Source organism: Segetibacter aerophilus (assembly GCF_007991655.1).
GTDB classification, from domain to species: domain Bacteria; phylum Bacteroidota; class Bacteroidia; order Chitinophagales; family Chitinophagaceae; genus Segetibacter; species Segetibacter aerophilus.
In genome coordinates this window covers 1-57,671 of the sequence record NZ_BJYT01000025.1, presented here as the reverse complement: position 1 = coordinate 57,671, position 57,671 = coordinate 1, and the positions used below count along the sequence as shown (strand labels likewise).

The following is a 57,671-nucleotide window of genomic DNA, read 5'->3' as shown; positions in this document are numbered from 1 at the left end:
TGTAGGCTTCTAATTAAATGGTGCAGCGTCTTTTTGTTTGCCTCGTTTGAAATACCAACAACTTTTAAAGAAAATTTTTTTTTAATTTCTTCCGGCAAGGTGGCATACGCTTCAATCAAGAACGCTGTGTTCTTGTGCGGGGCATCCCCACCTACATTCAAAAAATAACCTTCAGAATCTTTTTCTTTATGGGCTTCAGCTTCATGCGTCGTGTCGATACAATTTGGAATTACACAAATTTTTTTCTCTGCTACATTAAACTGTCGGATGATTTGCTCCTTTGAATAATTAGATACAGTAATTATGAAACTGGCTTTTTTAATTATTCTTGGAACTATTACACGTCTGTAAAAACGGCCAACTATTTGTCTAAAGCTTTTAGATGTAGGGACACTGGAAAAAGACTCCATAAAAATTAAGTCATGCAGTATTAAAACAGACTTACAACTTAAGGGTGAAAAAACAGCACCAGTATTATAAGGAAAAATAAAGTAGCTGACTTTGTTTTTTTTCACGAAGGACGAAATGGAAAGCTGCTCCCAAAGAAGAATATTATTTAGACCGTAACAGGTGACACTTTCATCTCCCTTGCGTTTAAGTCCAGAAGGGGCTAATCCCTGAGCCTTTTCGCCATTTTCTGAAAGAGCTTTTAAAAAACCGTTTAGATATTTTGCCATGCCTCTATGAGGAGCAAGAATTTGAAAAGTGGCATCATAATAAATATCTTTCTTCATCTCTACAAATACACTTGCCAGTTACGTAAGCTCTTTTTTATATTGTTCTTTATAGTCTGAATAAACGAATTTATTGGTAAAATAAATTCTGCATTCCTCGGACATTTTCACCAATTCATTTCGGTGATCCCTCAAATAAATCAATTTAGCTTTCAAATCCTCTTTGGAGCCTGTTTTAAATAGAAAAGCGTATTTGCCATTGTCCGAAATTTCTCGATGGACCTCTAAATCAGATATCAAGGAGGGAATACCGCAAACACCGGCTTCAACAGGAGTATATGAATAACCTTCGGAAAATGAATTAACAACGTTTAGATGAGACCGTTGGAAAAAAGCTGCTTTATCATTTTGCCAACCCAAAAGCTTGATATTCGAATAGCTGCCGTAATTACTCTTGATTTGTTCATATAAAGGCCCGTCTCCAAGGATACTCAGCTCCACATTCGCAAGTTCAATCACAACCTCAATTAAGGGTAGAATTCCCTTAACTTCTACCAGCCGCGCAATGAAGATTATTCTTAGCCACGGATCTTTAACCGGATAGTCAATAGGTCTTACTGCATCAGCGGGCAACCAGTTGTATATCACCTTTACTAGCTTATTCTTTATATACTTGTCTACTTCGTTTTTTAGGAAGTTCGAAACACAAATAACAGTGCCTACTTTTCTCAGGCAATGTATTACAAACTTTTGCTTCGTAGGCTTATTATAGTATTCTATTGATGTATGATGAACATATACAAGCTTCTTAAAAGCTCGTGGAAGAAATAGCGCAAAATATACAGGTCCCTGTCCGTTTAGTAGTAAAACCTGTTGGCCTTTTTGTGGTAAACTTAAAATTCTATAAAAAATCCTAAGATATGTAGCTGGAGTCGATCCCGTTACTAACTGAATTTGTAGTCGATGCTCTCTAAGTTTCGAGCCCAAGAGCTTTGAACAACAAATGAGTTTTATATCAAAGTCATCTTGTAAACAAGTCACTAACCGCACAATGTATTCTTCGCCGCCTCCATAAAAGGAAGTCATTGATATTATTGTTAAAAGAGGTTTCAATAACTAAAGCTGATTTTTCTATTTATTAATAAAACTGCGGCAATAGATAGGAAATAGACAAATAGGCATGGGATGCCATATTTTATGATTCCGCTGACTGGTTCAAAGTAACTTGAACGAGGCAAATAAACGCAACCCATCAGAATAATGAATGACATAGTGCCGGCAATTCCGTACAGGTAATTTCTTAAAACAGACATTAGCAAGCCGATTAAAAAAGTGCCGATAATGATAGTTGGAATACCGCTTAATAAATACAGCTCTGCTATAAAAGAAGTCCCCGTTCCAAAACCTAGATCAAAAGACATCGGACTTAGATAATTAGTTAAATCAGTTGCAAAGATATCGCCGGGTTTAAATAAATTTTGATGGCGAAATGATAGGAGTATAGGTTTAAACAGATAGTTAAACGAAAATGGATGGAACCTGTCATACTCTTCAACTGCTAATGCAGAAACAATAGACGAATTACCTTGAGTATAAAAAAAAGCGGACAATAACGAGCTCGAGTCTAACTCTCTATTTTCTCTAAAAGAAGCAATAAAAATGGATGCAATTACAACAAGGGCTGAAATGACAGCTAAATAAGAAATGTTGAATCCCTTCTTGATCTTTTGTTTATATACCAGAATATTGAGCAGAAGAAAGACGAAATATTTTCCCCTTAATCCAATGATTAATTCACTTGCAAACAAGATTACGAAGAAGATCATTAGGTACTTTAACCGCTTCAACTTGTCTTCGGAAAAGATGTATAAAAGATAAGCTGAAAAGGAAATGTTGGACAGAAACCTTATAACTAATCCTACACTTTGCAGATGTTCTCCATTGTTTGCATAAATGGCGATATAGCCCCCATGAGTGAAAATATATTGGAGGTACGAAACATTTTTATAGATGTAGAAAGGGAGCGTACTCAAAAAGATAATTAAAAAGATGTTACTTGATATAGCAGGTACTCTGACTTTTAAAACAGGCAACCTTATGAGTGTCGTTAGATAAATTATGTAGCTGCAAATCGACAAAAGAAATATTGTAGTTCTTATTGTAGAAATGCTTAAAGCGGTAGGGCTTGCATAAAGATCAATAAGCCAAATGGGAAACTTGCCACCATTTAAAACATAACTTATTAATCTTCCTCCCTGGAAAAAAATCAGAAATAGTTGAAATAGAAAGGATGGATGCAGTCCTTTATTTGTGCTTGCCCAAGTGAAATAAGTACATATTAGCAGGATAAACAGACCAAAAATATTCCACATCGTTTCGGAACCGCTAATAAGAATAAACAACATTAGAGTAGCGACGATGCTTGTATTGACCGCCAAGGCAAAAAAAGGCTTAGTGCTGTATGTAGTGAAATACTTTAAAATAATATAGGCTTTAAAGTTCGCAATTTAATTACAACGCATATTAGCTCACTCGCAACTATTGAAAGCAATACTCCCCTGATATTAAACATTGGAATAAGTACAAAATAGAATGGAAAAAGCGAGCAGATATTTATAAGGGCAATTTTGAAGGTATAATTAAACTTACCCATTGAAAGCAAGATGCTTCCTTGTGCAGCACTGATTATCCGAATAGCTGTTGCTAAGCCAAAAAAAAATGCGATTGAAGAGCTAATCTTGTATTTACTCTTTATGACTTCTAGCAAAAAGGGTAACAAAAAGGTTATTACTGCCAAGATGAAACATGCGTAAATAAAGGTAACAAGGAGATATTGTCGAAGGTTCCTTTTAATTGTTGGCTTGTCTTTAGAATCAATCTCTTTCGAAAAAAAACTGTATGCTGAAGTTGCTAAGGCCGACGCAACCATTAACAATGGGTCCATAATACGCATAAAGAAGCCATAATACGCAACATTTATAGCGGAGGAAAGCTTTTGTATAAATAGCAAATCAGTTTTGGAGTATATCGTCACCACTGTTTGACTGCTGCCGTTGTACAGGGAAGTTTGATACGTCTTCCGCATCTCAGTGAACGTTATGAACTTTAATTTAAAATTAGTCTTTCTATATACCGCATAGGTTAAGATCATAAAAAAGACAATTTCCATTAAAGCGTAAATGAAATAATACTCAAGTTTCGAGGAGAACATATATATCATTAGTCCCGAAAGTAAAAAGGCGGTAATATAATAACCAGACAAAATTCTATTATTGTTTTTCGATTGAAAAAAAATATTTACAAAGGAGTTTGCAGAAATGAGTGGTAAAATAAAAGCTGTCGAGACGAGTAAACTGACATTAGTAATACCTGAAAAATAAAATACTGTAACCATTACGCCGCTGCTAAAGATGGAGAGTAGTAGCTTTTGTGAAATAATTATTTCTACACACTCTTTTGCTTCCTCATCACTCATCCTGGCAAGATTTCTTGTATAGGTAGAGTCGATCCCAAAATCAAGTAATAGCCTGGCAATTTCCACAATATTTAAAACATAAATAAAAGTTGCAAAGTCGGTGGTAGTGGCTTTTTCAGAAAAAAGGAAAATGATCAAAACACGGAGGCCATAGTAGAAGAATTTATTAAGTAATCCGAAAAAACTGTCGAGATAAACTGTTTTCAAATGTTTTTAAGGAGGGGAATGTTTTATAATATTATTTGGAAGGTGTCTAGACAAAAGAAAGACCAATGTTATTAGGGGGCCTAAGATTTTTTAGAGCTAGACTTCTTTAGGCTATGTTTTTAGAAGTGATATAAGCCCACTCCATATGTCGGCTTCCAAACAGTCCGTCTCTGCATTCTGATAGGACTATTTTCTTCTCAATTTCTTCCATTCCCTCAAGTTCAGGGTACAGATTTGGGTCTCGTACTTCTGAAGAAATCAATTGAATGTTGTGTGTGTCTCTGAAGACAGGGAGAAGTCTTTCTTTAACAGGTAGCCCTAAAATATCATGCAGTTCTATCAAGAAATCGCACCTATTAAGATTCTTAATATTCTCGTTGGTAAACAGTTCCAATTCATAGCCCTCGCAGTCACAAACTATCAAAGATGTGTTTTCAAACTTGAAGTTTTTCAAGGTTTCATTTGTACATCTTTCTCCTAAATGAACTCTATTAAGAACGTTATTAACGATAGCCATTTCTTTACACATTTTTAAAGCATTAGGGTTAATGTCATATGCATAGACGGTTGAGGTAGGGATTTTTAATGCAAGACCAATTGCATAGTATCCTTCTGCGCAGCCTATGTCGATCACCTGCTTATACTCTTTTCGGGTAATTTCTTCAAGAGGACCAAATAGCTCTGCTTCATAGCTGCCAAGCAATTTAGGAGCCATTTCGCTATAACTGGATTTCAGTCTTGGATATTTCATACCCTTAAAAGGTCCTCTTGCCACAGTGGTATGATATCCCACTTTTTTAAAGAAATTCCGCTCCGCCCTAATTTTTAATAACCTTTCCTTAAAGCTATTGACAGCAAATACGGATGACAGAAAATATAGAAGATTCCAGTAAGAGGGATTATGGCTTACTGTATGGATGTATTTTTTAATACTTTTGAACATAAGAACACGAATAATTAGGCAGCACTACTTAAAGCATTGAGTTAATCAGAAAAGGGTTGAATTTCATTTGATTTACGCCCAGATTTCTGGGCAATTATAGGTTAGAATAAGGTAAACATGAAAAAAAGTAATTCCAATCAAACCGACATTTAACGAATAGGTATTCGGTTTTGGCCTAAAAAATTAAGAAGATATGTTGAAGCAAATAATCTACTCAATAAATAAAATACTAAACAAAAGATCTGTAATCCTATCACGACCTTTAGTAAATCATGATCAGACTTTATACATTGATCCTCTTAGAAAAATGGATTACGTAAGATGCATGACACTGAATTTACTAGCTAATGAAATTCATGATAAAAACCTTGATGGCAATGTTGCCGAAGTAGGGGTTTTTAAAGGTGAATTTGCAAGATTATTAAATCAGTCTTTCCCTGAAAAAATCTTATACCTTTTCGACACCTTTGAAGGATTTAGTGAGTTAGACTTTCAAACAGCCAATGAGCCTACAAAATATAAAGAGACTGCCCATAATTTTAAAGACACAAGCATTGATACTGTACTGGCAGGAATGAAGAATAAAAGTAATTGTATAATCAAAAAAGGTTACTTCCCTGAAACTGCCCTAGGTCTTGAAAATGAAACATTTTGCCTTGTAAGTCTTGATGCCGACTTATATAAGCCCATTTATGATGGGTTGAATTTTTTTTACCCAAGGCTAACGAAACACGGCTATATTCTAGTTCACGATTATAACAACAAAGAATATCCGGGAGCAAAAAAAGCAGTGCAGGAATTTGCTGCTGAGAATAAGTTGTCTCCAATTCCAATTGCTGATGGTTGGGGCAGTGTAATCTTTTCGAAGTAGCGTTAGGTGATGAATGGTGAATTCGAGGATTACTGTGTATACAATTTTACATCTACTTTCTTCTCCTTATATCCAACGTGCACTGTTAGATATTGTCAATAATGTTATTGGTTGAAGTATTATTTTTTCCCTGAAGTTGTAAAGGTTTGTTGTTTGAGGTTACAATATTTGATGAAAAAACATTATAATCAGAGCCTTCGTCAGATGAAATTCCAAATATTTGATTTCCGTTTGGCCAATCGTATTTCTTTGCGATACAAATGTTGCTAGTGAAAGTATTATAAGTTGACTTCACGCATTTTATCCCACAACCATTTGTGCTTTTGCCCTCACCGTTATTCGTACAAATATTATTTGATACAGATAGGTATTTGCAATTTGTGATTAGCAGTCCGTTGCTGCCATTATAGAAACATTGATTGTCTGTGACTGAGCAAGACTCGCAATTGAATAAATCAATTCCTGAAGCTTTTTGCTCACGTCCACTCGAAATCCAATTTCCCTTAATTACACAGTTTCTTGCATACTCACCGCGAATACCCGAGCCGTGATTGCTATCAATATCGCAGCCAGTAATTACTACAAAGCCCATATCTATCTTGCTTGCCGGTTTCAAATATGTCTGGCTAAATTTAATTCCGCCGCCAGCATTTCCTGCTATTATACATTTATCAAATGTAACTGAAGACATGTTCTCAATATATACTGAGAATTTTTCTTCACGACCAGCGTGAGAAAAATTGCCACCATTAAACTCGCATCCACTCATAGACACCCAGCTACCAATAAAGGGAACAGCAGGTTGGTGAAAGGAAATTTTCACGTTGTTTCTACTTGCTCCGCGTGCGCGTATATCTCTTCCATAAATGCTATTACTGTCTTCTATATTCATATTTATATCAAACCCATCAATAATTAATTCACTTAAATGAACTTCATCACAGTATTTAAAATGCAGTGCCGTGCATTCAACTGTTATTGGCCCATTTTTTACCTGATTTAAAATAGTAAGGCGATAAATATTGTTGTATGTCTTTACTTCTTTACTATAGCTCTTCCCTTCAATGTTAAAAATTTTTTTTACTGCATGGTCGGCAGGTACAATAACTGTTCTCCTATAATCACCATACACGATTGAATTATCGTACAGATTTATTTGGCCCAACTGGTAATAATTGACTTCCTCGTAGCCGGGTACATACACGCTTTTACCTCTTTGATGGGCAAAATCAATGGCTAATTGAAATTCTTTAGTTACGTTTTTACCGTTTGATAATGCTCCAAACCAGTTTACATTAACAGGTCCGTCAAACATCATTTCCCAAACGCCACCCAATCCAGGATGAGTAGTTCCACCGTTTGCCTTTAATGTATTTCCCGCCCACCTAAAAGGGTTACCACTTGTTCTTACATTATCATCTACAAAAATAATCTCGGTATGAGCATTATTGTACTTAACAAGTTCATTAATAGTGCTGACTGAAAAAGATTGTTTAAAAGGCATAACTAATAATATTACATCCAGGCGTGAAGCATAACAGGTTTATTCAAAGTGTCTGTTAGTCCTTTCAGTTTAATTTTATATTCAGGTACTGCAGATCTTAACTGCTTTACTATCCTCGGAACATCGTTCTCCTTATGGTACACTGTGATTGCAATTTTTGGTTTAAACTGAGTAATTGCATCCATGGCTCCATCGAGCATTTGCTGCTCGTAACCTTCGATATCTGCCTTTAAATAATTAATAGGAACATTTTTTGTTTTGCAAAAATTATCAATAGTATTGATGTTAATCTTTGTGTCGGTCATTACATTAGAAATTGTAGAGGCAATTCCGTCTTTCTTTAAATAGATTTCACCTACTTTGTCACCCAACGCTTCGTTTACAACTAAGACATTGCTTAACCCTTCAAACGTTTTTTCAAGTCCTGATACGTATTCTTCTAAAGGCTCAAAGGCATACACATGCTTTGCTCTCGGAAATGCTAAAAAGGTAAAAATGCCTTCTGCACTTCCACAATCAAATACTATATCTCCTGCCTCAACAGTAGTCTCAGGAATTTCATAGTAATGCCAATTCCAATGATAGAGCTGCTCAGACACCACGTGTTGTATCACATGGAAGTCCAATTCTTTGGAAAGAAAGATCGGCATGCTATAACCCTTTATATATATTTTATAGTAAGAATTATCCGACTTGTCAATTGTAGTTATTTTGAAGTTTGAAAGGACTTCACAAGGAGGCGAAAAAGTATTTAAAAGCCATTCTTTCAATGCCCCTCCAAACTCTTTTTGAATAAGTGTATTCTTAATAACCGCAACTCGTCTATTCATACAATGTTATTGTGGTGGAGGAGAAAAAATTTTCGTTTTAATTTTTTCCTTGTAGTGGGCTAAAGCTTATTGAAGTATGAAGTTATACTTGTACCTGTATTGGCTGTTTCCCAACCGGCTCCCGAACAATAAATCTCAGGATTAAAATAACAGAAATAATAAAAATACCGATAAAGGAAAATACCAGTCCAGTCAAAAGTCTGCCGGGTTTTATTTTTTCTAAGGGAAGAATAGGAGCATCAATTATTTGAATTAAAGGGGTTTCTTTTCTTAGTGCTAATCTTGATAATTCGAGGTTTTTTAGCAGTTCTCCGTACAGAGTCGCATTTACCTGCACATCTATCTGTTTTCGCTGTGCACCCGTCCTTGCTACTTGTCTTAACGGGTTTACGTTTAAGTCATTTATTGTATTTACTTCACTGATGTTTCCAAAAAGCAATCTTCTAACAGAGTCTGTTTGTGTTTCTATTATTCGCAAGTTTTGACGAGCTTTTTTACTTTTATAATCGCTATAAAACTGCAGTGCGTTTTCTACGAGTATCTCAACAAATCGTTTTGCAAATAACTCGTTGACATCTTTCATCTGAATAGTGATGAAATTTGTTTTCTTGTCTCTTCTTTCTATCTGAAGGTTCTTCTTAGTGATTCGATCGAATACATTCTTCATTATGCTATCTCTATTACGATCGGCTTTTTGAGGATATGTTTCAAACTTCATGTTTTTTGTAGAAGGTTTATCTCTCCACTTGCGACTATTACTTTCTAAAAAAACTTCAACCATCAGCTCTTGTGAAGTCTTATTGAAAGGAGATAATAGGGTCTTTTCTACCATTGTCCGGCTCTTTAATAATTCCATTAGACTCTCGCCCTCGAAAACCCCGCTTGTTCCACCTCCTCCCAGGTCGAGACCAAATTGCGATGCTATTCCAGCATACATTCCTAACTGAGAACTGTTGTTATTTTCAGTAGCAAAAGTTATTTCAGCAACATACACCGGTTTTGTCGACCACGCATATAACACCCCTAATATGCCCATAATTATTGCTACTAAGGCAATTAACCACCACTTAGATAACAAGTGTTTTCCAAGTCTTTTTGTCCAGGTAAAAAGTTCTGTGAGTGTTATTTCTTTGGCTACCGCAGTGGACATTATCGGTGTTCTTACTTAAGATTTATCAATAAACTAATTAAGACCCCAGCAAATGACGTTATTGCCGTTGTGATACCTATAACTTCACCTGTAGATAGTCTTCTTCTTTCTACCTCATGCTTTTTTGGTACAATCACCTCTGACCCTGGAGTTATTTTCGGATAGCTTCTAAAAAACAAAAAGTGACTGGTCTTTGCAGCGTTACCGTTAGGATACAAAACATAGATTTTCGACTTGCGTGCGTTTTCAGATACACCTCCTGCACGGCCTAAGTAGTCTTTTAAGTCTAATTTTTCCTGGTACACAACCCTGGTAGGAAATAAAACCTGTCCGCTTATTCTAACGTCCATTTTTTCCTTAGGTATGGTTATAATGTCTCCCTCTTCCAAAACCAGGTCGTTTTTCGATCCGGGAGAAGCCAAGATTGTCGTCAGATCAATAGCAATTTGGTCAAACTTTCGCTCAACCTGCTGTTCTACAAATCGCGAGGTATCCTTCAAGGTCTCCTGAATTGTATTTATTTTCTGACTATTAAGTTCGTTTATTAAAGTTTTATTGTTTCTTCTTGTTACATACCCTCCTTGCTCGTAAGCTTGCAAAGTAAGACCTCCGGCTCTTTTAATAACATCACTTATTCGATCATTCTTATTTTTTAGAACGTAGGCGCCAGGGTAGGGAACTTCTCCTTCGACGCTCACACTTATTTGAGGTTGATAGGCAGGGTTCTTTCTTACAATTACAGCATCGTATGACTGCAATTTTATGTCTGAACCTCTTTCCTGCAGATCATTCAAAGAAGTAATATTAAATACTTCTGACACTTTAATATCACTGATATTAAAGGAGTCAGTCTTCAGCCGTCGGGCAACCTCAATTCTTTGTGGGATGGCAGCATCTGTAAAACCACCTGCCAGAAGTATGAGGTCTTTTAAAGACATATTTTCGACAAAAGGATATTCGCCCGTATTTCTAACTTCTCCATTTATACTTACCGTCGTGTTTTCTCTTAGTTGACCTACTGAAGAAATGGTTACCCTGTCATTTGGTCTAAGAACAAGGTTTGAGGATGCTTCCCTAACAACTTCTATCGGGCTAAAAGATAAATATTCAGGAGTTAGATCTTCCCTGCTTCGAAGGATCAAACCTCGACCATTGTATGCATCTTGCTTTAAACCTCGTGCCTTGTTAATCAACTCTTTTAATGTCATGCCTTCAGTTAACTCATAATCTCCCGGTAAGTATACTGCTCCAGATATTGTTACACGATTAATAAAGCGGCCCAAAATCTTTTTAACGACAAACGATTCAGAGCGACCTGGTTTATATGTAGCAAACTGATTTTGAGCAATATCTATTATTCTGTTTTCGACATCTGTTACCTTGTAACCGGTTATGCTCGCAGTATATGCGCTATCAGAAAAACCTCCTGCAAACTCTAATAAAGTTTGAAGACTCTCGTTTGCTTTCATTTCAAACAATCCCGTTCTTTTTACCTCTCCCTCCAGGGAAACTCTTACTTTATAAGCAGGTATTCGAATAACATCCTGGTCCTGCAAAAGAAGATTTGCTCTCTGATCTGCTTTCACAAGGAAATCATAGATATCTAAAATTCCTGCAACTCTTCCATTCCGAACAATTTCAATGTTCCTCATGCTTCCCATCTCCGTTGGGCCTCCAGAAAGGTACAACGCATTGAATGCAGTCGCCAAAGACGGTAGCGTGTATGTGCCCGGCTTTTTGGCTTCTCCTAAAATGGTTACTTTAATACTTCTAATTCTTCCTATTGTTACGCTAACCTTTGTAAGACCTGTTTTTATATTAGCATATCCTGCGTTGCTAAGCCGACTTTTTATTCTTGCAGTTGCCTGCTCTATAGTAAGTCCGGCCACATACATAACTCCAACATAAGGAATATTTATGTCACCTTCTGGACCCACCTTAAGATTATACTTTGCCTCCTGGTAGCCAAAAATATTAATGTTGATTTCATCATTAGGTCCGATCACATAACCGACGGGAGTTGCAATACTTATATTAGGTTCAAATGAGAGCACTCCGTTATTGAAGATTTCGAGGCCAAATATTTTCCTGGGATTAACAACTTGTATAGTCTTATTTGAGGTGTCGGAGACCCGTCTTTCGCCGCCCCTGCTGTTCTCTTCGGGCAGCGAAGTGTTGCCACTACTTCCCGAGTTGCCGATTACCTCCAGCCTTCCTCTTAGAGTTGTTGCCTCAGCCTGGCTCATTCCCCGGGCTAATAACAGGTCGTATGCTTGTTGTGCGGATAAATTATTTTTACTTAGATAGCTTTTTATCTGTGTCAGTTGCTCTTCAGTAACATCAGAAGATTTAACGTTCGACAAATTAGAAGGTAAAGAAGGTATTTGAGCAAAAAGAGAGAAAGACAGTAAAATTAGAATACTGGTAAAAAACAATTTGAACTTCACAATTTCAGATTCTTATTTAAAAGAACCGCAATTTAAAGGGTTTGAAATAGAATTATTCAAAATTATTTGTAAAGCTTTGCGCTGATTCTTATCGATTACCTGACCAATTAATGAAAATTTTTGTTCTTGAAAAATTCATTTCGCTTTGCCCTCAATAATAAATCTCACAGTAGCCATAATGATATTTAAGTCGACGGTCAGCTTTTGGTTCTTTAAGTAAACCTGGTCAAATTTCATCCTTTGTATCATTTGATCAATGTTTTCTGCATAGCCATATTTGATCTGCCCAATAGAAGTTATTCCCGGTTTGATGGAAAGCAAGTTTTTATATTCGGGCGCCTTTTGGATTATCTGCTCAATAAAAAAACGTCGCTCCGGCCTTGGTCCAACCACAGACATTTGCCCGATAAAAACGTTCAGAAACTGGGGTAATTCGTCTAACCTCGTTCTTCTCATGATCCTTCCCCAACTTGTTACGCGCGGGTCATTTTCTTTTGCCAGTTGCGGTCCATTGCTTTCCGCGTTTAAATGCATCGTTCTAAACTTGAATATATAAAATGGAACGCCGTTTTTTCCTATCCTTTCCTGCATGTAAAAAACTCTCCCTTTGGTAGTTATTTTAGTGATCAGTACCAATAATAAAAAGATTGGGAGGCCGCAGATCATTATAAAAGACGAGACAACAAGGTCGAATGCTCTCTTTGTAAGTTTGGCTTTTTGGTCTTCAAACGGGCTCGACGAAATATGTATTACAGGGAAGTTGTGGTAACTTAATAACTGAGTATTGGCCGAATCTATTTGAAGGTCTGAGATCATTTTTATCTTCAATCCCATCTTCTCATATTCCAACACATCATTTATAAATTCTCTTTTGATTTCTTTAAAGCAAATAAATAGCTCGTCAATTTCATTAAAGGTTATAAAGCTTTTTATCTCCTGTTTCGAGTATTCGCTTAAATCTCTTGGGAGAGGTTTGATTAAATTATAACCATATTCCGGGTGGTTGCTAAAAGATCGTTCAACTCTTTGTACAACTTCTGTATCACCCAGCAACCAAATTTTTCTCCTATTGTAACCCTTAACCCTTAGATAACTAACGCCGTAAATAATTGCAATTCTTTGAACTAGTAGTATTAGGGAAAACGATACAAATTGGGTAGCGAAAAATAATCTTCCTAAGTGGTATTGCTTTAGCAAATACAATGTTCCCAAAACAACTACCAGGTGAATTAAAGATGAAGTGATAATTTTTTGTAAGCTCCCCCAATAGTTAATGGGCCGGGCGAAGTGCATGTTACTAGTTGAAAAAGCAATAAGGATCCACGAAATATTGTAAGTAAAAAATAACTGGTAAAATAATGTTGAACGAATTTCATCGTTAGAGATAATAGAAAAATTTATCAATAACGTAGGGTTTAATATTAGGAGGTCTAATATTAGAACAATGGCAGGCGAATACTTAGAATATCGTTGAGACATGTTTCACAATTATACCCATTAACGAGATATAATTGATAAAAGTTTATTTGAACTTAAAAAGGGCGAAGAGAGTTATAAAAAGTATTTTTAGTTGGTGGTCCGAATAACTTTTCCCGACATCGTTGTGACACTCTCTCTTCAGCCTTTAAAGCTTTTTTGAACTGTTTTTTAAAAGAGTATAAATGGTTACTCTTGAAAATGTACTGACACCTGTTTCAAGGCAGATCCAATAATCTGATGCATATCGTAGTAGCGATATTCAGCTAATCTTCCACCGAAAATCACATTCGTTTCCTTATCCGCCAGCTCCTGGTACTTTTTAAATGTAGATGTGTTTTTAGCATCATTAATAGGATAATAAGGTTCCTTTTCTGATGTCCACTCTTCAGGATATTCTTTAGTTACTACCGTTTTTGGTTGTGTTCCAAACTCGAAGTGCTTGTGCTCAATAATTCTAGTGAAAGGCACTTCCCGCTCAGTATAATTCACAACGGCATTACCCTGGTAATTTTCAACATCATGTGTTTCATGCTCAAACTTCAGGCTTCTATACTCTAACTGTCCAAACTCATAGTTATAGTATTGATCGATCTTACCTGTAAAAACAATTGTGTCAGCTAAAGCGTTCCATTCTTCCCTGTTTTCGAAATAATCAACACTCAGACGTACTTCTATATCTTTTAGAAGACCTTCCACCAATTTGTTATATCCACCGATAGGGATGCCCTGGTATTTATCATTAAAGTAATTGTTATCGTAAGTAAACCTTACGGGTAGTCTTTTAATAATAAAGGCCGGAAGTTCTGTTGCTGATCTTCCCCATTGTTTTTCGGTGTAGCCCTTAATAAGCTTCTCATAAATGTCAGGTCCTATAAGTGAGAGCGCCTGCTCTTCGAGGTTTGAAGGCTCTTTAATATCAAGGGCTTCAATCTGAGATTGTATTTTATCTTTTGCTTCCTGCGGTGTCTTCACTCCCCACAACTGGTAAAAGGTATTCATGTTAAAAGGAAGATTATACAGCTTATCCTTATAGAGCGCCACCGGCGTATTCGTATACCTGTTGAACTCAACAAAAGAATTTACATAATCCCAAATTTGCTTATCATTGGTATGAAAAATATGTGCTCCATATTGATGCACATTAATTCCTTCCACTTCTTTACAATAAACATTACCGCCGGCGTGATCGCGCTTATCTATAATCAAACATTTCTTACCTCTTTTCTTTGCCTCGTGGGCAAATACAGAACCAAACAATCCACTTCCTACAACGAGGTAATCGTATTCTCTACTTAAACTCATTTATTAAAATTTATTTTAAAAACCCTGAAGTGTAAAAAATAATAGTGCCACCTATTATTTGATGAATGAACTAAACTCTTAAAAGGGATGAACGTATGATAAGAGCTAGTTGAGAATTCTGGCATTTAAAATTAGAAGTAGAATTTTTCTAACACTAACCCGGCAGCTTCCCTTAGATATTTTTGTGAACCCGCGATAGAATAGAACTTATCATTAATTGCAATGCGTTTAATTTTTGGAAGGGCTTTTATAGAACCTTCATTCAACAAGTCATTTGCTTGTTCCAATATAGCAGATCCAAATCCTCCCTGCGATTGATGCTCCTCAATAGTAATGATCGATTGATAACTTTCAAGGATTTCCTTTAGTTGACTTTTATTGATTGGTTTAACGAAGGGGAAACTATAAATTGAAGCGTTCAGATCATTATCATTTACAAAATCGCACACATACTTAAGCATTGAACCGGTTGAGAACACAGCCGTATTTTTTCCTTGTTTAACTTCGATAATATCTCCAATAGATAACTCAGCTAAATCCTCATGTACTACAGGTTCTCCTGCCTTCCCTAACCTAACATAACAAGGGCCTATATGGTTCGTACAAAAGGTTGTAATCCTTTGAGATTCTAGTGGGTCTCCCGGAGCGCAGACCACTATATTTGGTATTGTACGAAGCATTCCGATTTCTTCAGTGGCATGATGCGAGGGGCCCAGCGCACCATACGAGTATCCTCCACCCACAGCAATTATTTTTACGTTCAGATCGTGATAGCAGATGTCGTAACGTATCTGCTCCATGCAACGAAGCGTTGGAAAATTGCCAATTGAATAGATGAAAACGCAATAACCTTCCAAGGCTAAGCCCGCAGCAAAACCGGCCATGTTTTGTTCAGCGACACCAACGTTTAAATAACGTTCAGGAAACTCTTGTACAAAAGGTTCAACTACACTGAAGCCAAGATCACCAACTATTAAAAAAACCCGGTCGTTTTTTCTTGCTTCCTCAATTAGTTGATTTATGAAAGCCGTTCTCATGTAGTGCCAAGCTGTTTAAGGGCATTATTATAAAGGTCAATGTTAGGAGAACGGTAATGCCAGAGTATTGTGTTTTCCATATAATCGACACCTTTTCCTTTAATGGTATGCGCTATAATAACTTTAGGTATACCATTCTTATTGTTGCTTACTGTAGTTACGGTGTCAGTAATTTCCTCGTGATTATGTCCATCGATTTCTACTACTTCCCAGCGAAATGATTCGAATTTTGCCCGTAGCGGCTCTAGGTCAATTACATCTTTTACAAAACCCAGACTTTGAATCTTATTGTAGTCAATTATCAAAACAAGGTTGTCCAACTTATGCTGCGGTGCAAGCATAATAGGTTCCCAATTTGATCCTTCATTTAATTCACCATCGCTTACCAGGCAGACTACTTTAAAAGTTGTCTTTTTAAGTTTAGCAGCAAAAGCAACACCGGTAGCAATAGAAAGCACGTGACCCAAACTACCAGATGAAATTTCAACACCGGGTATTTTGTGGCTGGTGTGCGACAAAAACATGCTGCCGTCCATTGCATAGGTATCTAACTGTTCCAATGGGAAAAATCCTTGTAAGCCCAATGTTGCATAAAGGGCAGAGCAGGCATGTCCTTTCGATAAAAAAAACCGGTCTCGATGAGGATCGCCAGGATGTTGAGGATCTATGGTAAGCACTTCGTTATATAAAACAGCAAGAATGTCAGCCATCGAAAAAGCGCCTCCTACATGCGATGCATTTGCGTGATGAACCATCTCAAGCACTTTCATACGGACCTGCAATGCAAGAGACTTAGAATCCATCAGTGGTGTGCTTTGTTTATGTAGTAATCAATTGTCTGATATAACGCCTTGTCGAAATCAGTCAACTTGATCCTTTCGATAGTGGAATTAAATTTAGACATATCACCTTCAAGATGCATTGATTGATAAGACCTATAAGGCAGTGCTCCGAAGTTTAATGTAACACTCGCATCGATACGATCTCTTATCTTTTCAATTAGCTCTTTCAATGTAATCGCTCTATCAGAGGAAATGTTATAGACACCGGCCGCAGTAGAGCTTAAGTTTTTGCCAATTAGTATAGCCACGTATTCCGCAAAGTCCTTGACATATAAGTAAGCGTACTTCTGCATACCTGGGGTCAAATCCATACTTTTTTTATCCAGTATAGATTTAATTACAGAAGGGATCAGCCAATTTTGATCTTCCTTCTCGCCAAACATTGGAAATAGTCTTAACCAATACCAGTTAATGTTACTCGCTTCGCAGAAACTTTTCGCCAAGGTAGAAGCCATTAACTTAACTGCGCCATATGCTGTATTAGGATTGGCGGAATAGCTTTCATCCACCTTACCAGAAAAGGTTCCGTATTCCGCTTGCGACCCGAGGCCCATGAATTTTGAAATTTTTAATTCAGCTCCTAATTCTAACAAGTCTAAAACCATTTCCAGGTTGCTAAGCTGCTCTTTCCATGCAACTCTTTTATCTGCACTTACACCTGACCAAGCTGAATGAATGATGATGTCAGGTCCAAGTTTAAGGACTTGTTGTTTCCAATTAGTCTCATCTACGTTTATCCAAACGACTTGCTCCACAAAGTTCTCACATCTGAATAAGTTAGAAGTTGAACGTTTCAGACCAATAACTTCATTACCATCACGTAGTAACCTTTCAGCTATGTAAGAACCTAGAAAGCCGCTCACTCCGCTTATCAAAACCTTGCTCATCTAACGACTACTCGATAATAGCATATGAAATGTAGGCATCAAACATTGTCTTACGTAGGGCAACGTTTTTTATTCCCAACGTCTCCAACAAAGCAACTGTTTCACCGGGAAAAACTTTTGCGTTCAACTCATCAAAAGCGAGTACAGCACCTTTGGGCATTCTCGGCACTATTTGCTCAAGCGCCAATTTTGTGGGCTCATAAATATCGAAATCGAGATACAGCATGCTTACTATTAAATGCTGATTTCGATGTATAAAATTTGGTATCTCTACTAAAGCGTCTCCTTTTACCAATTCTATTTTAGGCAGGTGATTAAGAGGCCTGTTTTTATCGTACAAATCGATCGCCTGTGTGATTTCTTCCTCAATGCCCTCATACACTTTCAAGTCACCTTTTGCATAGCTGCGATGAAGGTTTTTATCTTTTTCCGATACTTCTGGAAAACCGGCAAATGAGTCAAAACCTATAATTTTTCGTGTATGGTTATAGGGTTCGTAAATAGCAGATAGTTGAGCAAATGCAAGAGTACCCCCACCTTGAAAACAGCCACACTCAACAATAGAACCAGGGAGGTTTAGCTGTAACTTGAACAGTTCGTGCTTAGCCAGAAATCGCGAGAGGTCTTGCCTCCTTATGTACTTGGAAAAGTTTTGAAGTTTAGAAGACACTGAAAGAGGTGAACCATCAAAAAACTTTCCATATTCGGAAAAGAGTTCAATCTCCTTTGCAGTGTGGTTAGCCAAGTTTGCCTGAATTTCTTCTGGTCGCATGCTAATAAATTTTGTTAGTCTTTTGCCTGATCATTAAGGTACTGATTTACCTGGGCGTCAGTAAATGAATGAATAGTCTCAGGAGACGAGAAAAATGTTTTATACCAATCTATCGTTTGTCTTATAGCTTCCGTTGCATTCCATTTAGGTTGCCAACCAAGCTCGGTCGTTGCTTTACTAATGTCTAATTTAAGCAGGCCTGCTTCATGTGGTTCTCCAACAACATTAAGAGTTTCAGACCCGCCTGTTCCCCAGATTTTTATTGAAAGATCTACAATCGTTTGTACCGAAAGAGAGTCGCCTGATAAGGGACCAAAATTATAGGCCTGTGAAAATTGTTGTGGATGAAAAAACAGTTTCCTTCCTAACTCAAGATAACCTACTAAAGGCTCAAGCACGTGCTGCCACGGGCGTATGGAGGAAGGATTGCGAACTTTAATTTTCTCACCCGACCCAAGCGACCTTGCTATATCAGGCACTAGCCGGTCTTGCGACCAATCGCCACCACCAATTACATTGCCTGCTCTTGCTACAGCAACACCTTTCAGATTCTTTGAATATTCTGCTACATTAAAGAAGGAATTTCTATAAGAATCAATCACTAATTCGCTACAAGCTTTACTTGCGCTGTATGGATCGTACCCGCCAAGCCAGTCATTTTCCCGATACGGATAAACCCACTCATTATTTTGATAAACCTTATCAGTGGTTATTAATACTACGCTACAAGGCTTTTTTAATTTTCGTACCGAGTCCAGCAAGTTTGCTGTACCAATTACGTTTACTTCGAAGGTTTCGGCGGGTATTTTATAGGAAAGCCTAACGAGCGGTTGGGCTGCGAGATGAAAAATAAAATCAGGTTCAAATTCAGTAATTTCTTTTGCTAACCTCTCTCGGTCACGGAGATCAGCAATTATAGACTGGCAAAGAGTATCGCCGCTAACTAAGTTATATAGATCGTTTTTAGTAATGGGCGGAAGCGCGTACCCTTTTACTTCTGCTCCTAATGCTGTTAATATTTTCAGCAGCCACGACCCTTTGAAGCCCGTATGGCCTGTTAAAAAGATCCTTTTTCCCTGGTATGTTTGTTTGAAGGTATCGAACATTTTTTACCAGATTTTCCAATTAGCTGTATTACCGTCCCACATTTCGTTCAGGTCGTGCTTGTCTTTCAACGTGTCCATAGGTCTCCAAAAACCATGATGCTTGTAGGCCTGCATCTGGCCTTCAGATGCTATCTGCTCAAGTGGTTCTTTTTCCCAAACAGTACGGTCGTTTTTTATATAGTTAAATACTCCCGGGCGGCAGACGAAAAAGCCCCCATTAATCCATGAACCGTCGCCTTTTGGCTTTTCAGTAAATGTGTTTACGAGCTTATTTTGGTCAATGTTTAATGCACCGAACTTACCAGAGGGCTGCACTGCAGTTACAGTAATCAATTTATTTGCATTCTTGTGAAAAGCTACCAATTCGGTAAGGTTAACATCGCTAACCCCGTCTCCGTAGGTCAGCAGAAAATCTTCATTTTCTACGTGAGGTTGAATTCGTTTAATACGGCCGCCGGTCATTGTTTCATTACCTGTATCAACCAATGTAATCTTCCATGGTTCTGCTTGCGAATCATGAACATGCACTGAATTATTAGATAGGTCAATAGTCACGTCAGATTTGTGAAGGAAATAATTGGCGAAATATTCCTTTATCACATATCCCTTATATCCTAAACACACAATAAAATCATTGAAACCATGAGCGGAGTAAATCTTCATGATATGCCATAAAATCGGCATACCTCCAATCTCAACCATTGGTTTTGGCCGGATAGAGGTTTCTTCTGAAAGCCTGGTGCCAAGGCCGCCAGCTAGCAATACTACTTTCATGAATGCTGTCTCATAGTTGAAAGGATAAATCTGATCACAAATTGCAATGCATTACTATCAACAAAGCTTCGCCCTCTCAGTCCCAAATTGTTGGGCAAGCTAATGAAGCAAAAAAAGGAATTTATCGGCTACAGTTTGTACAATAAAGTCTCAATATTCATTCTTCGGGCAAATATAGCGCAGCCATTAGTAGCAATAATCATCTTTAAAATCTGTATAAAAAGCAATAATGACTACTGTAAAAAAGTTTTCGCTGCCTTGCTTTTCCTATTTGACCAACTCTATAAGTAATCCAAATTGGTTTATTTTACGCCATATCTATTTTACATGAAGGAACGCTACTACTCGCTGGATGTTTTTCGTGGAGCAACTGTCGCTTTAATGATACTGGTAAACAACCCTGGAAGCTGGGCTAATATCTATGCCCCTTTTGAACATGCTACCTGGCACGGATGTACGCCAACAGATCTGGTATTTCCTTTTTTTCTGTTTGCAGTTGGTAATGCTATGGCTTTTGTAGTGCCTCGCTTCCAAGAGAAGGGAACCAATTTCTTTTTAAGAAAGGTGTGTAAGCGAACTGTGTTAATTTTTGCAATAGGCATTTTTCTTAACTGGAGTCCTTTTATTCAGTGGAAGGAGAATGCGTTGGTTTTTAAACAATGGGAGAATATAAGAATACTGGGAGTACTGCAACGAATAGCGATCTGTTATTTTTTCGCCTCGCTGATCGTATATTTCTTCAAGCAGAAAGGTGCAATATTATTAAGTGCCATTTTGCTTCTTGGCTATTGGCTACTTTGCTTTGTGCTTGGTAGAAGCGGCGATCCTTATAGTCTTGCCGGATATTTTGGTACTGATGTTGACAAGTCAATTCTTGGTGTTAGTCATATGTATAAGGGAGAAGGTCTTGCCTTTGACCCCGAAGGTTTGGCAAGTGCAACGGCAGCTATCGTACAAGTGGTGTTAGGCTATTTTGCAGGCAAGTATATCAGGGAAAAAGGTAAAACATGGGAAATGTTATCGCACATATTTCTTGCCGGAGCTTTGCTTGTTTTTGTAGGGTTTATCTGGGATATGGGATTCCCGATAAATAAGAAAATATGGACAAGCAGCTTTGTATTATACACCACGGGGCTTGCACTAATGGTCTTAGCATTTTTTATTTATTTGATCGAGTTTAAAAATGCCACGGGAGGATGGAGTAGGTTCTTTGATGTCTTTGGAAAAAACCCGCTGTTTATCTTTTTTCTTAGTGGATTCTTACCAAGGATTATTGCATTGATAAGATGGACAGATCATCTTGATGAACAAGGTAAGCCGGTGTACATCTCGTCATTTGCGTGGTTCTACCAACATGTTTGTAAACCTATCAGCGAAAATCTAAAACTTGGCTCTTTAATTTATGCGCTCTGCATGGTGGCTTTTTATTGGTCTATAGCCTACTTATTGAATAAAAGGAAAATTTATATAAAAGTGTAAGAAGTAAGTAGCGGGCTTGCGAGTAGGGGAGCTGAAGCAAAACATGCTAAAAGCAAAATAGCAGTACAACCGACGAACGTACTGCGACGCAACAAAAGATTAATCAGGGCTCTATCGCTTGGACAAAAGAACAAAACATTCTTAAACAGCAAACATCACCTCGGCTTTTGCAATACTGTCAGGCTTGCCTACATCTATCAATCTTGCGTCAGAGTGATCGAAAGATTTAATGGTGTGTTCCTTCATCAAATCGAGGTAAACGTCTACCATCGAAAACTTTCCCTGTTGAGAAATGAAGGAGAAGATTTTTGGCTCGATGATATGAATTCCGCTAAAAGCCTTTTGTGCCTCATTTCCCTTTAAAGCTTGCGCCACTCTTTCTTCCCCGGTATGTACATTTCGCCATCCGCATAAGTTATTTCCTTCATCAAATAAAAAGTAGCGGCTTGTTGTGCGATCGGTGGTAGCAAGGGTTGCCAAAGGTTTTTTTTCCTGGTGATAGCCAATCATTGCCTCCAGGTTTAACTCGGTAAGTATGTCAACATTCATTAAGACAATCGGATTTGTCTCGTTTAAATACCCTGCAGCTTTTAATAATCCGCCGCCTGTTTCAAGCACCTTCTCGGTCTCATCGCTTATTGTAATATTGCTGCCCCATCCATGGTTTTTTGTGATTGCATCAATGATCTGCTCTGCAAAATGATGAACGTTGACAACCACGTCTTTAATGCCGTAACGCTGCAGGTATTCGACATTTCGTTGTAATAGACTTTTGCCATGAATAAGAGCCAAAGCTTTGGGATGAAAGTCGGTCCAGGGTTTAAGTCGGCTGCCTACTCCTGCAGCCAATATCATAGCTTTAGTCACAGTCTTTTGCCCTTTTATATTCGAACCGGCTTCAAGAGGTTTACCTTCTACAGTCATCTTTTTAACTTAGGCGTCAAAGAAATTAATCGGGTTATTGAGTTACCAAAGCAGTGACTTCCGGCCCATTTATCCAGTTTTTTGCATCCTGTACGAGGTGCGACAGCTCGACCTTTACACCAAATTTATTCTTGAGGTGCCTGGCCAAAGCATCTGCTGCATACACACTTCTATGCTGACCGCCGGTGCAGCCAAAACCAACCATCAAACTTGAAAATCCTCTCTTTATATAATCCTCAACCGAAATGTCGATAATATCGAAAACACTGTTTAAAAAGTCTGTAATTCTCGTTTTTTGCTCAAGAAAATCTTTCACCTCTTTGTCACGTCCCGTAAGAGATTTATACTCAGGAAACCTGCCAGGATTTAAAATGCCACGCATGTCAAATAAAAAACCGCCCCCGTTTTCTGAATCATCAACAGGTAGTTGCCTTTTGTAAGAGAAGCTGCAAACCTTTACCACCAGCGGGGTGTTTTCATCAGCCTTAACGGTTTCAAATCTTGCAATGATTTCATCGTTTACTACCAGCTTAAGAATTTTGTCAAACTCAGGAGTTTCTAAACCGACCTGTTTGTTCTCCATAAAATACCTAAGGTTGCGCAGGGCAAGCGGGATGCTGGTTAAAAAGTGAGCCTTTCGCTCAAATAATCCCCTAAAACCATACGCGCCTAAAACTTGTAACAACCGTATCAGCACATACCCATTGTACTGGCTTAAAAACATTTGACGATCGATTTGCTTATTTAGCAAAAGCTCTACTTCGTCAATATAACCAACGAGCAATTTATCCTTCCAATCTTCGCTCAGGTTCGCCTTAGCCTGCCAAAGAAGCGACGCAACATCGTATTGCAACGCGCCCTTCATCCCGCCCTGAAAATCGATAAAATGAACCTTGTTGTTGTTTACAATCACATTGCGGCTCTGAAAATCTCTAAACAAGAAATACTTCTGGCTGCTATTGTCAAGGAAAGAGCTCAGCGTTTCAAAATCGTCGAGCATCGCTTGTTTATCGTAAGGAACTTTTAAGGTATCTACGAAGTAGTATTTGAAATATAACAGATCACTTAAAATAGCCTGCTTGCCAAACTCTTTTGCCGTTAAACATCGCTCGTAATCAAGTCCCTCGTCACCGTTGATTTGCACTTTCGCCAATTGCCTCAAAGTCTCCTGGTATAAACTATAAGTGTAATCGTTATGGCCATTTTTTTCCAGCTCATCAAGTAAGCTTTCGGTCCCTAAATCTTCCTGTAAGTAAATTGTTTTTTCTTCATTAACAGAGTAAATCGTGGGCATTGGCAATCCGGCTTTTTTGAAGTGTTGAGAAAAATAAAAAAACGTCTCGTTCTCTCTTATGTTGATGTTATAAGTGGCGATGAAGGTGTCGTTTCCTGCGTAAATTCTAAAATAAATTCTATCGCTGCCAGACTGTGGAAGTTTTTCTATTCTATCCTCTTTCACCTTTTTGAAAGCTTCAAACAAATTGCTGATCTCTGCTACAATTTCTTCCATTAATAAAATTTTTGCGGGGCGGTAAATGTATAATAATTGTGCGAACCGTTAGTAACCCGATAATCAGTTTGAAAAGTTTTTTTGTGCACCCGGCAAATGAATTTCTATTGTGGCTTTTGTTGCGTCGCACACTTGTACTTCGCAACGGTTATTGAACGAAAAATCTTATTTTCCAACCACTAAAACATTTTTATGAAGTACTTCTTATTTCCAATTGTTGTTATCACCTTTTTTAGTTGCGGCACACAGCAAAAAGCCAGGTTGTATAGTGACATTGGCCAGGAGGGCGTGCCTGAGCCCCTCATTACTCAGTCACTTTTTAATGATAAATCAGCCACAATCTCAGAAGACAATATCCAACGAATATTGGATGGTAATTACAAGATGCCACAACGACTTAGAGTTGCCATCGTAAGGCTAGCTGACCCGAAACGTAACCTCTATTGGAATGATGAAGAGTATATTAAAAACGAACAATCGAACATTGAAATACTTTCTACTCAATTAAAAAGATCACCACGAGTAAGTACGGTAGCCGTAGTGCCGGAGTTAATGATTTCAAAACCACTGTCGATAACAAATTTGCGTGAAGCAGGGGTAAGAATGCAGGCAGATGTAATCGTCATTTTTTCAAGTCTTACTGATATCTATTCTAAATACAAGCTATTTACTAAAGCAGACATTAAAGCTTTTGCTACCACCCAGGCTTTAGTGCTTGACACCAGAACTTCTTTGGTGCCATTCACCTACGTTTCTACAAAAGACTTTTTATCACAGAAAACATCAAACGAGTTAAATTTTTTGGAGGCCAGAAAGAGGATACAAAATGAAGCGGTTAAACTTACAATGGAAGACATAGGAACTAAAGTGGTGGAATACTTTAAGTGACTAAGAAGCGAGCGCTAAGCAGGCTTACGAAAACGCAAATAAACTTTATAAGTCGCGTAACCCAGTAAAGCTCCTGATGTATTTAAAATAATGTCATCAACATCAAAAATCCCTAGGACTTTCACCAATTGAATTACCTCTAAGGTTAAACTAAAGGCGAAGGCAATGACTCCGACCTTAGAAAAAGAAGACAGCGAAGGACTAAGAATTGGTAGGAGAAAACCGAGCGGTGCGAAACCAAGAATGTTACCAGCCAGATTTTGAATAACAAATACATCTATCGGTTCTTTAATTAAAACATAGATGGTTTTAAGCGGAATAAAATTAGCCCGGGCAAGATTTTGTTGAAAAGACAGTACCCCATAATACACGTTGTAAGTTATGGTTCCAAACTGAATTTTAAATAAGACAAATTTAGCCAGGAGTACCAGGTAATGAAAAAGAATAACCGCACTAATATTTCTACTCATTTTACAAATTGGAGACACAAAATAACTACTACTGCTTTAGCATTAATGGAGGATCCTGTTTGCTCTTAATGCCAGGTAATGGAAAAAAACGCTCTTAATTTACTCGCCCATCACTTCCTTCACCTTCTTTCTTTGCCTCGGTGGAGTATCATCCATTTTTACAATTTTAGGTGTAAACGTACCTAACATTTCAACAAGGTGCTTTTGAGCATTCATTACAGTTTGAATGTTTTTATAAGCAAAAGGCGCTTCATCTAAACCTCCTCCTATTAGTTTTACTCCGTGTTTTTGTAATTCGTCCTTTAATGCATTCGCTGTAATGGAATCGAGAGCAGCTGTACGACTCATTTTTCTTCCTGCACCATGAGAGGCAGAGTTGATGCTGCCGCTTTCACCTTTCCCTTTTACAATAAATCCAGGGGCTGTCATGCTTCCGGGTATTATACCCAGTACATCTTTCCCTGCGGGCGTAGCTCCCTTGCGGTGTACAATAACTTCTTTCCCCTCATACATTTCCTTCCAGGCAAAATTGTGATGATTTTCAACCATCTTTAAAGGCTGCCTGCCGAGCTGTGCAGCTATTTTATTATGGATAACGTGATGACAGGCGCTGGCATAATCTCCGGCAAGATTCATAGAAAGCCAATATTCAATACCTTCCTCTTCGTCTAAAGTAAACCATGCGAGGTTAGCAGCATCTGGAGGCAGATGCCTTTTGTCTTTAGCTATTTTAGTATAATGGTTTGCAACGTTTGCGCCGATAGCGCGCGAGCCCGAATGCGATAGTAAACCGAGATAAGTTCCGGCATCTATACCAAGAGTCGAGTCCTTTTCCGGTATGTCAACAATTCCAAATTCCACAAAATGGTTTCCTCCTCCCGACGATCCAAGTTGACTTTCTGCTCTGTCTCTTAGCGTTCGAAGAATAGGTATTTCCCGAAACTCCTTACGATATAACACTTCATGGTCAGAACGTTTTTTAAACTCTCGTCCACTTCCAAATAAAGTCGCTTCGTTTAGTTCACGTGAAAAATAGTCTGTACGAAATTCAAGCTCTTTAGGATTAATATCAAAAACAGACAAGCACATCCTGCAGCCAATATCAACACCAACACCATAGGGTATTACAGCATTTTCTGTAGCCAACACCCCGCCAATCGGCAACCCGTATCCTTGGTGTGCATCCGGCATTAACGCACCTAAAATTGATATAGGCAATCTAACTGCATTATTCATCTGAGTGAGTGCGCCCTCTTCAATAAACTCAGCTCCGAAAATGTTATAGGGGACTCCTGTTACTTTAAGATCTACTGTAGCTGCCGCTTTTGCTGCAGCCTTTTCGTCGCGCTCAATTAATGCTCTTGCAATTTTCCCTAAAATTTCGTCTTCAGCATACTCTTTAGGTCTAACCAATACAGCCTTCAACAGCCCTAATGCATGCTCCTTAGAATTGCGTTTATAATTCTTTTCCATTATTTCCATAGCGAAGCTTATGATAGGGCTTTCAGGATATCCTATTGCCCTCAAATCCTTTCCTGATAACTTGAGTTTTGCCATATTGATTTTTAGTAAAGAAACTTTTCTGAATGAAGCTGAGCAAATACAATGCCTTTACGATGTATAAAAAAGAATACGAGTGAAGTAAACATTGCGAGAAATCACTGTACGCAAAGACTGGTAGGCATGAAAATTTAATTCATTTTTAAAAACAGGAAAAAGTATATTCGAACAATAAATAAATGCGTGCCATGAAAACGGTAGAAGATATATTGAGAACAAAGGAAAGTGTGTCAAATACAATTGAACCTACAGCAATGGTTATTGAAGCCTTGCAAAAGTTAATAGCCGTAAACCTAAGCTACCTGGTAGTTTTTGAGGGTGGTGAATACACAGGTATTTTTTGCGAAAGAGATTATACGAGGAAGCTAGTGCTGCAGGGGCGCTCAAGCAGAGATACCATGGTGCGTGATGTAATGACGACTGAACTTCCGGAAGTGACATTAAACGATACAGTAGAAGATTGTATGTACCAAATGAACACTCGCGGTGCTCGCTACTTAGCGGTATTTAATGATAATAACGAATTCGCGGGAATTATTACTATTCACGACCTGCTGCGTGAAGTATTAGCAAGTAAGGAACAAGTGTTTGATAACACACTTGCAAACTCTCTTCTCGATACCGAAGAAGGTGGAAAGTTTTTCTAAATCTTACACAAAACAAATTATCTAAACCAATGTTAGTAACGCCTAAAGCGATATAAGGAAGGTTATGTGGCAATAGAAGACTTTCATATAAAAAAAATAGATGCAGAAGATGCTCACCTGTTAAGCACAGTAGCATTAAAGGCTTATGCTGATCACTATCTTGATCTCTGGTACGACGATGGCAAGTGGTACATGGAAAAATACTTTTCCGAAGAAAGATTGCTAGAGGAGATCAATGATAACAACAGTCTCTTTTTTATAGCGTTTTTCAAAGATTCTCCAGTCGGCTTTTTAAAGCTTAACATAAAAGCTTCTTTAGAAAGATTTGAAGATAAAAATTCACTTGAACTTGAACGTATCTATTTAAACAAAGAAGCAACTGGGAATGGTATAGGAAAAGAACTTATCGAGTTGACAATTAAAGTCGCAGAAGAAAATAGCAAAGACCTGGTATGGTTGAAAGCAATGGATACAAGTGAAGGGCCCATAACCTTTTATAAAAAAATGGGTTTTGAAATTGCAGGAACACATCGTCTAAAACATCCTCTAATGAAGGAGGAGTTGCGGGGCATGGTGGTCATGATAAAAAACTTAACGGGCAAATAGAATTTGTTCTGTTTGCCCGTTATTTATTATAGTAAGAACTGTTCTTAGTTAAATTATTACTTCACGTCTTAGGCATGTCTGGTTACATATCCAATTCTTCTCCCATTTTCAGTAAATAGGTTTCCGCTTCTATCAATAAATATTTGTTGTTGATCATCATAAATTACATACGGATAGTTAGACCTGTTTGCTGACGATATTTTTGCTACTACAACAGCCCGGTTTCCTCTTAACATTATTACCTGGTTATCGGAAGTAATAAAATATTGTTGCGAATTGTTCCCGTTAAATCTGATGTCATAAACAAGCTGAATATTTGATGACCCATTTCTGTTTCGACTATTCCCTTGGCCATAACGCCCGTCATTAGTACGAGGATAGTTGCCGCGATTATCATCGGAAGGGTAAGTATTTCTTCCTGATGGATTACTCCTTCTAGGGTTAGTAGGATAATTAGTTCTAGGATCTTGTGGTACCGGATATGTTCTTCCACCATTAGGAGAAGGATACGTTTTAGAACCATTTGGATAGGGGTTCCTTCTATCATCAGGAGTGCCGATAGCAACATCAGTATTGACCCTGTTAGTTTGTGTCGTTGTACTATTCCATCCCCGTGCTATTGCAGCCAGCCTGTCACTTTCACCCGGATGTGTAGCACTTGCATATGGGCTCGCAATTAATTTCATCGCCAATTGAGCCTGTTGAAGGCTTGCGCCCATTCTACGCAAAACCAGCCCGGAATACTCATCAGCTTCCAGCTCTTTTGGTATCTGACTTCCTCTTCCATCTAAAGTATGTCCAAGTAAATGATGCCCTATTTCATGACCGATAACACTTATCGAAGCCCATTTGTCTCTTGCTGCATTATCAAGCTGATCTATAAAAGATGGATTGTACAAAATGTACCGTATGTTTTGATACATTATAGCAGCGGCATTATCAACCTGGGTAGTTGCTTCAACTTTAAAATTTTGCTGAATATCAGAAACGTCCATAATATCATTGATAATAGAGCGAGCCTCACTAACGCTTGAAAAACCAATGGCTGTTGATGGTTTTTTTGCAAGGATTGCCGCCATATTTATGGGCTTATCCAAATGAAAACCTCTGGGCTGGTTTTGTGCCCACAAGCTAAGAGAGCTTATTAATACAAAAGAAAGAGCGTATATTTTTTTCATGATGTTTTTGTTTTTTTAAATCACAGGTATAATATTAAAAACAACGCCAGATTTACACTGCAAATAGTATTTAACAAGTCTTTGTATTAACAAGTAGAAGTGACTTTTTTCAGTAGAACTTGTGCTAGTATCGTTTCGAAGTTGCCGGCTTCTTATCATCGATTTAACTTCATCACGTCCCAATGCGTTCATCAAAAGTGCTATCATGAAATCATTTATTTCAAACGATAGCTACTTACAAATTCAACATTACATCCTTGAAATTCGAAAATGACAATTTGGATTTTCAAGGATGATTAATTAAAACTTTGGAAGATATTTTGTTAGTAAGGCTTGAAGGTTACAAATTACAATCCCATCCTTAGTTCGATATTCATCCGCGTCTGGTACTACTACAAAATTCTTTTTTGTTTCTAGATCAGCAATGCTTTGATAGTTCCCCTTGCTGATTGCTGGCGCATTACTAAGTTTAACTTCTATACATGCAACAGGCTTTATACCCCTGGCTAAAACAATATCATATTCTGCCCCAGCTTGTGTGCGGTAATAATAAAGGTCGAAATCAGCAGGTTTTAGCTCGTTGACTTGTTCAACTACATAACCTTCCCAGGAAGAACCAACAACAGGATGGCCTTTTAATACATGAATGTTTGGAACGTTACTAAGCTGATGAAGCAGCCCGCTATCCCTTATATATACTTTAGGCGCTTTCACCAATCGCTTGCGGGTATTAATAAAAAAAGCAGGCAGCCGGTGAACAAGAAAAGCACCTTCCAAAAAATCAACGTACCTGTTTACAGTTGGGGCAGTTATGCCAAGTGACCTTGCCATCATTTCCGCATTCCATACACTGCCGTTGGTATGAGCTAGCATGCTTAGTAATCTTCCAATAGTATTTCCTGATAAATCAACACCAAACAAGCTTCCTAAATCCCTTTCTATATAACTGCGTACAAAGCTATTTACCCATTCTGTCGCAGCTTTATCAGATCGCGCTAATAATGCAGATGGAAATCCTCCACGTAACCAATGTTTTTGCATTGTTATTTTTTCTGGAAGCTCCATTAGATTAACGGGTGAAAGTTCACGATAAGCAATACGGCCTGCTAGCGATTCTGAAACCCCTTTTACCAATTGAGGCGAAGCACTTCCTAATAATATAAATCGCCCGTTTCGTCGATCGTTATCGATAACGGAGCGCAAAACAGAAAAGAGTGATGGAATAGTTTGAACTTCATCAATTATAATACACTTGTCTTTGTTGTCTGATAAAAACGTAAAAGGATCTTGTAGTCTGCGTACATCTAAAGGGTTTTCTAAATCAAGGTAAAGAGTGGGTCTTTTTTGTACGGCAGCTATTTCTTTTGCTAATGTAGTCTTACCAACTTGTCGCGCTCCCAGTATGGCAACAGCGGGAAATTGCCTTAGCAAACTTTTAATCTCGTTATTTAGTTTTCGTTCAATCACCTAACAAATATAATTTTCTTCCTTGAAAATCAAAAATGACATTTTTGATTTTCAAGGAAGAAAAAATTTGACAGGTCCTTCAAAAGACGGTTGGGTACGAGCAACTGGGCGTTCATTCTTTGAACAGTCAAACTAATTAAAGAGTAATAACCCATCCTCATGTTTTCCAAATATATAATTTGGTCTGGAGTGTTTTGCTTTTACAGTTAACCTAACAATAAAATTAATTTTAATCGTTTCGCTAATTTTTTTAGCAAAAATTAGCTAATTTTATTGTCATAAAAATTTAAACAATTATGGAACAGATAACAAAATTCTTCAACTGGTCAGAACTTGGAATGAACGAATACCTACTGGTCGCTCATCCTGACGCTGCAGTAACAAACAAGGTAATCGCTGAAAAAGAAAGCTTTACAGCAGAATATCGACAAAGGATTGCAGCGAAAACAAAACCTCATATTACCATTGCCAATTTTGTAGCACGGGAGGCTATGGAAGAAACGATTTTGCGATACACACAAAGAATTTGTAGTCAACAACAGAGCTTTAATGTTTTTCTCAATAACTATAGTGGGTTTCCTCCCCATACAGTTTACCTGCGGGTTCAAAATCCGCAGCCTTTTAAACGGCTTGCTAAAGAGCTTAAAGCAGTAAGTAACTATATCAGTTCATGTTCCTGCCCACCTGCGAAACTTATTGGCAATCCGCATTTAACTATTTCAAGAAGAGTCCCTGAAACGCTTTACCTAAAAGCCATGATGGATTATTCGCGAAAGACTTTCCATGAAACATTTATGGTGAATGAACTTGTTCTTTTAAGAAGAAGCCACCAGTTTGATACATGCAAAGTGGTTCATGTATTCCGTCTACAACCAATGGAGGATGGGTTTTTTGGAAACTTGTTATTTAATTGACTCAAAAACTTACGACTATGAATAATAATATTTTGGCTCTTCCCGGGTATCGCATGTGCGAGTACCTATTAGTACTGCATCCGCATGAAGAACTTCGAAATAAAATCATGAATACTAAAAAAGATTTTGCTTCAAAGTTTGAATCTCCTTCCGCAGAAAAGGGAGCACCTCACATTACGCTTGCTACTTTTAGCCAATTGCAAATGATGGAAGACCGCATTCTTAACCGTTTAAAGATGATTGCTATGGCCATGCCCGCTTTTAAGGTAGAGCTCAAAGATTTCGGCAGCTTTCCTTCACACACTATTTATATAAGCGTTGCCTCCCAGGCACCCATACAAATGCTGGTAAAAAGCCTTAAAGCTGCGCAGTCACTAATCAAAACGAAAGAGCATAAGCCTTACTTTAACGATAACCCCCACATAACTGTCGCTCGTAAATTGCTTCCGTGGCAGTATGAAAAAGGCTGGCTCGAATACAGCCAAAAGCATTTTACAGGTCGCTTTATCGCAAGTGATATGTTGTTGCTTCGCCGTCCTGAAGGCGTTAAATCTTACCATGTCGTGCAGAAGTTTGAGTTTATGAATATGCCGGTGGTGACAACGCAGGGAAAGTTGTTTGCCTGAGCTGGGATAGTTTAAACAATAATGGGGCATTTATGGCCTAAGTGGAAATAAGGAAGATAGTTATTGAGCCGGCATTTATGGTACTATGAGGCTTCTCTTGCGTCGCACCCTTGTACAATTTAAAACACCATTGAACTTATCATTTCCGGGCGAGGCAAGAAACTGCGGGCTTATTAAAAATTGAATTGAGATGTCAAAGAATCAAGAAGCAAACTCTCTGGAGGAAAACGGCCAGCAAGAGGTTAATCAATACTTAAAGGGTAGGGGTGCTCAGATAAATACACGAAACAGGTTTCTTAAAAACACAGAGGTAAAAGAGCATATAGAAGGCATTGACGATTGGACAGAAAAGAATGAATCAACACAATACTTTGAAGACAATGCAAAAGGAATTGTAAACAAAGTTGAAAGCCCCGACCTTGGTCTCATGTATAGCATGAACCCATACCAAGGTTGCGAGCATGGTTGCATTTATTGCTATGCCCGCAATTCATTTGAATATTGGGGATATTCTGCAGGACTTGACTTTGAACGAAAAATTATTGTAAAGAAAAACGCACCCGATCTGCTTCGTAAGTTTTTATTGCATCCAAAATGGGAGTGTGTACCTATTAGTCTCAGCGGCAATACCGATTGCTATCAACCTGCGGAACAAAAATTTAGACTTACCAGGGGCCTGCTTGAAGTATGTAACGAGTTTAATCAGCCTGTTGCCATGATTACCAAAAATGCTGGCATGCTTCGAGATAAAGACCTGCTACAGGAAATGGGAAAAAAGAACCTGGTTTCCGTACTTGTATCTATTACTTCTTTCAATGAGGAACTTAGACGCGTGATGGAGCCACGAACAACAACGGGCAAACAACGCTTGAGACTAATTGATGAAATGAGCAAAGCCGGGGTAAGAATGGGTGTAATGTTGGGTCCGATGATACCAGGGTTAAATGAACACGAAATGCATAACATTATTAAAGCCGCAAGTGAGGCGGGTGCTACGTTTTCTGCTTATACATTCATTCGTTTAAACGGTGCTATCAAATTACTTTTTCACGATTGGCTATACAAAAATTTTCCCGATCGGGCAGACAAAGTATGGCACTTAATAGAGGCAAGTCACGAAGGAAAGGTAAACGATAGCCGCTGGGGAGTACGAATGCGAGGCGAAGGAAATGTGGCAGAGATGGTAGCGCAACAATATCGCAAGTACACCGCAAAGTATGGGTTGAACCATGAGCGTCTTGATCTGGATTGCTCAAACTTTAAAAGGCCCGGAGAGCAGATGAGGTTGTTTTAAAAAGGTGTAACAAATATGGATTCGATAGAAGAGTATTTCAATTTAGGCTTTTTGAAAAACGGCTGCCAAAAGATGTAAAATTGAAGTGATTGCGACGCAACGACGATGCTATGGAAAACCGTGGCTGGTATCTTAACAAATAAAGAGATTAAGCTTCTACAGCTTATTTTTTTGAACTGCTTGCTAAAACATTAGTAATAATAAAAACAAAATTATATGGAAAGGGAAATTTTCAATAGCATATATAAAGGCACAAAAGATTTTACTCAACACGACGTTCACCGTGCAAATGCAACCGGCTTCAGCACGCCTGCCGACGAATACATGGAAAGAGGGATAGACCTAAACGAGCAACTAATTAAAAATAAACCCGCGACTTTTTTCTTTAGAATGAATGGCGACTCGATGGAAGGCGCGGGCATTTTTAGCGGCGACGTTCTTATTGTTGACAGAAGTATTACGAACGTAAACGGAAAAGTAATAGTAGCTGTTTTGAATGGTGAAATGCTGGTGCGCCGTCTCGATAAAACCTTTAACAAAATAAGACTGGTGCCTGAAACCACTAAGCTTGCTGTTATTGATGTAGATCCTTTTTCAGACTTTTCTGTTTGGGGGGCGGTGACGTATGTGGTACATGAGCTTTGAAGGAAAAGTAAAAAGAAAAAAGTAAAAAGGAAAAAGTGAAAACTGGTGTTTTGCTTGGCGGTCCAAACTGGGAAAGCGTTCGGCAAAAACTGGGCATATTTGAAAAGGAGATAAGCAAACAGCAAGGATTTATGAAAGCTATAGTGGATTGCAATAATTTTTACTGCTCGTGCGAACGATTGTTTAAACCTCACTTAAAAGCAATTCCTGTTGTTGTGCTAAGCAATAATGATGGCTGTATTATTTCGCGAAGTGATGAAGCAAAGAAGCTGGGTATTAAGATGGCGCAAGCCTATTTCTTAAGCAAGCCTTTATTGCAACAACACGGTATTACAGCATTTTCGTCCAACTACAATTTGTATGGAGACATGAGCAAGCGTGTGATGGAAACAATGCAAAGTATGTTTCCATCTACGTGTATAGAGGTGTATTCTGTTGACGAAGCCTTTGTAGACATGTCGCATGTTCCTGCAAAAGAGCTGCATAATACAGTTAAAGAGTTGAAGGAAAGGATAGGGCAGTGGACAGGTATACCCGTTTCAATAGGAGTAGCTCCAACAAAAACGCTGGCAAAAATTGCAAACCGACTCGCTAAAGAAAATAAAGAAAAGAGCAGGTGTATGCTAATACTAGACACACCGGGAAAGGTGGATGCAGCACTAAGGCGAACGCCTATAGGTGAAATTTGGGGTGTGGGAAAACAATATGCAATAAAGCTGGAAAAGCTGGAGGTTAAAACAGCATTTGAATTGAAGCAAATGCCCGAAGAATGGGCGAGGCAACAACTTGGTGGAGTTGTTGGGGTAAGATTGATAAAGGAGCTGAAAGGCATTCATGCAATAGGTCTTGATGAGCAACTATCAACAAAAAAAATGGTTTCGTGCACTCGCCGTTTTGGTCGTCCTCTTACAGACTTGACGCAGATGAAAGAAGCAGTTGCAATGTATGTTAGCCGGGCGGCGGAGAAACTAAGAAGACAACAAAGCGCGGCCGGGCAAATGACTGTTTTTGTAATTGAGAAAGCGTTAGATAAAGGAGACGTTTATAAACCAAACGAGCCTATTAAAAGGGAAGTTATACTACCTGTAGCAACTTGTGTAACAACCGAATTAATAAAGCCTGCGGTTGCCTTGTTAGAGAAACTGTATAGAGAAGGAGTCGTCTATGAAAAAGCAGGGGTAGTTTTTGGCAAGCTTGTTCCTGATGCCTCTTTACAAGGAAATTTTTTTGCTGCCTCATCTTCAACCGAGCATAAATTCCTCATGAGTAAGGTCGACAATATAAATTTCAGCATGAGGAATGAATTGGTAAAAGTTGCTTCGTCAGGTGTGGATCGACCTTGGAAAATGAAACAGGAGTTGCTTAGCAAGCGATACACAACTCGTTGGGTTGAACTAAGGGAGGTAAACTAGTGAATGATGAAGTTGGACGGAATGCCGTTGGGCGTTTTAGCATCCGCGCAAAGGCATTGTTTTTGTGTTCGATTTTTAAAACCTATTATATGCAAGATCAATCATTTCAGCTTTTATTGAATGGCGTTCCTTATATCGTTAAGGCCGCACCTTTTGATTTTAATGGAGATACCCGCTTTACTGTTAGTTACAATGGCAGTGACGACTTTGTTTTTACTTACGATAGAACAGTAGGTCACTACGTGGCCATTGGTGATGACACTGATACAATACCAGCCGACCTTGAAGTTGCAATAGCTGAAAGGCTGTACGCTTTAGCTTAAATAGAACGTTCTTACCTTTTTAGAATGAACCTTTTTCTAGTTCTTTTTACAAAACACGACAAATTGAGGTTGCTTTTGAAACATCCCATACTATTAACATTAAAAGGGACTTTCTACTTTTCGCTATAATACACTTTTAGACAAAAAAGAAATTAACCCTCTATTTTGTTTGACAGGGATTACATTTGCACAATTTGTTTAAAATATGCCACGCGATAATTCTATAAAATCTGTCTTAATAATTGGATCTGGCCCCATCGTAATCGGGCAAGCTTGCGAGTTTGACTACTCAGGTTCACAAGCAGCGAGAAGTTTACGCGAAGAAGGGATTAAAGTTATCCTGATAAACAGCAATCCCGCAACCATCATGACTGACCCTATGATGGCAGATCGGGTTTACCTGCTTCCTCTCAATGTAGATAGTATTGAAAAAATCCTTACTGAAAACCAAATCGATGCTGTCTTGCCTACAATGGGTGGACAAACTGCACTCAATCTCTGTAAAGAGGCTGATGAATTAGGAATTTGGGAAAAATACAATTGCCGGTTGATAGGCGTTGATGTTGCCGCTATAGACACTGCTGAGGACCGTGAGAAATTCAGGCAGTTAATGGTAAAAATAGGAATGGCAGTTGCACCAAGTCGGGTTGCTAATAGTGTTCTCGAGGGAAAAGAGTTTGCTCAGCAAATAGGATTTCCACTTGTTATACGCCCTTCTTTTACTCTTGGAGGTTCGGGGGGTGGATTTGTGCATAGTAAAGATGAATTGGACGAGGCACTCAACCGCGGCCTTACGGCTTCGCCGATGCACGAGGTGTTAGTAGAAAAAGCAGTTTTGGGGTGGAAGGAATACGAGCTTGAATTGCTTCGAGATCAAGCGGATAATGTCGTCATCATCTGTACTGTTGAGAATGTTGACCCGATGGGAATTCATACAGGTGACAGTATTACCGTAGCGCCTGCTATGACCTTAAGCGATACAGCTTTCCAGGAAATGCGTAACAAAGCGATTTTGATGATGCGAAGCCTGGGAAATTTTTCAGGAGGTTGTAATGTTCAGTTTGCCCAAAATCCTGAGACGGAAGAATTAATCGCTGTTGAAATAAATCCACGTGTAAGTCGTTCATCGGCTCTTGCCTCTAAAGCTACCGGTTACCCGATTGCAAAAGTTGCTTCCAAATTGGCCATAGGTTATAACCTGGACGAACTGAAAAACCAAATTACTCAGACCACTTCTGCCTACTTTGAACCTGCGCTTGATTACGTCATCGTGAAAGTTCCCCGTTGGAATTTTGACAAGTTCAAGGGCGGCAATGATACGCTTGGCTTGCAGATGAAGAGCGTGGGTGAGGTAATGGCTATCGGAAGAAGCTTTACAGAAGCACTACAAAAGGCTTGTCAAAGTCTAGAAAACGATGCTTTAGGATTAGGTTATTACGGCAAAAGCCTAATGAGAAGTAGCGAGTTGATTGAGTATATAAAAACACCGAAATGGGATAGGATCTTTAGAATAAAAGATGCTTTGATGCAGGGCGTGACTGTTAAAACAATTGCACAGGCAACAGGTATCGACCGCTGGTTTCTATTTCAAATTCAAAAGATTTGTGACCTTGAAAAACAGTTGTCGAAATACACGATCGAAACTTTACCCGAAGAGCTGTTAAAAGAAGCAAAGAAAAACGGTTTTGGTGACGAGCAGATTTCGAGAATAATGCGCAATTGCACTGAGGAGCAGGTGTACGAAAAAAGAAAGGCTTTAGGAATTACCCGCGTCTACAAAATGGTGGATACCTGTAGCGCAGAGTTTGAGGCAAAGACGCCCTACTTCTATAGCACGTTTGAATAACATGAACTAATGACGTTGTTGCTTCAAGGTTGCAACAACGTACAAGAGTGCGACGCAACAATGTTAGGGGTAGTTATCTTGTTGGGATAAAAATAAAAGAAACTTGAATATGCTTAGTTAAGGCTGCTTGTTAGAGCAGCCTTAACTTTTATACCTTGTTTACTATTTTTTAAGGGCATGATCAATGTGTTTGCAGCCACTTCTAAACCATCTTTTAAACTTAACATCCCGCGCAATCGCTTTTTCTTTTAATAATTATTGACCTTTTATAAAAAAGCTTTTAAAAGGTGGAAAGTACGCTGTAGGGTGTGCGTGGAAATTTTAAATATATAAGTCCACAAGGCGTGGTTAGCCGGGTTAATCTTATTTTGATTTCTTTTGTTACAATCATTAAGATATTAATTGAACACTGTTGCGTCGCACTCTTGTACTTTTTTAGCAGTGGCAGCAAGGTTGAGATTGTAGATATGACACATAAAACAAAAGGTATTGTCTTGCGTACCGTGAAGTACGGCGAAACAAGTATTATTACCACTGTCTACACTGAGCTTTTTGGTATTCAGTCCTATATCGTAAAGGGTGTTAGGCAGAGCACAAAGAAGTCTTCAGGTAAGGCTATTTACTTTCAACCTGCTGCCATACTCGATATGATAGTGTACCATAACGAGTTTAAAAATTTGAATTTTATCAAAGAGTATCAGTGGGCATATTTGTTTCAAAACCTTTTGTTTGATGTGGTAAAGAATACCGTTTCAATGTATATCGTAGAGATGCTTCAGCACAGTTTAAAACAACCTGAAGCAGGAGCTGAATTATTTTATCTTACAGAAGATACATTGAAGCAATTAGACACCGGGAGCTCAACTTTAACCGCCAACCTACCTTTATATTTTAGCCTTCATCTTGCATCGGAACTAGGTTTTCGTATCCAGGGAGACTATAACGATCAAACCCCTTTTTTGGACTTGCAGGAAGGCCAGTTCGTTGAACAGAAGCCGAGCCACTCCTATTTTCTAGAGAAGCAGCTAGCTTCTGCCACTTCACAACTACTTTCAATCAATTTCTACAATGATCTGGAGAGCATCCACTTTAGCCGGGATGTACGGAAAAGCCTGGTTGTTGCTTACCAGAATTACGTTGCTCTTCATGTTCCGGATTTTGGAGAAATTAAGAGTTTGCCTGTTTTACAGGAGATTTTCAGTTAAGATAGATTTAGTAATTTTATAGAAATGGAATTGTATGAAAGCGATTGAGCAAGTTCCTAAAACTGCACTAGATGTTTTCAGGTTGTTACCTGAAGGAACTTTATGTGAAGTAATAGATAACGTATTGTATATGTCTCCAGCCCCAAAATATATGCACCAAAACCTGCTCTTTCTTTTGGCAAAAAGGATAGATAATTATTTAGAACAAACTGCTAAAGGTCAAGTAATCATTTCGCCATTTGATGTCTATTTCGAAAACCTATTGTCAGCAGTTCAACCTGATCTATTGGTGCTTTTAAACGAAAGCAAGGATATTTTAAAAAACGACGGTTATATTCACGGAGCTCCTGACCTGGTAATAGAAGTTCTGTCCGCAGATAAAAAGAGAGATACAGTACAAAAGAAAAACCTGTATGAGAAAGCAGGCGTAAAAGAATATTTTGTGGTCGAACCAGAGACACGGGAGATGACAGCGTGGGTGCTGACCGACGGAACATATCAACTTCAATACACTCAAGTTGGCTTGTTTAAATCTGCGCTACTTTCATTCGAGTTTGAATTCTAATGTATTTGTAAGAGAATTTACGCAGGAGGAATAAAAGACAAAAGGAGAAAGTTCAATTTCTCCTTTTGTCTTTTATAAGATACCCATTCGTCGTCCACTTCTATCTATCCCTCCGGTCTGCAATAGGCCCCGGAGCATCTTCAGTGTTGTCGATTTCACCGTTTTTGCCCACTACCGTATATACAACCCGTCCTTTCGGATCTGCATCTTCTTTGTAGTAGGTGCCGTTAAGTTCATAAAATTTCTCTCCGTTCACCGTAACTGATTTCGCGCCTCTTGGCAGAGATGCTACCTGTGCCCCCATTGGCGCATTTACCACTTCGTAGTTTCGATCATCAAAACGTCGATAGTAAACACCGTTATAGAAATAATATTCCTCAGGACCTACATAAATTGGAATATACCCCATTGGAAGCATGCCAATTCGAATACCAACCGGAGGCAAAATCATTTGAAAGTAAGTTCCATAAGGGCGGTAAAAGTTACCACCATGATAATAGTAAGGATTGCCGCCAAACGTAATTGAAATACTACCGCGAGGCACTCCATAGTAACGAGGCCCGAAAACAACAGGTGAGGTATATCGAGGCCTTACAACAACCGACGGCCTATAATTATAATTTGGGTAGGCCCTATATTGACTTCCATAATCATTTCGATAAACTCTACTATTGCTGCCTCTGTAACTTTGAACATAATCCCTGTAACTTCTTGAATAATTTCCCCTGTAACCTCTCTGCGCTTTTGCACTACTTGTCGAACTACCTATAAGTGCTAACAACAGCAGTATAGGCAGTACCCGTACTAACGTTTTCATTGTAATAATTTTTGCAGTGGAAATTTACACAGAAACTCAAAATTGGTTTTTGAGAAATCGGTAAACAAAAAGGGCTTTTAGGTTTTTTGGATTTTGATAACAGAAAGAGCCTTACTACCACAGTTATTCCTTTGGAATTAACCAAATAGGTTCAAAAGTTTTAGCGAAGGAAGCCTACCATGTTAACGTGGCGAAAATTTAGCTTTAAAAGTTGAAGACTCGTATCACCTTTACAAATCGGCCAAGATAGTAAACATTTAAAGGGGTAATAGTTACGCCGTTTGCTTTGCCGGAGGAACTATGAATAAATTCCACCTGGTCGTTGTGCACTGAATTAATTATACCCATATGTCCTACTTCCCTAATCGTGCTGTCCGTGCCTGTAAATAAAATTAGGTCTCCCGGTTTTGCCTGCTTAATGTCTATATGCGTGTTGTAATGTGTAAAGTCAATAGAAGATCTGGGCACTGCAATACTAAAATGATTAAAAACATACGTTATGAACCCTGAACAATCAAAGCCATTTACAGGATCGGACGATCCGTATCGGTACTTTACACCAATTAAAGAATTGGCAAAGGCCAATAATTGTTCCGGCTTAGTGTTGCCTGTGTTAATAGTGTTGCCTGTAGTGTTATTTGTATTCGCCTGAAGTGGAATGGGTTTTTGCTTTTCAACGTCCGCGGGAATCTCGGCTTTTGCCTGTACCATTTCAGTAGAGTCTTCTACTGCGGGGGAGGTAGGAATTTTCCCGTTATAATATTTGCAGGCAGTAGTTAAAGCAAGAAAAAGTAAAGCAACTATTCGCATACGTTCAGTACACAAAAATCTAACCAACAGGATCTTATAAGTTTTTAATGCAATGCCATAATGGGCAGGCGATTTAGACGTGCAAGTTCTTTAGTGAAACTCTTATGGAACAAGCCCTCCCACAAGCCGTGCCTTTTAGGCATCACCAATAATAGTTGAATTTGATTTTCTTCCACAAATCGTCCAATGGCTTGAACAACCCGGCTTTCAAAAATGGTATGATAAACAGGTTCTATCTCTTTAAGATTATTGCTTACCATTTCTTCATTGCCTGCTTCCGTAGATCCGGGCTTTAATGCGTTAGCTGTAACATAAATGACGTGAAGCTTAGATTCGGTAAAGCGAATTATGTTGATAAGGGTATTGAAAGGCGTCTTGCTATTTATATTTTTAAGATTGCATGCAAAGGCAATATTTTGTAAGGGTCTAAATGAAACGTCAGGTGGAATAGTAAGCACCGGAACGGGCAGATCGCGAAGCAGGTTTAAAATGTCGCCGTCCCATGACCAAAGATCGCCATAGTTTCCGCCGGTACCGAGAATTACCAGCGATGCTTGCATTTCATCGATTTCATTTTTCAATCCAACCAGTAACCTTCCGGTCGCGACCTTTCCGATAACATTTAAACCGCCGTATTCCTCCTGGACCCATTCGAGTTCTTCATGCAAATCCATTTCCGCATCATCTAAAGCGTTGTTGATGGTTGCCAGTGCAATTCCATCTCCTGAATAGTTTGCCGGAATAGTATATACATGCAGCAGGACAATACTAATCTCTTCTTTATCGGCCTTGTTTTTTATTAAAGAACAGGTGTATGCCAGTGCATTACGCGACGTTTCTGAAAAATTGGTACAGACAATAATCGTTGGCATAAGTCAATAAGGTTTACTGAATGTGATTATCGTAAGGTAACAATTAATAAAGAACTATACATGCTATAAGGCCAAGCCTAAAGTGCTTGGTAAACGGTTTAAACAGATTTTGCCTGGAAAGCCGAAAAAGAGAAATTTATTAAAGGGTAAAAATACTTCTGGAAATAAGCGAAGTAACTACGAGATGGAAGGTCAGGGAAATGACTACAAGTACAAGTGAGTGACACAACAATGCAGGGTTAAGAACAAAAGTCAGGACAATAAAGGGCAAAAAAAATGGCAAGTTACTTACATCGCACCGCTACAACCATTTACCCTTGCTGCATTCCTGCCCTGGGGGGTTCAATAGGAGCTGGTCGTATAAGACTTGCCGGGGCAAAAGTATGGGAATGCAATTAAATTACAAAAAATAGAAGAAGGATTTTGGGGATTGCAACCACAAGGATCTGAAGCGCCATAATTGCCTTTTGATAAGAAATATCTTTTGATGAACTAGAAATTATTTTGAAGCAGAAGCGGCAAGCTTCGGCAATACTTTTTCTCCGAAATCCTGGATAAATGTTTCCTGGTCTCGATTAACGTTGTGAAGGATGACGGTGTCGAAACCAAGATCGATATAAGATGCAATCAGATCAGCGTGTACTTGTAGATCTGATGAGATATTCACCATTTCCTTCAACTTGTCAATAGTCACAAATTCTCCAAGGGCATCGAATTGTTCTACTTTATGTAAGTCGCCCAGCACTGTACCTTGAAAAATATTTGTTCGCCATTGATCATACGCTCCGTCAATGGCTGCCTGTTCGTCTCGTGCATACGACAACTGCACTTTTACAATCATTGGTTTACCCTCACCACCACCTTTTCGGAAAGCTTTCACAGTTTGCTCCAGTTCATCTAAAGGTTTATGAATTGTCGTCAATCCATCTGCCCAGCTTCCAACCCATTCGGCAGTTTCTTCAGTGACCGCGGCCCCGTATAAAAGTGGTAATGGTGAAGGCAGCGTATAAAGCTTTGCGCACTCAACTGTTACCCTTCCATGACGGGTAACTTCTTTGCCTGTAAAGAGATCTCTGATCACATCAACGGCTTCCCGAAGTCTGGCGTTTCTTTCTGATTTAATTGGCCATATCTCACCCGTGATCCTTTCGTTTAGTGCTTCACCGCTCCCTAAAGAAATATGAAAGCGACCGGGAAACATTTCAGCAAGCGTAGCTGAAGCCTGGGCCACAATAGCGGGATGATTTCTTTGGCCGGGAGAACAGACAACGCCAAAAGGCAAAGAGGTAGCTTGCATCGCCGCGCCCAGCCATGCGAAAGAATATCCGCTTTGCCCCTGCCTTTCGCTCCAGGGATGAAAATGGTCAGATGAATTGATTGCTTGAAAACCTGCTTTTTCTGCCATTACCGCGAGTCTTACAAGTTCGCTTGGTGCAAACTGTTCGTGCGAAGCCTGGTAGCCTACTATACTCATTTCTTCTTCGTTTATATGAATTGGAATTTTTGCAATTCACATTCCAGTTTTATTTATCTGTGTTCCTTACGTCACTTCTTTAAAAGAACAAAATCGAGCGGAGTCAATAGCGCAGAGTGGGAATAAACTTTTACGGAATGAGCGATTGTGGGAAAGCAATTTGCAGTAGATAGATGTGATTCTTCCTTCAGGGAAGTATTTTATATAGAAAGTAGTTTTTATTGTTTGGTGAAAAAGCCAATATTTTCCTTCAAACTAACAAATGTCTATCTCCGTTGTTTCTTACACATGCAACCTACAAGACCAATTTTTTTAAAAGCACGTTGGGAAAACCTGGTAATGATAAATTATGAAGTTGACCCGGCTATCCTTTTACCTCATTTACCACCGTGCACAGAGTTGGACACTTTTAACAATAAAACACTGGTTAGTGTGGTTGGCTTCATGTTTAACGATACCAGGGTTTTTCGTTTCCGTTGGCCCTATCACACAAACTTCGAAGAGGTGAATCTTCGTTTTTACGTCAAAAATTTTGATGGAAAAACGTGGAAGAGGGGAGTAGTATTCATTTCTGAGATTGTTCCCAGTCCAATTATTTCTTTCATTGCCAACAAACTCTATCACGAGCATTACAGCGCAAAGCGAATGAAGCACGAAACAGAAATCAGCGGCGATGAGATCTTTATAAAGTACGAATGGAAGCACCGTAAAAAATGGAACACTTTACAGGTGAAAGCAGAAACGTCTTTGACAGACATTAAACCGGGAAGTGAAGAGGAATTTATTTTCGAGCATTATTGGGGCTATAATAAGTACAATGAAACTACCACTATCGAGTACGGAGTAGAGCACAATGTGTGGCAAGTGCACCAGGTACGAGACTGGAAATTGGAATGTGACGCAGCGTCACTCTATGGGAAAGAGTTTGAACCTTTTTTAGCAGCAAAACCTACATCAGTATTTCTTGCCAAAGGATCTGAAGTTGTAATAAGGAAGCCGGTGTTTATAAAAAAAGGTTGACAAACGGCTCTAATCCTGCCATCTGTCAACCATTACCAATCAACTTATAAAGTTGCCATATCTATTACAAAACGATACCTAACATCGCCTTTCAACATTCTCTCGTATGCTTCATTAATGTCTTTGATTGCAATAACTTCTACGTCCGAGGTTATTCCATGCTCTGCACAATAATCAAGCATTTCCTGTGTTTCAGGTAAACCCCCAATCAGCGAACCGGCAATACTCCTTCTTTGATAGATCAGGTTGAATGCGGGGATTTGCGCTGCTGTAGGTGGCGCACCTACACAAATCATAATTCCGTTTGTATTCAGCATGCTTAAATACATATTGTAATCGTGTTCAGCAGAAACAGTGTCTATTATAAAGTCAAAAGAGTTGGCAAGACCTTTAATTTGTTCGGGATCTTTGGTCAACGCAAACTTATGAGCTCCCAATCTTTTGGCATCTGCTTCTTTAGCTGGCGATGTACTTAGCATGGTAACTTCTGCGCCGAACGACACAGCAAATTTTACTGCCATGTGCCCCAATCCACCAAGACCTAAAATCGCTACTTTATGCCCCTTTCCAACCTTCCAGTAACGAAGCGGAGAATAGGTGGTTATGCCTGCACATAACAGTGGTGCCACAGCTTCCAGTGCAAGCTTCTCTGATACCTTTAGCACGAAACTTTCATCGGTAACAATCACGCTTGAGTAACCACCCAAAGTGTTTGAGCCATCCACTCTATCCGGGCTGTTATAAGTAAACGTGGCGCCCTTTTCGCAATATTGCTCCAGTCCTTGCTGGCAGTTGTGGCACTCGCGACAAGAGTCAACAAGACACCCTACACCTGCAAGGTCACCCGCCTTAAATTTGTTTACCTGATCGCCCACTGACGTCACCCTTCCAACGATTTCATGCCCGGGAACGCAAGGGTATACTGCAGGTCCCCATTCGCTTCGAACGGTGTGAAGGTCAGAATGGCAAACACCACAATACAAAATTTCTATTTGTACATCATGCGGCCGCAAGTCTCTTCTTTGAAACGAGTACGGACCTAATGGCTCAGTTGCAGAATGTGCTGCGTATGCTTTAGCTTCTGTCATAATTATTTTTTGTGCAAAAGTAAACATTCAGCTAAGTCGTTATGTTCATTTTGCTGCAAATAATGCAATTACACCTTCTTGAAATTTAGAAATCAATTGAATGTAAGGTTACCGGCAGAGGGTCGCCCATGTTACATCCTTGCGACGCTCCGTTCAACTTTCAATCTTTATGCAACACTTTTCCAAATCCGCAAAAAGCGTTTAAAGCCATCTAGATATCAACGGAGTCATATACAATTACCTTTTCCCAAAGGGAAGAACAATTCTTTATAAACTCCAGGTGGATAGGGTGGTCCTGGTAAGTTTTCTGCCCGGCAAGATCATCAAAAAACAACAGTTCGGATGCGCTAAACGTCGCGTCTACTACAGATCGCTCCTCAGTTTTTGCAGTTACTCCAATATGTATCGCACGAACGGTTTCAATTTTTTTAAGTGTTTGTAATCCTGCTAAAAGTTTGGCTAAATCTTCTTTAGAATTAGGGTTCTTTAACCAAAAGAAAACATGGTGAATTACCTGTTTTTTATTTTGCTTTTTGCCAAGTGGCATAGCAGAAGCAGCTAAACCGCCGCCGAGAATACCTGTTGCAGTTAGAAAATTTCTACGGGTTTGTTTTTTCATGAAGTAATCTTAAAGTGTTAATGATTGTTCCGCCGAAATTAATAATTGTAATCTTTAAAAGCAGCCTTTGTTCTTTCTGATAGTATTCTTACAGTTTGAAGGTTTTTTAAATGCTTTTGCACCCAGATGAAATAAAAAGTTATTGTATTATCTTTATTTCCCACAAACATCAGGACGATTGTAACAACTGAAATGAATTATTACAAGAGTCTATGTTTCAAGTTTACCTCTATACTTTCACACTTTTAACTTGTCAATTATGAAAATACTTTTCCTTTTTATGCTGATTTGTACCGTTACAGCAAACACTTATTGCCAGTCTAAAGTGCTGGCACCAGATGCTCAAATTAAGTTAGCGTTGCTATCAGCACCCGAAGACAAAAGAGAGGGTGCAACAGTAATGGGTTACTCAGCAACAAAAGAATTAACTGTGCTACGAAAAGGTACCAACGAATTAATTTGTCTTGCAGACGATCCGGATCAGCCTGGTTTTTCTGCAGCTTGTTATCATAAAGATCTTGAGCCGTTTATGCAGCGCGGAAGAGACCTTAAAAAGCAGGGGAAAAAAGGTGACGACATTTTTAAACTCCGCGAGGAGGAAGTGAAGGCTGGTAAGCTTGCAATGCCAAAGCAGCCTTCTACGTTATTTGTTTATTCAGCTTCAAAAGAAGATTATGACGAAGGCGGCGGCGGAGTAAAGAACGGCTACCTACGTTCTGTTATTTATATACCCTATGCTACTGCTGAAAGTACCGGTCTTCCTTTAAAACCTGCTGCCCCCGGTTTGCCCTGGATTATGAACCCCGGAACTCACGGAGCTCATATCATGATCAATCCTCCGGTACAGAAAGAGGCAAATAAACAGTAGCTAAATGTCTTCGATTTTGACGCCATCATTATTGTGTACAAGAGTGCGACGCAAGCAAGGCCACATGCCTATTATTCGCCGGATTAAAAATATTTCTCGTTAGAAACTGCTTGCTGTCCAACCTTTATCTTCGCAGCATGATGAAAATTTTGAAGGGTTTATTGCTCACAACTTTTTGCTTTCATATTTCAACTGTTTATTGTCAAACTCCTGCTACTTATAGTAGTGCTGACATTTACCAACAGCTTAAAAAATTAAATGTTTTAGGAAGTATCTTATATATCGCGGCCCACCCCGACGATGAAAATAACGGGTTGCTTCCATACTTTGCGAAAGAGAAGCTTTACCGCACGGGCTATTTAAGCCTCACTCGCGGTGATGGCGGCCAGAACCTGATTGGCAGCGAGCAAGGCTATGAACTGGGCATGATCCGTACGCAGGAGTTATTAGCAGCAAGACGAATAGATGGCGCTGAGCAATTTTTTAGTCGGGCGTATGAGTTTGGTTTTAGTAAAAGCTCAGAAGAAGCCTTAAAATTTTGGGGCAGAGACAAAATTTTAAGCGACGTAGTTTGGGTTATCAGGCAATACCAGCCTGACGTGATCATTAAACGTTTTCCACCTGATAAAAGGGCTGGTCATGGTCACCATGCGGCCTCTGCCATCTTAGCCGACGAAGCTTTCACAGCCGCTGCCGATCCCAACCGTTTTCCGGAGCAATTTAAGTATGGGGTAAAGCCATGGCAGGCAAAGAGAATTCTTTGGAACACATTCAATTTCGGCGGCAACAACACTACCAGTGAGGACCAGTTGAAAATTGAAGTCGGCGGCTATAATCCTCTCGTTGGCAAAAGCTATGGCGAACTTGGGGGCGAGGCAAGAAGCATGCACAAAAGCCAGGGTGAAGGAAGGCCAAGAAGACGTGGTTCTGTAACCGAATACTTCACCACAACTGCAGGCGAAGCACCAAAGACAGATTTGATGGATGGAATTGTAATTGACTGGAAAAGAATAGCAGGAGGTGAGAATATTGGCAGTTTGGTAAATGGGGTCCTAAATGATTTCAAGCTTGAAAACCCCGCGGCATCAGTTACAGGATTGATAAGAATTTATAACGCAATAAAGGCTTTACCCGAAAGCAACTGGAGAAATAAAAAACTGATTGAAACACAAAATTTAATAGAAGCCTGCGCCGGATTTTTTGCGGAAGCAACGACAAACGAGCAGAACGTAGTACAGGGCGACAGGTTGCCGGTAACCTTTTTTATGAATAGCCGTACCGGCATTAATGCAACCGTAAAGAACATAAGGTTTGAAGGTTTTGACAGCACTTTTTCTTCAACGCTTGCATCCAACCAAACTCTATCAATCAACAAAGTTTTTCGTGTTAGTCCTGATAAAAAGATAACCCAACCTTACTGGCTTGAGTATCCGCAATCAGAAGGAGCATTTGACGTAAGAGACCAGATGCTGATAGGCAAAGCAGAAAACGATCCGGCGTTTGAAGCAACTTTCATCATCAATATCGAAGGAACAGATTTTACTATTCGTCGTCCCGTTCAATACAAAGTTGTCGATCCCGCTAAGGGAGAATTATATCAACCGGTAGCAGTTTTACCTAAGGTGGAGTTTAATTATGCAAGAGAAAATTACGTTTCTTTAAATGGCGGTCCTGTAGCTGCGCCTATCCACTTTAAAACCAATTTTCACGATTCTACCCGCTATATCATCAGTCAAAAATATTCTGCTGCCTGGGTTAACAATTTTCCTTCAGTTAATTACAGTGCAGCCAATAGTGAGAATACCATCTCGAGTACGTTTACCGCCAAGTCTAAAGAAACCAATACGACCGAACCCATTAGCTTAAGTACGATTGATGGTAAGTATAGTGGTTATACAAAAACGATTTCGTACGAGCACATTCCGACCATTACCTATTTCCCGAAAGCAAAAGCTAACCTGCTGAAGGTAGATGTGAAAACAGTTGGCAGAAAAGTCGGCTATATCGTTGGAGCCGGTGATAAAGTTCCTGAGGCCTTAAGTGCCCTCGGCTACGATGTTTCTTACCTGGATGAAGAGGATATAAACGATCAGAACCTGAAACAATTCGACGCAATAGTTGTAGGTATTCGTGCTTATAACATTTTCGAATTTTTAAGTAATAAGAACGATGTGTTTAATCGTTATGTAGAGAACGGAGGTAACATGATTGTTCAGTACATGAAGAGTATGCAGGTTGGTTTAAAGAAAATTCAGACAGGTCCTTATCCGTTTACAATTGCCGGCACCAGGGTTACAGAAGAAAATGCAAAGGTGAATTTATTACTGCCACAACATGCTGTTTTTAATTATCCTAATAAAATCACAGACAAAGATTTTGATGGCTGGATCCAGGAGCGAAGCACGTACCAGGTAGACCAATCAGATGAGCACTACGAAAAACTAATTAGTATGAACGACGCCGGCGAGAAAGAAAGCAACGGAAGCCTTGCAATTGCTAAATATGGCAAAGGAAATTATGCTTACGTCGGTCTTGTTTTGTTTAGGCAATTGCCGGCAGGTGTACCAGGAGCTTACAGGTTAATGGCAAATTTAATAGGGCTTCCTAAAAACAAATAACATGGCAAAACAATATCAGCCCAGGAAGAAGATAGGATTTGCAGTGCTTGTTATTATTGGTTTGCTTTTAGGGCTCGCAATAAAACACGTTGCAATTGGTTTAATTATAGGATTGGTATTCGGTTTACTTGCCAGTGGAATGATAGATGGGGGCAGGAAAGGAGATGGGAAAGGATGACAGTTGTTGGATGACTGATGACAGAAGGGATAATAAGTTATCGGCTTTTGTGTTACCGGCATTTGTTCCCTGGTTAATCATCGTTGCGTCGCATTTCGTTCATCTGAAGATTCCTTATGTAGCTTTTTTTAAGTAGGATTAAGCTCTCTGTTCTGTCAACCGTCGTCTATCAACTATGATCTTTGTAAAAACGCACGCATTTGAAGACCAAAACCGAACATATTCCGCTTTTTAAAAAATGGAGCCACTGGTATTGGTTTGTGATTCTGTTTCTGATACTATTCATTATCTTTCTTTCCTGGTTCACTAATTATTTTTCATGAGTGGTATCGATTGGATTGTCTTGTCATTGACCTTGCTAAGCATCATTGCTTATGGCTTATACAAGAGCCGTACATCAAAAGATCTCGATGGTTATTTTCTAAGCAACAGAACAATGCCTTGGTACCTCGTGCTGCTAAGCATAATGGGTACGCAGGCAAGTGCCGTTACTTTTCTCTCAGCTCCTGGCCAGGCCTACACCGACGGAATGCGTTTCGTACAATATTATTTCGGACTGCCATTAGCAATGGTTGTTTTATGCATCACGTTCGTACCGCTTTTTAGCAGACTGAAAGTGTACACCGCCTACGAGTTTTTAGAGAAGCGCTTTGATGTAAAGACGAGATTACTTACCTCCTTTCTTTTTTTGCTGCAAAGAGGGTTGTCTACCGGTATCAGTATTTATGCGCCTTCCATTATACTTTCTTCTTTATTAGGATGGGATATTTTTCTTACCAATATTGTTATGGGTGGACTGTTAATTATTTACACTGTTACAGGCGGTGCAAAAGCAGTTGCCTACACCCAGCAGCTTCAGTTTGTAATCATCTTCATCGGGATGTTTCTTGCCGGTTATATGATTGTTCATTTACTTCCTCAAAATATTGGTTTTGCAGATGCATTACGTGTTAGTGGAGCGTCAGGCAAAATGAACGTAATCACCACCGGAACAAAAGATGGTCATTTTGACTGGAACGACAAATACAACATTTGGAGTGGTATCATTGGCGGCTTCTTTTTAGCCCTTTCATATTTCGGTACAGATCAAAGCCAGGTGGGTCGATATCTGACGGCCAAAAATAGTACTGAAAGTAAGTTAGGGCTTTTGATAAATGGAGTAGTTAAAGTCCCTATGCAGTTTTTCATCCTGCTGATTGGCGCAATGCTTTTTACTTTTTACCAGTTCAAGCCTTCGCCTGTTTTTCATAATGGTGCTGTAGAGCGAAAGGCTCAACAAACAAATTTTAAAGATTCGCTTGCGGCGATACAAGCAAATTATGTAGTTAAGAATACAAGGCAAGGCGAGCTAGGTTTGCAGTTTTTAGATGCATTTCATAAAAACGACGAAGTGCACGTAAATGCTTTAAAGGACAGCATTCAAACTAACAACTTCCAACTTGACTCGTTGCGCAAGTCTTACAAAACCTACATAAAAAAAGCACTTCCGTTGGATGATAACAACGACACCAACTACATCTTTCTTCGCTTTGTAATTGACTATTTGCCTGTAGGATTAATTGGGTTGTTGATAGCAATTATTTTTTTAGCAGCCTGGGGTTCAATAGCCGCTGCATTAAATTCTTTGGCTTCGTGTACTATGATTGATTTCCATCGCCGCTATCACAACGCCAGCCAGGACACAAGTGAAGAACAATCTAAAAAGGAGTTTCGACTCTCACGCTATTATACTTTTGCGTGGGGCATCTTCTGTATCATCGTAGCCCAGTTTGCCTATAAGATGGGCAGTCTTATAGAGGCAGTAAATATACTTGGATCGCTCTTTTACGGCGTTATTCTTGGGATCTTTCTCGTTGCCTTTTATTTAAAAAAGATTGGTGGAAAAGCAGTCTTTTGGAGCGCTGTTATATCAGAAATAATTGTAGTGACTCTGTTTGTATTAAACCAAAAAGAGTTAATTGACCTAAGTTTCCTTTGGTTAAATGCGGTTGGGGCTCTGCTTGTTGTCTCATTTGCCCTTGCCTTTCAGACGGTAGTAAAACCGGTGCATAAAGAATCTGTTTAGAGATTTTTATCTAACTTCCTTTCCAAAATATTTGTTGCCCAAAAGCACTTTTTTCCAAAACAATTTTTCCACAAAACAACTACAACCAGGAAATGAAAGCACTCTATACTTACTTCAGTTTTTTATTTTTATTATTCTTATCCGTACAAAATTTACAGGCTCAGCAGGCCCCTTTTTATAGTGAAATTCAGCAATTCAAAAAGCAGGACAGTATTTCATTTCCACCTAAAAATGCAATCCTTCTAGTCGGTAGCTCCTCGTTTAGAAAGTGGCAGGACGTGCAGGCTTACTTTCCCGGTTATACAATTGTTAACCGTGGGTTTGGTGGCTCTGTTTTACCTGATGTTATTCGTTATGCAAATGACATCATCATCCCTTATCATCCTAAACAGGTAATTGTTTATTGCGGCGACAATGACCTAGCTTCTTCAGACACCATCACACCTGAAATTGTTACCCGTCGCTTCAAACAACTCTTTTACATCGTAAGAGGTAAGTTGCCAACAGCGACTATAACCTACGTTTCTATTAAGCCTAGTCCGAGCCGACAAAAGTTGATGTCGAAAATGATAGAGACCAATTCGATGATTTTGAAATTTTTAAGAACACAGAAGAACACATCATACATCGACGTTTTTCATCCAATGATGTTGCCGACCGGCAGAGCTATCCCCGAGATTTTTCTTTCTGATAGCCTCCACATGAACGAGAAAGGATATGCCATATGGAAGAAGGCAATGGAGCCTAAGCTAAAAAAATAAGCAATAGCAGAATTCAAACTTGTAATATTTCTGCAAGCTTAATTTACTTGCGTTTTAAAATTCTTCACTCTGTAAATCTTCTTATGCAACATTGGAAAGAGCTCTTCATTAAATCTGCTTCGCTAATTGAAGAAAAATGGGATGAGCTTAGTTCAAACATGAGTCAGCGGTTGGGACTTACTGATCCTGTTCAGATAGTACCCTATCGAACTTATGGCACTGCACAACGAGTGTATATCAAGGGACGTGTACTGGAAGACAAAAAAATAACAAGCGCAGGAGATAAAGACACCATACTTAATAACCTCCTCAATATGTACAAGCGCTTCGAAAGTGATGAAGTGCAAGGGGCAGAGTTGAAAGTTGTACTCGGAGACGAAGAACATTCAGTAATAAGTGACCAGGAAGGATATTTTGTACTTGACCTCAATCCTGTTACACCGATTGTTAATGAGAATCTTTGGCACCAAATACCTTTGTATCTGCAGAACGCCCCAATACCTTTTGAAAAAAACGTGCAGGTACATACAGAAGTGATGATACCTCCGGTCGATGCAGAGTTTGGTATTATTAGCGACATCGATGATACCGTTATAAAAACGGCTGCTACCAGCATGTTGGCGATGGGTAAGACGGTGCTGATGAACAATGCAAGAACAAGGTTACCGTTTGCGGGAGTTGCAGAATTTTACAAGGCACTTCAGCTCGGCCGTAACGGCAAACGCAACAACCCATTTTTCTACGTAAGCAGCAGCCCCTGGAACATGTATGACCTTTTGAAAGACTTTCTTGATTTTAACCAAATTCCTGCCGGGCCATTGCTGCTTCGCGACATTGGTTTCGGCGGAAAGTCTGCTCTGCGTGGCGGGCACATGGGGCATAAGTTCAAAGAGATAAAACAAATTTTGGAGGCGTATCCGGATTTGAAGTTTGTGCTTATTGGAGACAGCGGACAAGAAGATCCAAAGATTTACCGCGAGGTTGTAAAACAGTTTCCTGACCGTGTGCTTGCTATTTACATTCGTGATGTACAATTACCTGAAAGAGAAAAAATAGCAGTAGATGTTTCAAAGTCGCTTTTGGAAGATAAAGTTGAAATGGTAATTGTTGACAACACCGTAGAGGCCGCAGAACATGCCGCAAAAATTAATCTCATTTACACTGAAGCTATACCGGCAGTCGAGCAAGAGAAGAGAGAAGATAAAGGACAAGAACCGGGAAAAGAAGACGAAAGTGTAATCTAGTCTCTTACTTACGACCTTTTAAGCAACCATTTTTATAAAGTAAAAAAGCTTCAATAAAGATCGAAACAAGGATGTTTCTGCGTAGTGTAAGCCGATAAGCAATTTGTAAAATAGCCATCTTAGCTATTGGCTGAAAGATGGACGTCGTGAATAAAATAATTTAAATTAGCAGTAAAAAGCTATGGCAAAAGAAACGACGAAAATAGTATTGCAATCAATGATTGCCCTTTCAAGTGCAGCGCTAGGTTTGGTAGCCGCACTAGCATGGAATGATGCAATTAAGGAAACGATCAAGCTGTTTCTTCATGGAGATGAGAGCTTGTCATCAAAATACATTTATGCAGTTTTCGCCACCATACTCGCGGTAGTTGTAGTGTTGATCCTTGCACGAATTGCAGCTAAGGTGGGCGGTGAAGCACTGATCAGCCGTGAGGCAGAAGGATAAAGAAAATGGGCGGTGAAACCTGATTCAGTTATACCGCTTGCTTAAATGTAGTGTTTCCAAAACATTCAACTCAAGTACATTTGATCTCTTGCAGTATTACTCCCGAAGGTTTAAAGAAAATTACTATGATTATTTGCCATTTGAGAAATGTCTCCTTTTTTTGTTCAATCCTTTTCTTGCAAACGCTGCGAGCCCAGACTTCCATCCAGCAGTATCAGAATATAAAATTTTCGCAGGTCGAAATCAATGACAAGTTCTGGCGGCCGAAGATCGAAAAAATATCTACTGTTACCATTCCCGTGTGTATTGACCAGACGGAAGTAAAGACTCCCCGCATCAGGAATTTTGAAATTGCTGCCGGAAAACGCAAGGGTAAATTCGAAGGTATTTTCTATGATGCTTCCGATGTCTTTAAAGCGCTTGAAGCGATAGCCTATTCGCTCAAAAATCATCCTGATCCGATACTTGAAAAGAAGGCGGACGACTGGATTGATTTAATAGCTGGGGCACAACAAAAGGATGGATACATCAACACCTACTACACCTTGCAATTTCCGGAGAAGCGCTGGACAGACATGAGTATGCATGAAGACTACAACGGCGGGCACTTAATCGAAGCTGCTGTTGCTTATTTTGATGCAACAGGCAAAAGGAAATTGTTAGACGTAGCGATAAAATTTGCAGACCATTTTGCATCTCTTTTCGGCCCTGCCAAACAGCATTGGGTTACCGGCCACCAGGAACTTGAACTAGCCTTGGTTAAGTTATTTGTAACCACCAAGAACGACAAGTATTTGAAATTGGCTGATTGGTTGCTCAGTGAACGAGGCCACAAAAACGCCAAAGGTTATACATGGACCGATTGGAAAGACACAGCGTACGCACAGGATATAAAACCTGTAAAGGAGCAAAAAGAAATTACCGGTCATGCTGTTCGGGCAATGTACATGTATACGGGCGCAGCAGACGTTGCTGCGCTAACAGGCGACAAAGGCTATGTAAAAGCAATGGAAGACGTGTGGGAAGATGTTGTTTATCGCAACATGTACATCACAGGTGGTATCGGATCTGCGGGAAGGAACGAAGGTTTTTCAACCGATTATGATTTACCCAATGAAAGCGCTTATTGCGAAACCTGCGCCTCTGTTGGCATGGTATTATGGAACCAAAGAATGGGAATGTTAACGGGTGATAGCAAGTACATCGACGTACTTGAAAGAAGTTTGTACAACGGTGCCCTGGATGGAATTTCTCTTGAAGGCAGCCAATTCTTTTATGGTAATCCACTTGCTTCCATAGGCAGAAATGCAAGGCGCGATTGGTTTGGAACTGCATGCTGTCCGGCGAACATTGCAAGGCTAATTGCTTCCCTAGGAAATTATATATACGGGAGCAACAATAATGAAGTATATGTCAATCTCTTTGTGGGCAGCAAGACTTCCATTCCTATAGGCAAGCAGCAAGTACCGGTTGTTATGAAAACGAACTATCCCTGGGATGGCAATGTTCAGCTAACACTTTCCCCGGTGAAGAAAACCAATTTTAACCTTCACATCCGTATCCCGGGTTGGGCAAATGGTGAAGCCGTTCCTGGTGGCTTGTATCGTTTTGCGGATACCTCTGTAACACCTTTTATAGTTAAACTGAATGGTAAAGAAGTGCCTTACAAAAGAGAGAAAGGGTATATCGTGTTACAGAAAGAATGGAAGCAGGGAGACGTGGTAGAACTTACCTTGCCAATGGATATAAAAAGAGTAATCAGCAGACCAGAGGTAACTGAAAATGTTGAAAGAGTTGCACTGCAAAGGGGCCCTTTGGTGTATTGCATAGAAAGTACCGACAACAACGGAAAAGCCTGGAATCTCATACTTCCCGCCAACACCAATCTAACTGCAGTCGAAAAGACCGTTCTTTCCGAACCTGTTATTTCTATACAAGGCCCTACGCCTCAGTTGACAGTTTCATCCGACGGCACAAACATTACCACTGAGAATAAGCAGATGGTTGCGATACCCTATTACACCTGGGCAAATCGTCAAAAGAGCGAAATGCAGGTTTGGCTGCCAACAAAGATTAAAGATGTGAAGGTAAATAGGTAGGGTAGCGTTTATGTTTCGTTGTAGGTAATACCGAAAAACCTTTCATTAACGTTGAAAGTAGTTTTGTTGTTTTTTGTACAAACATTATATCCCTGGTATATCATCGTTGCGTCGCTTTTCGGTTATCTGTAAATCTTCGATGGGGCCTTTTATACAATTTATAGAGGATTTTCTTCACCCAAAGAATCGCTAATAATTGACTTCTAAAAACAAAGAACAAGCATACAAAAAAACCTTTATTACTAACGGAAATTGTTAAGTCTATAGTTACTTTTGGCTCTCTATCTACAATTTTCTATGGAACCTTTTAACCGTTTTATTTTTCGTTTTCCCTCAGCAAGAGCTACTTCTTGTTTCTCTTTATTTATTCTTTCTTTTTTTATTTTCCCTGCTATTGTTTTCGCCCAGACCAATAAAATAACATTGTCGGGTTTAATTAAAGACAGCAAATCGAAACAGGGGATCCCTTATGTAAATGTCACTTTAAAAAATGCTAAAGACAGCAGCTTCGTCGTAGGTACTATCACTAATGAGGAAGGACGTTTCACAATGGCCGATGTGAAAAGCGGGAACTATCATCTCGAGATTTCTTACATAGGTTTTCAAGCCAAAATTCAACCAGTTCTAGTTGGACAACTCAGCGCATTTTTAGACTTAGGTAATATAGAATTAGAAAGGGATTCTAAGGTATTAGATGCAGTTACGGTGACTGCATCGCAAGCCAACGGAGTATCCGACAAGATGGATAAGAAGTCTTTTTCTATTGCTGACAATGTTAGCCAAGCTGGCGGCTCTGTTTTACAGGCAATGAATAATCTTCCGGGCGTTACCACA

General features: G+C 39.2%; 53 protein-coding genes and 1 other RNA gene (1 of these 54 running past the window's edge). 24 read left to right on the top strand and 30 right to left on the bottom strand.

Annotated features, from left to right (window positions below):
• The 5 genes from SAE01_RS20795 to SAE01_RS20775 form a co-directional block, all read right to left on the bottom strand.
• Positions 1–734: the 5' portion of a glycosyltransferase family 4 protein gene (locus tag SAE01_RS20795; RefSeq protein WP_147205735.1), read on the bottom strand. It extends 406 nt beyond the left edge of the window; 734 of the gene's 1,140 nt are visible here — the first part of the coding sequence; it begins with the start codon at positions 732–734; its stop codon lies off the left edge, out of view.
• Positions 735–755: 21 nt separating this feature from the next.
• The gene (locus SAE01_RS20790) at positions 756–1,760 is read right to left on the bottom strand and encodes a glycosyltransferase family 4 protein (protein WP_147205734.1); all 1,005 of its coding nucleotides are present in this window, start codon (positions 1,758–1,760) and stop codon (positions 756–758) included.
• Between the two features lie 23 nt (positions 1,761–1,783).
• Positions 1,784–3,112, bottom strand: coding sequence for an O-antigen polysaccharide polymerase Wzy (gene wzy, locus SAE01_RS20785; RefSeq protein WP_147205733.1), 1,329 nt, complete (start codon positions 3,110–3,112; stop codon positions 1,784–1,786).
• A gap of 38 nt (positions 3,113–3,150) precedes the next feature.
• The gene (locus SAE01_RS20780) at positions 3,151–4,356 is read right to left on the bottom strand and encodes a lipopolysaccharide biosynthesis protein (RefSeq protein ID WP_147205732.1); all 1,206 of its coding nucleotides are present in this window, start codon (positions 4,354–4,356) and stop codon (positions 3,151–3,153) included.
• 106 nt (positions 4,357–4,462) lie between these two features.
• Positions 4,463–5,299, bottom strand: coding sequence for a methyltransferase domain-containing protein (locus SAE01_RS20775; RefSeq protein WP_147205731.1), 837 nt, complete (start codon positions 5,297–5,299; stop codon positions 4,463–4,465).
• Positions 5,300–5,624: 325 nt separating this feature from the next.
• On the opposite strand from SAE01_RS20775, the gene SAE01_RS20770 reads away from it, so the two are divergent.
• Positions 5,625–6,170 carry a TylF/MycF/NovP-related O-methyltransferase gene (locus SAE01_RS20770; RefSeq protein WP_218029211.1) on the top strand — a complete coding sequence of 182 codons (546 nt, stop codon included), beginning with the start codon at positions 5,625–5,627 and terminating at the stop codon, positions 6,168–6,170.
• Positions 6,171–6,255: 85 nt separating this feature from the next.
• Here SAE01_RS20770 and SAE01_RS20765 read toward each other — a convergent pair whose 3' ends face one another.
• The 12 genes from SAE01_RS20765 to rfbF all read right to left on the bottom strand — a co-directional run bounded on the left by SAE01_RS20765 (position 6,256) and on the right by rfbF (position 20,300).
• Positions 6,256–7,674, bottom strand: a complete 1,419-nt coding sequence (locus SAE01_RS20765) for a right-handed parallel beta-helix repeat-containing protein (protein ID WP_147205729.1) — start codon at positions 7,672–7,674, stop codon at positions 6,256–6,258.
• An 11-nt stretch (positions 7,675–7,685) separates the two neighbouring features.
• Complete coding sequence (locus SAE01_RS20760) at positions 7,686–8,504, bottom strand: FkbM family methyltransferase (protein ID WP_147205728.1); 819 nt, start codon at positions 8,502–8,504, stop codon at positions 7,686–7,688.
• An 82-nt stretch (positions 8,505–8,586) separates the two neighbouring features.
• Positions 8,587–9,654, bottom strand: coding sequence for a Wzz/FepE/Etk N-terminal domain-containing protein (locus SAE01_RS20755; protein WP_147205727.1), 1,068 nt, complete (start codon positions 9,652–9,654; stop codon positions 8,587–8,589).
• 11 nt (positions 9,655–9,665) lie between these two features.
• Positions 9,666–12,017 (bottom strand): SLBB domain-containing protein, encoded by a 2,352-nt coding sequence (locus SAE01_RS20750; protein ID WP_147205726.1) that lies wholly within the window; start codon positions 12,015–12,017, stop codon positions 9,666–9,668.
• Positions 12,018–12,236: 219 nt separating this feature from the next.
• Positions 12,237–13,580, bottom strand: coding sequence for a sugar transferase (locus tag SAE01_RS20745; RefSeq protein ID WP_147205725.1), 1,344 nt, complete (start codon positions 13,578–13,580; stop codon positions 12,237–12,239).
• A gap of 186 nt (positions 13,581–13,766) precedes the next feature.
• A complete protein-coding gene (gene glf, locus SAE01_RS20740) occupies positions 13,767–14,882 on the bottom strand; it encodes a UDP-galactopyranose mutase (RefSeq protein WP_147205724.1) in 1,116 nt (371 codons plus the stop codon).
• A gap of 131 nt (positions 14,883–15,013) precedes the next feature.
• A complete protein-coding gene (locus tag SAE01_RS20735) occupies positions 15,014–15,919 on the bottom strand; it encodes a transketolase family protein (RefSeq protein ID WP_147205723.1) in 906 nt (301 codons plus the stop codon).
• A complete protein-coding gene (locus tag SAE01_RS20730) occupies positions 15,916–16,722 on the bottom strand; it encodes a transketolase (protein WP_147205722.1) in 807 nt (268 codons plus the stop codon). Before SAE01_RS20730 ends, SAE01_RS20735 begins: the two co-directional genes overlap by 4 nt.
• Positions 16,722–17,648: an NAD-dependent epimerase/dehydratase family protein gene (locus SAE01_RS20725; RefSeq protein ID WP_147205721.1), complete on the bottom strand. Its 927-nt coding sequence runs from the start codon at positions 17,646–17,648 to the stop codon at positions 16,722–16,724. The genes SAE01_RS20730 and SAE01_RS20725 overlap by 1 nt, the downstream gene beginning before the upstream one ends.
• Before the next feature lie 7 nt (positions 17,649–17,655).
• Positions 17,656–18,420, bottom strand: coding sequence for a TylF/MycF/NovP-related O-methyltransferase (locus SAE01_RS20720; protein ID WP_147205720.1), 765 nt, complete (start codon positions 18,418–18,420; stop codon positions 17,656–17,658).
• Positions 18,421–18,434: 14 nt separating this feature from the next.
• The gene (rfbG, locus tag SAE01_RS20715; RefSeq protein WP_147205719.1) at positions 18,435–19,526 is read right to left on the bottom strand and encodes a CDP-glucose 4,6-dehydratase; all 1,092 of its coding nucleotides are present in this window, start codon (positions 19,524–19,526) and stop codon (positions 18,435–18,437) included.
• A 3-nt stretch (positions 19,527–19,529) separates the two neighbouring features.
• Positions 19,530–20,300: a glucose-1-phosphate cytidylyltransferase gene (rfbF, locus tag SAE01_RS20710; protein ID WP_147205718.1), complete on the bottom strand. Its 771-nt coding sequence runs from the start codon at positions 20,298–20,300 to the stop codon at positions 19,530–19,532.
• A gap of 327 nt (positions 20,301–20,627) precedes the next feature.
• Here rfbF and SAE01_RS20705 point away from each other — a divergent pair, with 327 nt between their 5' ends.
• Entirely contained in the window at positions 20,628–21,779 is a 1,152-nt protein-coding gene (locus SAE01_RS20705) for an acyltransferase family protein (RefSeq protein ID WP_147205717.1), read from the top strand.
• Between the two features lie 141 nt (positions 21,780–21,920).
• On the opposite strand, the gene SAE01_RS20700 is transcribed toward SAE01_RS20705, so the two are convergent.
• Both SAE01_RS20700 and SAE01_RS20695 read right to left on the bottom strand, forming a co-directional pair.
• A complete protein-coding gene (locus tag SAE01_RS20700; protein WP_147205716.1) occupies positions 21,921–22,703 on the bottom strand; it encodes a nucleotidyltransferase family protein in 783 nt (260 codons plus the stop codon).
• Positions 22,704–22,737: 34 nt separating this feature from the next.
• Positions 22,738–24,213 (bottom strand): RapZ C-terminal domain-containing protein, encoded by a 1,476-nt coding sequence (locus SAE01_RS20695; RefSeq protein WP_147205715.1) that lies wholly within the window; start codon positions 24,211–24,213, stop codon positions 22,738–22,740.
• Positions 24,214–24,405: 192 nt separating this feature from the next.
• Here SAE01_RS20695 and SAE01_RS20690 point away from each other — a divergent pair, with 192 nt between their 5' ends.
• Positions 24,406–25,101, top strand: coding sequence for a hypothetical protein (locus SAE01_RS20690; protein ID WP_147205714.1), 696 nt, complete (start codon positions 24,406–24,408; stop codon positions 25,099–25,101).
• 14 nt (positions 25,102–25,115) lie between these two features.
• Here SAE01_RS20690 and SAE01_RS20685 read toward each other — a convergent pair whose 3' ends face one another.
• Together SAE01_RS20685 and SAE01_RS20680 are read right to left on the bottom strand one after the other, a co-directional pair.
• Positions 25,116–25,571: a VanZ family protein gene (locus SAE01_RS20685; RefSeq protein WP_147205713.1), complete on the bottom strand. Its 456-nt coding sequence runs from the start codon at positions 25,569–25,571 to the stop codon at positions 25,116–25,118.
• Positions 25,572–25,670: 99 nt separating this feature from the next.
• The gene (locus SAE01_RS20680; protein WP_147205712.1) at positions 25,671–27,128 is read right to left on the bottom strand and encodes an RtcB family protein; all 1,458 of its coding nucleotides are present in this window, start codon (positions 27,126–27,128) and stop codon (positions 25,671–25,673) included.
• Between the two features lie 191 nt (positions 27,129–27,319).
• Between SAE01_RS20680 and SAE01_RS20675 the strand changes: the two genes are divergently transcribed.
• Both SAE01_RS20675 and SAE01_RS20670 read left to right on the top strand, forming a co-directional pair.
• Positions 27,320–27,778: a CBS domain-containing protein gene (locus SAE01_RS20675; RefSeq protein WP_147205711.1), complete on the top strand. Its 459-nt coding sequence runs from the start codon at positions 27,320–27,322 to the stop codon at positions 27,776–27,778.
• Positions 27,779–27,844: 66 nt separating this feature from the next.
• A complete protein-coding gene (locus SAE01_RS20670; protein ID WP_218029210.1) occupies positions 27,845–28,384 on the top strand; it encodes a GNAT family N-acetyltransferase in 540 nt (179 codons plus the stop codon).
• A 68-nt stretch (positions 28,385–28,452) separates the two neighbouring features.
• Here the strand turns inward: SAE01_RS20670 and SAE01_RS20665 are convergent, their stop codons facing one another.
• Positions 28,453–29,562: a M48 family metalloprotease gene (locus tag SAE01_RS20665; protein ID WP_147205710.1), complete on the bottom strand. Its 1,110-nt coding sequence runs from the start codon at positions 29,560–29,562 to the stop codon at positions 28,453–28,455.
• Between the two features lie 300 nt (positions 29,563–29,862).
• Positions 29,863–31,029: an ATP-binding protein gene (locus tag SAE01_RS20660; protein ID WP_147205709.1), complete on the bottom strand. Its 1,167-nt coding sequence runs from the start codon at positions 31,027–31,029 to the stop codon at positions 29,863–29,865.
• 296 nt (positions 31,030–31,325) lie between these two features.
• On the opposite strand from SAE01_RS20660, the gene SAE01_RS20655 reads away from it, so the two are divergent.
• From SAE01_RS20655 to SAE01_RS20615, 9 genes are all read left to right on the top strand, one after another.
• Positions 31,326–31,943 carry a 2'-5' RNA ligase family protein gene (locus SAE01_RS20655; RefSeq protein ID WP_147205708.1) on the top strand — a complete coding sequence of 206 codons (618 nt, stop codon included), beginning with the start codon at positions 31,326–31,328 and terminating at the stop codon, positions 31,941–31,943.
• A 17-nt stretch (positions 31,944–31,960) separates the two neighbouring features.
• Positions 31,961–32,569: a 2'-5' RNA ligase family protein gene (locus tag SAE01_RS20650; RefSeq protein WP_147205707.1), complete on the top strand. Its 609-nt coding sequence runs from the start codon at positions 31,961–31,963 to the stop codon at positions 32,567–32,569.
• 190 nt (positions 32,570–32,759) lie between these two features.
• Positions 32,760–33,863, top strand: a complete 1,104-nt coding sequence (locus SAE01_RS20645; protein ID WP_170234227.1) for a PA0069 family radical SAM protein — start codon at positions 32,760–32,762, stop codon at positions 33,861–33,863.
• 216 nt (positions 33,864–34,079) lie between these two features.
• Positions 34,080–34,508 carry a LexA family protein gene (locus tag SAE01_RS20640; protein WP_147205706.1) on the top strand — a complete coding sequence of 143 codons (429 nt, stop codon included), beginning with the start codon at positions 34,080–34,082 and terminating at the stop codon, positions 34,506–34,508.
• 35 nt (positions 34,509–34,543) lie between these two features.
• On the top strand, positions 34,544–35,920 hold the full coding sequence (locus SAE01_RS20635; protein ID WP_147205705.1) for a Y-family DNA polymerase: 1,377 nt from the start codon (positions 34,544–34,546) through the stop codon (positions 35,918–35,920).
• Positions 35,921–36,009: 89 nt separating this feature from the next.
• Complete coding sequence (locus SAE01_RS20630; protein WP_147205704.1) at positions 36,010–36,243, top strand: hypothetical protein; 234 nt, start codon at positions 36,010–36,012, stop codon at positions 36,241–36,243.
• Between the two features lie 205 nt (positions 36,244–36,448).
• On the top strand, positions 36,449–38,089 hold the full coding sequence (carB, locus tag SAE01_RS20625; RefSeq protein WP_147205703.1) for a carbamoyl-phosphate synthase large subunit: 1,641 nt from the start codon (positions 36,449–36,451) through the stop codon (positions 38,087–38,089).
• 467 nt (positions 38,090–38,556) lie between these two features.
• The gene (gene recO, locus SAE01_RS20620; RefSeq protein WP_147205702.1) at positions 38,557–39,294 is read left to right on the top strand and encodes a DNA repair protein RecO; all 738 of its coding nucleotides are present in this window, start codon (positions 38,557–38,559) and stop codon (positions 39,292–39,294) included.
• A gap of 34 nt (positions 39,295–39,328) precedes the next feature.
• A complete protein-coding gene (locus SAE01_RS20615) occupies positions 39,329–39,859 on the top strand; it encodes a Uma2 family endonuclease (protein ID WP_147205701.1) in 531 nt (176 codons plus the stop codon).
• A gap of 100 nt (positions 39,860–39,959) precedes the next feature.
• On the opposite strand, the gene SAE01_RS20610 is transcribed toward SAE01_RS20615, so the two are convergent.
• The 5 genes from SAE01_RS20610 to SAE01_RS20590 all read right to left on the bottom strand — a co-directional run bounded on the left by SAE01_RS20610 (position 39,960) and on the right by SAE01_RS20590 (position 43,832).
• Positions 39,960–40,676, bottom strand: a complete 717-nt coding sequence (locus SAE01_RS20610; protein WP_147205700.1) for a DUF6515 family protein — start codon at positions 40,674–40,676, stop codon at positions 39,960–39,962.
• A gap of 204 nt (positions 40,677–40,880) precedes the next feature.
• Positions 40,881–41,486 (bottom strand): C40 family peptidase, encoded by a 606-nt coding sequence (locus SAE01_RS20605; protein ID WP_147205699.1) that lies wholly within the window; start codon positions 41,484–41,486, stop codon positions 40,881–40,883.
• 44 nt (positions 41,487–41,530) lie between these two features.
• Entirely contained in the window at positions 41,531–42,358 is an 828-nt protein-coding gene (locus SAE01_RS20600) for a universal stress protein (RefSeq protein ID WP_147205698.1), read from the bottom strand.
• Positions 42,359–42,632: 274 nt separating this feature from the next.
• An RNA gene (gene ffs, locus SAE01_RS20595) (signal recognition particle sRNA small type) lies at positions 42,633–42,731 on the bottom strand.
• A 126-nt stretch (positions 42,732–42,857) separates the two neighbouring features.
• Positions 42,858–43,832 carry a TIGR03885 family FMN-dependent LLM class oxidoreductase gene (locus SAE01_RS20590; RefSeq protein ID WP_147205697.1) on the bottom strand — a complete coding sequence of 325 codons (975 nt, stop codon included), beginning with the start codon at positions 43,830–43,832 and terminating at the stop codon, positions 42,858–42,860.
• A gap of 288 nt (positions 43,833–44,120) precedes the next feature.
• Here SAE01_RS20590 and SAE01_RS20585 point away from each other — a divergent pair, with 288 nt between their 5' ends.
• The gene (locus SAE01_RS20585) at positions 44,121–44,852 is read left to right on the top strand and encodes a YqjF family protein (protein ID WP_147205696.1); all 732 of its coding nucleotides are present in this window, start codon (positions 44,121–44,123) and stop codon (positions 44,850–44,852) included.
• 44 nt (positions 44,853–44,896) lie between these two features.
• On the opposite strand, the gene SAE01_RS20580 is transcribed toward SAE01_RS20585, so the two are convergent.
• Both SAE01_RS20580 and SAE01_RS20575 read right to left on the bottom strand, forming a co-directional pair.
• Positions 44,897–45,940 carry an NAD(P)-dependent alcohol dehydrogenase gene (locus SAE01_RS20580; protein WP_147205695.1) on the bottom strand — a complete coding sequence of 348 codons (1,044 nt, stop codon included), beginning with the start codon at positions 45,938–45,940 and terminating at the stop codon, positions 44,897–44,899.
• Positions 45,941–46,151: 211 nt separating this feature from the next.
• On the bottom strand, positions 46,152–46,559 hold the full coding sequence (locus SAE01_RS20575) for a Dabb family protein (protein WP_147205694.1): 408 nt from the start codon (positions 46,557–46,559) through the stop codon (positions 46,152–46,154).
• A 259-nt stretch (positions 46,560–46,818) separates the two neighbouring features.
• Here SAE01_RS20575 and SAE01_RS20570 point away from each other — a divergent pair, with 259 nt between their 5' ends.
• The 9 genes from SAE01_RS20570 to SAE01_RS20535 all read left to right on the top strand — a co-directional run.
• On the top strand, positions 46,819–47,427 hold the full coding sequence (locus tag SAE01_RS20570; protein WP_147205693.1) for a hypothetical protein: 609 nt from the start codon (positions 46,819–46,821) through the stop codon (positions 47,425–47,427).
• A gap of 137 nt (positions 47,428–47,564) precedes the next feature.
• Positions 47,565–50,045 (top strand): PIG-L family deacetylase, encoded by a 2,481-nt coding sequence (locus SAE01_RS20565; protein ID WP_246113293.1) that lies wholly within the window; start codon positions 47,565–47,567, stop codon positions 50,043–50,045.
• Position 50,046: 1 nt separating this feature from the next.
• Positions 50,047–50,223: a hypothetical protein gene (locus SAE01_RS24590; RefSeq protein WP_170234226.1), complete on the top strand. Its 177-nt coding sequence runs from the start codon at positions 50,047–50,049 to the stop codon at positions 50,221–50,223.
• 319 nt (positions 50,224–50,542) lie between these two features.
• On the top strand, positions 50,543–52,288 hold the full coding sequence (locus SAE01_RS20560; protein ID WP_147205692.1) for a sodium:solute symporter family protein: 1,746 nt from the start codon (positions 50,543–50,545) through the stop codon (positions 52,286–52,288).
• A gap of 92 nt (positions 52,289–52,380) precedes the next feature.
• Complete coding sequence (locus SAE01_RS20555; RefSeq protein ID WP_147205691.1) at positions 52,381–53,049, top strand: GDSL-type esterase/lipase family protein; 669 nt, start codon at positions 52,381–52,383, stop codon at positions 53,047–53,049.
• An 83-nt stretch (positions 53,050–53,132) separates the two neighbouring features.
• Positions 53,133–54,293: an App1 family protein phosphatidate phosphatase gene (locus SAE01_RS20550; RefSeq protein WP_147205690.1), complete on the top strand. Its 1,161-nt coding sequence runs from the start codon at positions 53,133–53,135 to the stop codon at positions 54,291–54,293.
• Between the two features lie 181 nt (positions 54,294–54,474).
• Positions 54,475–54,738, top strand: a complete 264-nt coding sequence (locus SAE01_RS20545; protein ID WP_147205689.1) for a DUF5654 family protein — start codon at positions 54,475–54,477, stop codon at positions 54,736–54,738.
• A 176-nt stretch (positions 54,739–54,914) separates the two neighbouring features.
• Positions 54,915–56,837 (top strand): glycoside hydrolase family 127 protein, encoded by a 1,923-nt coding sequence (locus SAE01_RS20540; protein ID WP_218029209.1) that lies wholly within the window; start codon positions 54,915–54,917, stop codon positions 56,835–56,837.
• A 297-nt stretch (positions 56,838–57,134) separates the two neighbouring features.
• Positions 57,135–57,671: carboxypeptidase-like regulatory domain-containing protein (locus SAE01_RS20535; RefSeq protein ID WP_147205687.1), on the top strand; the 537-nt coding region annotated here is incomplete at its 3' end.

What these genes read in the sequence shown, in the direction of transcription:
- SAE01_RS20760 (WP_147205728.1), bottom strand. Translation starts at nt 8,504, where the DNA reads ATGAATAGACGAGTTGCGGTTATTAAGAATACACTTATTCAAAAAGAG.
- SAE01_RS20685 (WP_147205713.1), bottom strand. Translation starts at nt 25,571, where the DNA reads ATGAGTAGAAATATTAGTGCGGTTATTCTTTTTCATTACCTGGTACTC.
- SAE01_RS20745 (WP_147205725.1), bottom strand. Translation starts at nt 13,580, where the DNA reads ATGTCTCAACGATATTCTAAGTATTCGCCTGCCATTGTTCTAATATTA.
- SAE01_RS20680 (WP_147205712.1), bottom strand. Translation starts at nt 27,128, where the DNA reads ATGGCAAAACTCAAGTTATCAGGAAAGGATTTGAGGGCAATAGGATAT.
- recO (WP_147205702.1), top strand. Translation starts at nt 38,557, where the DNA reads ATGACACATAAAACAAAAGGTATTGTCTTGCGTACCGTGAAGTACGGC.
- SAE01_RS20560 (WP_147205692.1), top strand. Translation starts at nt 50,543, where the DNA reads ATGAGTGGTATCGATTGGATTGTCTTGTCATTGACCTTGCTAAGCATC.
- SAE01_RS20600 (WP_147205698.1), bottom strand. Translation starts at nt 42,358, where the DNA reads ATGCCAACGATTATTGTCTGTACCAATTTTTCAGAAACGTCGCGTAAT.
- SAE01_RS20570 (WP_147205693.1), top strand. Translation starts at nt 46,819, where the DNA reads ATGAAAATACTTTTCCTTTTTATGCTGATTTGTACCGTTACAGCAAAC.
- SAE01_RS20545 (WP_147205689.1), top strand. Translation starts at nt 54,475, where the DNA reads ATGGCAAAAGAAACGACGAAAATAGTATTGCAATCAATGATTGCCCTT.
- SAE01_RS20590 (WP_147205697.1), bottom strand. Translation starts at nt 43,832, where the DNA reads ATGAGTATAGTAGGCTACCAGGCTTCGCACGAACAGTTTGCACCAAGC.
- SAE01_RS20695 (WP_147205715.1), bottom strand. Translation starts at nt 24,213, where the DNA reads ATGGAAGAAATTGTAGCAGAGATCAGCAATTTGTTTGAAGCTTTCAAA.
- SAE01_RS20675 (WP_147205711.1), top strand. Translation starts at nt 27,320, where the DNA reads ATGAAAACGGTAGAAGATATATTGAGAACAAAGGAAAGTGTGTCAAAT.
- SAE01_RS20690 (WP_147205714.1), top strand. Translation starts at nt 24,406, where the DNA reads ATGAAGTACTTCTTATTTCCAATTGTTGTTATCACCTTTTTTAGTTGC.
- SAE01_RS20735 (WP_147205723.1), bottom strand. Translation starts at nt 15,919, where the DNA reads ATGAGAACGGCTTTCATAAATCAACTAATTGAGGAAGCAAGAAAAAAC.
- SAE01_RS20550 (WP_147205690.1), top strand. Translation starts at nt 53,133, where the DNA reads ATGCAACATTGGAAAGAGCTCTTCATTAAATCTGCTTCGCTAATTGAA.
- SAE01_RS20650 (WP_147205707.1), top strand. Translation starts at nt 31,961, where the DNA reads ATGAATAATAATATTTTGGCTCTTCCCGGGTATCGCATGTGCGAGTAC.
- SAE01_RS20575 (WP_147205694.1), bottom strand. Translation starts at nt 46,559, where the DNA reads ATGAAAAAACAAACCCGTAGAAATTTTCTAACTGCAACAGGTATTCTC.
- SAE01_RS20775 (WP_147205731.1), bottom strand. Translation starts at nt 5,299, where the DNA reads ATGTTCAAAAGTATTAAAAAATACATCCATACAGTAAGCCATAATCCC.
- SAE01_RS20665 (WP_147205710.1), bottom strand. Translation starts at nt 29,562, where the DNA reads ATGAAAAAAATATACGCTCTTTCTTTTGTATTAATAAGCTCTCTTAGC.
- SAE01_RS20705 (WP_147205717.1), top strand. Translation starts at nt 20,628, where the DNA reads ATGAAGGAACGCTACTACTCGCTGGATGTTTTTCGTGGAGCAACTGTC.
- SAE01_RS20755 (WP_147205727.1), bottom strand. Translation starts at nt 9,654, where the DNA reads ATGTCCACTGCGGTAGCCAAAGAAATAACACTCACAGAACTTTTTACC.
- SAE01_RS20580 (WP_147205695.1), bottom strand. Translation starts at nt 45,940, where the DNA reads ATGACAGAAGCTAAAGCATACGCAGCACATTCTGCAACTGAGCCATTA.
- SAE01_RS20555 (WP_147205691.1), top strand. Translation starts at nt 52,381, where the DNA reads ATGAAAGCACTCTATACTTACTTCAGTTTTTTATTTTTATTATTCTTA.
- SAE01_RS20730 (WP_147205722.1), bottom strand. Translation starts at nt 16,722, where the DNA reads ATGGATTCTAAGTCTCTTGCATTGCAGGTCCGTATGAAAGTGCTTGAG.
- SAE01_RS20770 (WP_218029211.1), top strand. Translation starts at nt 5,625, where the DNA reads ATGACACTGAATTTACTAGCTAATGAAATTCATGATAAAAACCTTGAT.
- SAE01_RS24590 (WP_170234226.1), top strand. Translation starts at nt 50,047, where the DNA reads ATGGCAAAACAATATCAGCCCAGGAAGAAGATAGGATTTGCAGTGCTT.
- SAE01_RS20725 (WP_147205721.1), bottom strand. Translation starts at nt 17,648, where the DNA reads ATGAGCAAGGTTTTGATAAGCGGAGTGAGCGGCTTTCTAGGTTCTTAC.
- SAE01_RS20615 (WP_147205701.1), top strand. Translation starts at nt 39,329, where the DNA reads ATGAAAGCGATTGAGCAAGTTCCTAAAACTGCACTAGATGTTTTCAGG.
- SAE01_RS20640 (WP_147205706.1), top strand. Translation starts at nt 34,080, where the DNA reads ATGGAAAGGGAAATTTTCAATAGCATATATAAAGGCACAAAAGATTTT.
- SAE01_RS20720 (WP_147205720.1), bottom strand. Translation starts at nt 18,420, where the DNA reads ATGCGACCAGAAGAAATTCAGGCAAACTTGGCTAACCACACTGCAAAG.
- SAE01_RS20765 (WP_147205729.1), bottom strand. Translation starts at nt 7,674, where the DNA reads ATGCCTTTTAAACAATCTTTTTCAGTCAGCACTATTAATGAACTTGTT.
- SAE01_RS20585 (WP_147205696.1), top strand. Translation starts at nt 44,121, where the DNA reads ATGCAACCTACAAGACCAATTTTTTTAAAAGCACGTTGGGAAAACCTG.
- rfbG (WP_147205719.1), bottom strand. Translation starts at nt 19,526, where the DNA reads ATGTTCGATACCTTCAAACAAACATACCAGGGAAAAAGGATCTTTTTA.
- glf (WP_147205724.1), bottom strand. Translation starts at nt 14,882, where the DNA reads ATGAGTTTAAGTAGAGAATACGATTACCTCGTTGTAGGAAGTGGATTG.
- SAE01_RS20790 (WP_147205734.1), bottom strand. Translation starts at nt 1,760, where the DNA reads ATGACTTCCTTTTATGGAGGCGGCGAAGAATACATTGTGCGGTTAGTG.
- carB (WP_147205703.1), top strand. Translation starts at nt 36,449, where the DNA reads ATGCCACGCGATAATTCTATAAAATCTGTCTTAATAATTGGATCTGGC.
- SAE01_RS20610 (WP_147205700.1), bottom strand. Translation starts at nt 40,676, where the DNA reads ATGAAAACGTTAGTACGGGTACTGCCTATACTGCTGTTGTTAGCACTT.
- SAE01_RS20700 (WP_147205716.1), bottom strand. Translation starts at nt 22,703, where the DNA reads ATGACTGTAGAAGGTAAACCTCTTGAAGCCGGTTCGAATATAAAAGGG.
- SAE01_RS20645 (WP_170234227.1), top strand. Translation starts at nt 32,760, where the DNA reads ATGTCAAAGAATCAAGAAGCAAACTCTCTGGAGGAAAACGGCCAGCAA.
- SAE01_RS20655 (WP_147205708.1), top strand. Translation starts at nt 31,326, where the DNA reads ATGGAACAGATAACAAAATTCTTCAACTGGTCAGAACTTGGAATGAAC.
- SAE01_RS20630 (WP_147205704.1), top strand. Translation starts at nt 36,010, where the DNA reads ATGCAAGATCAATCATTTCAGCTTTTATTGAATGGCGTTCCTTATATC.
- SAE01_RS20605 (WP_147205699.1), bottom strand. Translation starts at nt 41,486, where the DNA reads ATGCGAATAGTTGCTTTACTTTTTCTTGCTTTAACTACTGCCTGCAAA.
- SAE01_RS20565 (WP_246113293.1), top strand. Translation starts at nt 47,565, where the DNA reads ATGATGAAAATTTTGAAGGGTTTATTGCTCACAACTTTTTGCTTTCAT.
- rfbF (WP_147205718.1), bottom strand. Translation starts at nt 20,300, where the DNA reads ATGAAAGTAGTATTGCTAGCTGGCGGCCTTGGCACCAGGCTTTCAGAA.